At 37.4% G+C, this 57671-nt stretch carries 49 protein-coding genes and 2 pseudogenes (2 of these 51 running past the window's edge); 18 read left to right on the plus strand and 33 right to left on the minus strand.

Annotated elements, in window-relative coordinates; genetic code table 11:
• The 3 genes in view from F948_RS07645 to yaaA are tightly spaced (at most 21 nt apart) and all read right to left on the minus strand, a layout consistent with a single transcriptional unit that may run on beyond the window.
• Positions 1-300 carry the beginning of an HD domain-containing protein gene (locus F948_RS07645; RefSeq protein WP_004962252.1) on the minus strand. Its footprint begins 315 nt before the window's first position, so the window shows 300 of its 615 coding nt (coding positions 1-300); its start codon is at positions 298-300; its stop codon lies beyond the left edge, outside the window.
• Between the two features lie 9 nt (positions 301-309).
• On the minus strand, positions 310-573 hold the full coding sequence (locus tag F948_RS07650) for a hypothetical protein (protein WP_004962254.1): 264 nt from the start codon (positions 571-573) through the stop codon (positions 310-312).
• Between the two features lie 21 nt (positions 574-594).
• The gene (yaaA, locus tag F948_RS07655; protein WP_004962257.1) at positions 595-1377 is read right to left on the minus strand and encodes a peroxide stress protein YaaA; all 783 of its coding nucleotides are present in this window, start codon (positions 1375-1377) and stop codon (positions 595-597) included.
• A gap of 124 nt (positions 1378-1501) precedes the next feature.
• Between yaaA and F948_RS07660 the strand changes: the two genes are divergently transcribed.
• The gene (locus tag F948_RS07660) at positions 1502-2131 is read left to right on the plus strand and encodes an alpha/beta hydrolase (protein ID WP_004962259.1); all 630 of its coding nucleotides are present in this window, start codon (positions 1502-1504) and stop codon (positions 2129-2131) included.
• Between the two features lie 93 nt (positions 2132-2224).
• Entirely contained in the window at positions 2225-3295 is a 1071-nt protein-coding gene (locus F948_RS07665; RefSeq protein ID WP_004962263.1) for a hypothetical protein, read from the plus strand.
• Here the strand turns inward: F948_RS07665 and rtcR are convergent, their stop codons facing one another.
• Complete coding sequence (gene rtcR / locus F948_RS07670) at positions 3296-4897, minus strand: RNA repair transcriptional activator RtcR (protein ID WP_004962265.1); 1602 nt, start codon at positions 4895-4897, stop codon at positions 3296-3298.
• A gap of 67 nt (positions 4898-4964) precedes the next feature.
• Here rtcR and F948_RS07675 point away from each other — a divergent pair.
• The 5 genes and pseudogenes from F948_RS07675 (at position 4965) to rtcA (ending at position 9870) form a co-directional block, all read left to right on the plus strand.
• Positions 4965-5928, plus strand: a pseudogene (locus F948_RS07675) (ribonuclease Z).
• Between the two features lie 295 nt (positions 5929-6223).
• Positions 6224-7492: an RtcB family protein gene (locus tag F948_RS07680; protein ID WP_004962276.1), complete on the plus strand. Its 1269-nt coding sequence runs from the start codon at positions 6224-6226 to the stop codon at positions 7490-7492.
• A 29-nt stretch (positions 7493-7521) separates the two neighbouring features.
• Positions 7522-8079: a hypothetical protein gene (locus F948_RS07685; RefSeq protein ID WP_004962279.1), complete on the plus strand. Its 558-nt coding sequence runs from the start codon at positions 7522-7524 to the stop codon at positions 8077-8079.
• 27 nt (positions 8080-8106) lie between these two features.
• Entirely contained in the window at positions 8107-8565 is a 459-nt protein-coding gene (locus F948_RS07690) for a DIP1984 family protein (protein ID WP_004962281.1), read from the plus strand.
• A gap of 258 nt (positions 8566-8823) precedes the next feature.
• Positions 8824-9870, plus strand: coding sequence for an RNA 3'-terminal phosphate cyclase (gene rtcA / locus F948_RS07695; RefSeq protein ID WP_004962284.1), 1047 nt, complete (start codon positions 8824-8826; stop codon positions 9868-9870).
• A 34-nt stretch (positions 9871-9904) separates the two neighbouring features.
• On the opposite strand, the gene F948_RS07700 is transcribed toward rtcA, so the two are convergent.
• From F948_RS07700 to pheA, 5 genes and pseudogenes are all read right to left on the minus strand, one after another.
• Positions 9905-11365 carry an aminoacyl-histidine dipeptidase gene (locus tag F948_RS07700; RefSeq protein ID WP_004962286.1) on the minus strand — a complete coding sequence of 487 codons (1461 nt, stop codon included), beginning with the start codon at positions 11363-11365 and terminating at the stop codon, positions 9905-9907.
• 166 nt (positions 11366-11531) lie between these two features.
• Positions 11532-12961: pseudogene (locus F948_RS07705) on the minus strand (formylglycine-generating enzyme family protein).
• A 239-nt stretch (positions 12962-13200) separates the two neighbouring features.
• A complete protein-coding gene (locus F948_RS07710; RefSeq protein WP_004962290.1) occupies positions 13201-13584 on the minus strand; it encodes a hypothetical protein in 384 nt (127 codons plus the stop codon).
• 268 nt (positions 13585-13852) lie between these two features.
• The gene (locus F948_RS07715) at positions 13853-16102 is read right to left on the minus strand and encodes a bifunctional prephenate dehydrogenase/3-phosphoshikimate 1-carboxyvinyltransferase (RefSeq protein ID WP_004962292.1); all 2250 of its coding nucleotides are present in this window, start codon (positions 16100-16102) and stop codon (positions 13853-13855) included.
• A gap of 107 nt (positions 16103-16209) precedes the next feature.
• Positions 16210-17319, minus strand: coding sequence for a prephenate dehydratase (gene pheA / locus F948_RS07720; protein ID WP_004962294.1), 1110 nt, complete (start codon positions 17317-17319; stop codon positions 16210-16212).
• 301 nt (positions 17320-17620) lie between these two features.
• On the opposite strand from pheA, the gene F948_RS07725 reads away from it, so the two are divergent.
• Positions 17621-18247: a hypothetical protein gene (locus F948_RS07725; RefSeq protein ID WP_004962297.1), complete on the plus strand. Its 627-nt coding sequence runs from the start codon at positions 17621-17623 to the stop codon at positions 18245-18247.
• 40 nt (positions 18248-18287) lie between these two features.
• Here F948_RS07725 and F948_RS07730 read toward each other — a convergent pair whose 3' ends face one another.
• Complete coding sequence (locus F948_RS07730) at positions 18288-19433, minus strand: acyl-CoA dehydrogenase family protein (RefSeq protein WP_004962299.1); 1146 nt, start codon at positions 19431-19433, stop codon at positions 18288-18290.
• A 243-nt stretch (positions 19434-19676) separates the two neighbouring features.
• On the opposite strand from F948_RS07730, the gene F948_RS07735 reads away from it, so the two are divergent.
• Complete coding sequence (locus tag F948_RS07735) at positions 19677-20675, plus strand: glycosyl transferase family protein (protein WP_026057432.1); 999 nt, start codon at positions 19677-19679, stop codon at positions 20673-20675.
• A 169-nt stretch (positions 20676-20844) separates the two neighbouring features.
• On the opposite strand, the gene F948_RS07740 is transcribed toward F948_RS07735, so the two are convergent.
• From F948_RS07740 to F948_RS07760, 6 genes are all read right to left on the minus strand, one after another.
• A complete protein-coding gene (locus F948_RS07740; RefSeq protein ID WP_004962303.1) occupies positions 20845-21303 on the minus strand; it encodes a hypothetical protein in 459 nt (152 codons plus the stop codon).
• Positions 21303-22862 (minus strand): hypothetical protein, encoded by a 1560-nt coding sequence (locus tag F948_RS07745; protein WP_004962305.1) that lies wholly within the window; start codon positions 22860-22862, stop codon positions 21303-21305. Before F948_RS07745 ends, F948_RS07740 begins: the two co-directional genes overlap by 1 nt.
• 1 nt (position 22863) lies before the next feature.
• Complete coding sequence (locus tag F948_RS16390; protein ID WP_017397554.1) at positions 22864-23019, minus strand: hypothetical protein; 156 nt, start codon at positions 23017-23019, stop codon at positions 22864-22866.
• A 62-nt stretch (positions 23020-23081) separates the two neighbouring features.
• Positions 23082-25625: a type VI secretion system Vgr family protein gene (locus tag F948_RS07750; RefSeq protein WP_004962306.1), complete on the minus strand. Its 2544-nt coding sequence runs from the start codon at positions 25623-25625 to the stop codon at positions 23082-23084.
• A gap of 225 nt (positions 25626-25850) precedes the next feature.
• Complete coding sequence (locus F948_RS07755) at positions 25851-26123, minus strand: YeaC family protein (protein ID WP_004962308.1); 273 nt, start codon at positions 26121-26123, stop codon at positions 25851-25853.
• Positions 26120-27028 carry an NAD(+) kinase gene (locus F948_RS07760; RefSeq protein WP_005402512.1) on the minus strand — a complete coding sequence of 303 codons (909 nt, stop codon included), beginning with the start codon at positions 27026-27028 and terminating at the stop codon, positions 26120-26122. Before F948_RS07760 ends, F948_RS07755 begins: the two co-directional genes overlap by 4 nt.
• Before the next feature lie 234 nt (positions 27029-27262).
• Between F948_RS07760 and mrcB the strand changes: the two genes are divergently transcribed.
• Entirely contained in the window at positions 27263-29668 is a 2406-nt protein-coding gene (mrcB, locus tag F948_RS07765) for a penicillin-binding protein 1B (RefSeq protein ID WP_004962310.1), read from the plus strand.
• Between the two features lie 20 nt (positions 29669-29688).
• Complete coding sequence (locus tag F948_RS07770) at positions 29689-30249, plus strand: tetratricopeptide repeat protein (protein ID WP_004962313.1); 561 nt, start codon at positions 29689-29691, stop codon at positions 30247-30249.
• Positions 30250-30253: 4 nt separating this feature from the next.
• On the opposite strand, the gene F948_RS07775 is transcribed toward F948_RS07770, so the two are convergent.
• Entirely contained in the window at positions 30254-31162 is a 909-nt protein-coding gene (locus F948_RS07775) for a thiamine phosphate synthase (protein WP_026057431.1), read from the minus strand.
• A 176-nt stretch (positions 31163-31338) separates the two neighbouring features.
• Between F948_RS07775 and hemP the strand changes: the two genes are divergently transcribed.
• A complete protein-coding gene (hemP, locus tag F948_RS07780) occupies positions 31339-31509 on the plus strand; it encodes a hemin uptake protein HemP (RefSeq protein WP_004638676.1) in 171 nt (56 codons plus the stop codon).
• 79 nt (positions 31510-31588) lie between these two features.
• On the opposite strand, the gene F948_RS07785 is transcribed toward hemP, so the two are convergent.
• From F948_RS07785 to F948_RS07800, 4 genes are all read right to left on the minus strand, one after another.
• Positions 31589-32929 carry a sensor histidine kinase gene (locus tag F948_RS07785; RefSeq protein WP_004962320.1) on the minus strand — a complete coding sequence of 447 codons (1341 nt, stop codon included), beginning with the start codon at positions 32927-32929 and terminating at the stop codon, positions 31589-31591.
• Positions 32930-32933: 4 nt separating this feature from the next.
• Positions 32934-33593 carry a response regulator transcription factor gene (locus tag F948_RS07790; protein WP_004953989.1) on the minus strand — a complete coding sequence of 220 codons (660 nt, stop codon included), beginning with the start codon at positions 33591-33593 and terminating at the stop codon, positions 32934-32936.
• A gap of 103 nt (positions 33594-33696) precedes the next feature.
• Positions 33697-34062: a NirD/YgiW/YdeI family stress tolerance protein gene (locus F948_RS07795; RefSeq protein WP_004962324.1), complete on the minus strand. Its 366-nt coding sequence runs from the start codon at positions 34060-34062 to the stop codon at positions 33697-33699.
• Positions 34063-34147: 85 nt separating this feature from the next.
• Positions 34148-35905 (minus strand): type IV pilus assembly ATPase TfpB, encoded by a 1758-nt coding sequence (locus F948_RS07800; RefSeq protein WP_004962328.1) that lies wholly within the window; start codon positions 35903-35905, stop codon positions 34148-34150.
• Between the two features lie 233 nt (positions 35906-36138).
• On the opposite strand from F948_RS07800, the gene F948_RS07805 reads away from it, so the two are divergent.
• Positions 36139-37404 (plus strand): MgtC/SapB family protein, encoded by a 1266-nt coding sequence (locus F948_RS07805; RefSeq protein ID WP_004962333.1) that lies wholly within the window; start codon positions 36139-36141, stop codon positions 37402-37404.
• 24 nt (positions 37405-37428) lie between these two features.
• On the opposite strand, the gene tsaA is transcribed toward F948_RS07805, so the two are convergent.
• Positions 37429-38151, minus strand: a complete 723-nt coding sequence (gene tsaA / locus F948_RS07810; protein WP_004962340.1) for a tRNA (N6-threonylcarbamoyladenosine(37)-N6)-methyltransferase TrmO — start codon at positions 38149-38151, stop codon at positions 37429-37431.
• 100 nt (positions 38152-38251) lie between these two features.
• On the opposite strand from tsaA, the gene F948_RS07815 reads away from it, so the two are divergent.
• Complete coding sequence (locus F948_RS07815) at positions 38252-39031, plus strand: ferredoxin--NADP reductase (RefSeq protein ID WP_004911671.1); 780 nt, start codon at positions 38252-38254, stop codon at positions 39029-39031.
• Between the two features lie 118 nt (positions 39032-39149).
• On the opposite strand, the gene F948_RS07820 is transcribed toward F948_RS07815, so the two are convergent.
• Entirely contained in the window at positions 39150-39710 is a 561-nt protein-coding gene (locus F948_RS07820) for a TetR/AcrR family transcriptional regulator (RefSeq protein ID WP_004962344.1), read from the minus strand.
• A gap of 447 nt (positions 39711-40157) precedes the next feature.
• On the opposite strand from F948_RS07820, the gene F948_RS07830 reads away from it, so the two are divergent.
• Together F948_RS07830 and F948_RS07835 are read left to right on the plus strand one after the other, a co-directional pair.
• Positions 40158-41018, plus strand: a complete 861-nt coding sequence (locus F948_RS07830) for a heme oxygenase-like domain-containing protein (RefSeq protein WP_004911677.1) — start codon at positions 40158-40160, stop codon at positions 41016-41018.
• 245 nt (positions 41019-41263) lie between these two features.
• Positions 41264-41719: a DUF441 domain-containing protein gene (locus tag F948_RS07835; RefSeq protein WP_004911679.1), complete on the plus strand. Its 456-nt coding sequence runs from the start codon at positions 41264-41266 to the stop codon at positions 41717-41719.
• 73 nt (positions 41720-41792) lie between these two features.
• Here the strand turns inward: F948_RS07835 and F948_RS07840 are convergent, their stop codons facing one another.
• On the minus strand, positions 41793-42713 hold the full coding sequence (locus F948_RS07840; protein WP_005402501.1) for a LysR family transcriptional regulator: 921 nt from the start codon (positions 42711-42713) through the stop codon (positions 41793-41795).
• Between the two features lie 246 nt (positions 42714-42959).
• Here F948_RS07840 and F948_RS07845 point away from each other — a divergent pair, with 246 nt between their 5' ends.
• Positions 42960-44174 (plus strand): MFS transporter, encoded by a 1215-nt coding sequence (locus tag F948_RS07845; protein WP_004962352.1) that lies wholly within the window; start codon positions 42960-42962, stop codon positions 44172-44174.
• A gap of 20 nt (positions 44175-44194) precedes the next feature.
• On the opposite strand, the gene F948_RS07850 is transcribed toward F948_RS07845, so the two are convergent.
• The 3 genes from F948_RS07850 to F948_RS07860 all read right to left on the minus strand — a co-directional run bounded on the left by F948_RS07850 (position 44195) and on the right by F948_RS07860 (position 46553).
• Positions 44195-44806 (minus strand): DUF2238 domain-containing protein, encoded by a 612-nt coding sequence (locus tag F948_RS07850; RefSeq protein ID WP_004962355.1) that lies wholly within the window; start codon positions 44804-44806, stop codon positions 44195-44197.
• Between the two features lie 61 nt (positions 44807-44867).
• The gene (locus F948_RS07855) at positions 44868-45488 is read right to left on the minus strand and encodes a LysE family translocator (RefSeq protein ID WP_004962359.1); all 621 of its coding nucleotides are present in this window, start codon (positions 45486-45488) and stop codon (positions 44868-44870) included.
• 81 nt (positions 45489-45569) lie between these two features.
• Entirely contained in the window at positions 45570-46553 is a 984-nt protein-coding gene (locus tag F948_RS07860) for an ion transporter (RefSeq protein WP_004962361.1), read from the minus strand.
• A gap of 253 nt (positions 46554-46806) precedes the next feature.
• On the opposite strand from F948_RS07860, the gene F948_RS07865 reads away from it, so the two are divergent.
• Complete coding sequence (locus tag F948_RS07865; RefSeq protein WP_004962363.1) at positions 46807-48267, plus strand: DASS family sodium-coupled anion symporter; 1461 nt, start codon at positions 46807-46809, stop codon at positions 48265-48267.
• Between the two features lie 47 nt (positions 48268-48314).
• Here F948_RS07865 and F948_RS07870 read toward each other — a convergent pair whose 3' ends face one another.
• From F948_RS07870 to F948_RS07900, 6 genes are all read right to left on the minus strand, one after another.
• On the minus strand, positions 48315-48815 hold the full coding sequence (locus F948_RS07870; protein WP_004962366.1) for a hypothetical protein: 501 nt from the start codon (positions 48813-48815) through the stop codon (positions 48315-48317).
• A 227-nt stretch (positions 48816-49042) separates the two neighbouring features.
• A complete protein-coding gene (locus F948_RS07880) occupies positions 49043-50317 on the minus strand; it encodes a PDDEXK-like family protein (protein ID WP_004962369.1) in 1275 nt (424 codons plus the stop codon).
• Positions 50318-50389: 72 nt separating this feature from the next.
• Complete coding sequence (locus F948_RS07885) at positions 50390-53029, minus strand: bifunctional aconitate hydratase 2/2-methylisocitrate dehydratase (RefSeq protein ID WP_004962372.1); 2640 nt, start codon at positions 53027-53029, stop codon at positions 50390-50392.
• Between the two features lie 259 nt (positions 53030-53288).
• On the minus strand, positions 53289-53648 hold the full coding sequence (locus F948_RS07890) for a hypothetical protein (protein ID WP_004962375.1): 360 nt from the start codon (positions 53646-53648) through the stop codon (positions 53289-53291).
• A 102-nt stretch (positions 53649-53750) separates the two neighbouring features.
• Entirely contained in the window at positions 53751-54212 is a 462-nt protein-coding gene (locus F948_RS07895) for a DUF4124 domain-containing protein (RefSeq protein ID WP_004962377.1), read from the minus strand.
• Positions 54213-54343: 131 nt separating this feature from the next.
• Positions 54344-57671: the 3' portion of a translocation/assembly module TamB domain-containing protein gene (locus tag F948_RS07900; protein WP_004962379.1), read on the minus strand. The gene runs 1178 nt beyond the window's last position; 3328 of the gene's 4506 nt are visible here — the last part of the coding sequence; the start codon falls outside the window, past its right edge; the stop codon is at positions 54344-54346.

The raw sequence follows: 57671 nt of genomic DNA on the forward strand, positions 1-57671 counted from the left end.
TTGAGACAAATACTGCTCGAATAGCTCTGCACTTTTCAATTCATTATCTTTTGCTTGTGGATCATAAAGTGCATCGTGGAACCAAAGTGCTAAAGCAACCGCATACGCATCATTTAAATCAGCTCGAATCAAATCAAGAAAGACCAGACATTCATACAAATGCTGGAGCGTATGATAAGCACGTTGCTTTTCACTATAGGCAGCAATCAACTTGTTAAAAATTTTCTGCGGTTCAGAAAAATGATAATGCCGATGCAGCTCAAACCATGATTTTTCTAATACAGTTAAATATTGCTGCATTACTCATCCTTATTGGATTTCCTTATTAAGCCACTTTGCTAATGACTCTGCATCCTTACGCTCAAGAAAGAGCTGATACAAAGTGCAAGAACCAAACTCATGTTTTAGTTCCTGCTGACGTACAGGGTGATTACCAAATCGAAAGCGCCGAGTACCATCACGATCTAAAGGCAGTGCATACACCCCATAACTACGAGGTTCTGTCAGATGCCCTTTGATTCGGACTTGATCAAGCGATATAGCATTTTTCAACAAATGTTCTTTGGTTAACATCCCATCCCGCCCAAGGCAAATCTAAGCTGCGTGCTGTTCATCTCGCTTAAAGACCAACTCTTTATCCGATGAACTTTCAGCATCAAAGTAATACCCTTCACTATCAAATGCTTTTAATTGTTCTACTTGGCTTAATTTATTTTCAATCAAGTATCTTGCCATTAGACCACGCGCTTTTTTCGCATAGAAACTAATGACTTTATATTTCCCGTTCTTCTGATCCAAGAATACAGGCTTGATAATTTCTGCCTGAATTTTCTTTTCATTCACAGATTTATAATATTCGTCAGAGGCCAAATTTACCAATAATTTTGCATCAATTTCAGCTAAATCTTGGTTAATTTGATCTGTGATAATACTACCCCAAAATTCATATAGATTATTACCACGTGTATTTTTTAATTTAGTACCCATTTCTAAACGATACGGCATCATCAAATCCAATGGGCGTAACAAACCATAAAGACCAGACAACATGCGCAAATGCTGTTGGGCAAAATCAATATCTTGATCTTTTAAATGATAAGCATATAGACCTGTATACACGTCACCTTTAAATGCAAATAAAGCTTGGCGTGCATTGGAAAAATTAAATTCTGCATTCCAATCACGAAAACGCTCTACATTTAAATTGGCGATTTTTTCACTCACGGTCATTAACGATGCAATTTCTGTTGCCGAAAGTTTGCGACATACATCTATCAATTGTTGTGATTGCTCTAATAAACGAGGCTGTGTATATGTGTCAGTCGGTAAAGCAGTTTCATAATCTAGTGTTTTCGCTGGAGAAATTAAAGCAAGCATAATCAATCAGAATAAATTTATCTTGGTGAAACTATATCAGTTGATAATTTTTAATGCCAATTCGTGTTCTCGTTCAGTTTTATCGGTAAAATAGTGGATTCTTCCATTATCCATTGCGTATCTTATGTCTGAGCAAGTATTCATCCAAGGTCCTGTTGGTCAAATTGAAATGTTTGTAGATCAACCCCAAGGTGAAATTACAGGTTTTGCTGTCGTCTGCCATCCACATCCTTTGCAAGGTGGTACACCACATCATAAAGTCCCTGTTTTACTGGCTCAGATTTTTAATGAAATGGGTTGTGTCGTTTATCGCCCTAGCTTCCGTGGTTTGGCTGGTAGTGAAGGTGTTCATGATCAAGGTCATGGCGAAACTGATGATATTATGGCTGTGATTGAATATGCCCGTGCAAAACATGCTGGTTTAACTTTTTATGCCGGTGGTTTTAGTTTCGGTTCTCATGTATTAGCTAAATGCCAAGCACAACTCAGTGAAGAGTTACGTCCAAAACAATTAGTGCTCTGCGGTTTACCAACAGGCTCAGTGGTGGATTTACGTCATTATAAAACCCCTGCAATTGACGGCGATATTTTATTCGTACACGGCGAGCAAGATGACATCACCCTGCTCTCTGATATGATCGCATGGGCAAAACCACAAAAACATCCAATCACGATTCTGCCAGGTGCCAATCATTTCTTTACAGGTTATCTAAAACAGTTGCGTCAAATTATCACTCGTTTTTTAAAAATCTAGACTTAACAACAAATTACTAAGAAAAATATACGCCTTTTGAATCCAATGTCTATTATATCAGTTTAGATGTACAGGCATTTAGGTTCTTAAATAATGAAATTAAATAAAAAACAGGGACTTTTTTTAAAGCAAACCATTGAGCATTGGCAACTACAAGGTACGATTACACCTGATGTTGCCAATGAATTAAATCAGAGTTTTTCGATTCGGCCTTTTGACTGGGAACGACTCGCAAAATATTCATTCTGGATCTCGATGATTTGTACAGTGATCGCAATAGCCGCTATCACACTTGATGATTATTTGATGAAGTTGATTGAAAGAATCTTTATAGATTCCAAAATTATTCCTTGTCTGGTTTTTGCTGCTGTTGCTATAGTTTTTTATGGCTTTGCCTATCGTCGACGTAAAACCAAACCCTTACATCAATTTAGCAATGAAGCGATTATTTTTGCAGGCGTGCTTTCTACCGCAGCATCTGTCGCCTATTTCGGTCAAGTGATTGATACAGGCAGTGGGCATTTCTCTTTGCTATTCCTGCTGTCTACAATTATTTATGCCGCCCTTGCCTTTTCGTTTCCATCTAAACTGATTTGGGTGTTCTCGCTACTTTCACTCGGTTCATGGTTTGGGACGGAAACTGGCTATATGTCAGGTTGGGGAGCCTATTACCTAGGCATGAACTTCCCTTTACGATTTGTCTTTTTTGGCGGTGCCTTGATTGGCTTAAGCCAGATATTTAAACGCTATGCGCATTTTAGAGACTTCGCCCATTCAACTTATGTCATGGGACTGCTTTATCTATTTATTGCCTTATGGATTCTCTCAATCTTTGGCAATTATGGTGATTTGAATAGCTGGTATAACGTTAAACAATATGAACTCTTGCATTGGGGTGTGCTTTTCGCATTTATTGCCATCATCGCGATTGTTTATGGTTTAAAACATGATGATGCTACCTCACGCGGTTTTGGTATCACCTTCTTATTTATTAATCTCTACACCAAGTATTTTGAGTTCTTTTGGAATGGCATGCACAAAGCCATTTTCTTTATCTTGCTCGCTGCATCTTTCTGGTGGATTGGCCGACACGCCGAAAAACTTTGGAATTTAGAGTTTCTACCAGCTCAGTCACAAATAAAGAAAGACCATCCCGTTGAATAATTACTGAAAATCACTCCAACTCAAGCCAAACCGAGCCAAATACTTTTTGACTCGGTCGCTATCATTTGTGGTGTTGCGTTGCTGGCGTGAAGCAGCAAATAGCTGCCGTCCAGCATCAGCCATCGACTTGGCATTTTCACAAACTTGGAGTACGCCACGCAGCTGAATCTGATCAAACTCATCAATCTCACTCAATTGTGTTTGATCTAAATATTTGAGCAAAATATCTACGTCTTTAGATTGGTTTTGTATGGTTTGAATCGACCATAACTGCTTTAAACGCTGAATCTCTTTTTCTACCGTTTCCGAACGAATCAACTCACCACTGGATAATGTCGCTAACCGCGTCACACTGGCGGTTAAATCTCGAAAATTCCCCTGCCAAGATGCTTGTTTAGACTTGGCAAATTTCAAATATGCATCAAGGGCATCACGTTGAAATCGTAATTGACGCTGATGATTTACAGCAAAACGTTGCAACTCAAATTCAATATTCGGGGCAATATCTTCTATTCGATCTTTAAGATTGGGTAAAAAGAATGTCCATGTATTCAACCTCGCCCATAAATCCTCACGAAAACGACCTTCTTGTACCTCTGTTCTCAGGTCTTTATTTGTCCCTGCAATCAACTGAAAATCTGCCTGAACCTCTTTATCACTTCCGACTGGAAAAAAAGATTTATCTTCGAGTGCCTTGAGGAGCATCGCTTGTTCATCTAACCCAAGCTCGCCAATTTCATCCAGAAATAAAATACCTTGATCAGCACTTTTTAATAAGCCTGTTCTTGAAGCCGCTGCCCCTGTAAAAGCTCCTTTAATATGTCCAAATAAACTCGACATAGCACTATCACCACGAAGCGTCGCACAGTTCACATCAACAAAACGCCCACTTAAATGAAAGTTGTCTTTCTTTAACTGAAAAATTTGTTTGGCTAAATGCGATTTACCCACACCTGTTGAGCCCATAATCAAAATCGGCGCACTTGAACGTGTTGCTACCAACTCAACTTCTGTAATCAGTTGATTGAATTCAGGGTTATAGGTTGAAATATTGGCTTTCAACTGTTGCCAGTTTTGTTGTTGCTCATCTTCAAAGCGTTGCTTTAAAACATCATATCGGGATAAATCTAGATCAATAATGCGATATTCACCTTCTGGCGTTTTCTGTTGATTGGGTGCACTTTGAATCAGCTTTGCAGGTAAATAATTGGCATCGACCAGTAGATACCAACAGATTTGTGCAACGTGTGTACCTGTGGTGATATGTAAAAGATAGTTGTTCTTTTCAGTATCAAAGGGATAACTTTTAACAAAGTCATATAGCGCACCATAAACCTCAGCAAAATCCCAAGGATCACGGATACTCACGCGCTGACCCGACACCGTAGTCGATGGCGACACATCCTGAGCATCTTCAGCAATAAATTTGACTAAATTATGATGTTGGCGATCATGTAATAGCACCAATTCATCTACAATAAGATCTTCATGCATCAGAAGGCTTAGCGTCGGACGCCAGCGTTGCCATCGGTCAGGACGCTTTCCTTGATCCAAGGTAGAACCCACAAAGCCAATTACGACAGTTTTCTTTGCATTCAGCATAATTTCTATAATATTTTATAAATGTCTATCATATACAATACGTATTTAAGTGAAAAAATCCAACAATATGCTTCATTTTACTTTTTTAGGCACATCTTCTGGTGTGCCCACTCTAACACGCAACGTTTCTGCGCTAGCCATCCGCAACAGCAAGAATAAAGACTGGATATTGGTCGATGCTGGTGAAGGCACACAGCATCGCATTCAACAGGCTAAACTTTCATTACAGAACTTAGTTGCGATCTGCATTACCCATGTTCATGGTGATCACTGTTATGGATTAGTTGGTTTATTGGCCAGTGCAGGTATGAATGCCCGTACTGCACCTTTAACCATTATTGCCCCAAAAGAAATTCAACAATGGATTGAAGTTACGGCCCAATTAACGGATTTACATTTGCCCTATCCACTCAATTTTATCAATGTGAATGAAGCCGTTCAAATACTACAGATAACAGATGAACTTTCAATTCAAGCCCATCCACTCAGTCATCGTGTACCCAGTTTTGCATTTAGTATTATTGCGCAATACACCCAAAAGAAATTAGATACTCAGGCTTTAATTCAACTCGGCGTAGCAAAAGGCAAAGTTTGGGGCGATTTACAGCAAGGCTTAGACGTCCAGTTAAATGAGCAAACCTTAAAAGCAGCTGATTTTTATTCAAACCCAAACGCAATGTGTACATGCGATTGTCGGTGGAGATAATGATAGCCCTGAGTTGTTGGCACAAGCTTGCCAAGATGCTCAACTCCTAATTCACGAAAGCACTTACACTCAAGCTATTTTAGATAAAGTGGGTTCAGGCCCAATGCATAGTTCCGCCAAAATGGTGGCTGAATTTGCACAAAAACATAATTTAGGCAATCTCATTCTGACGCATTTCAGTCCACGTCATCAGGACCAAATTGGACAAAGAGCAATTGCAGATGAAGTCCACCAATATTATCAAGGCAACTTTTATTTAGCTGATGATTTCGATCAATTTAGCTTAGATATGATAGGTCAACTTACAAAAATTGATAAATCTTAATAGATCACCTTATATTTGATCTATCAATAACATCCAAGGATAGACAATCTATCCTTTAAGATAATTAAATATCTTTTTAGATATACAAATATCGACAAAATCATCTACAAACATATTTTTTAAAAAATTAAAAATTTATTTTAATTAATTATCAATCACTTAAATTGGATTTAAATTAAATTTAAAAAGTTGGCATAGTCACTGCAATAGCATAAGTACACAACATCACTGGGATATTGTGAATATCACCTGCCTGCAAACGCTTGGCAGGCAGGCTTTGAAAGGAAAAATGAAAATGTCTGTCGTTGAACAAATTAACCAACAAGCTCAATTTGAACAAGAACAACAAAAACGTACTTATCAAGTTCTACAGAATGAAAAAGGCATGCCTGTAAAAATGTGGACCAATGGCGTAATTGTTGATGACAACTCAAAACAGCAGTTATTACAAACGGCTCAAATGCCTTTTATTTATAAATGGATGGCTGTGATGCCAGACGTTCACTTTGGTTTAGGTGCAACGATTGGAAGCGTAATACCAACCAAAGGTGCGATTATCCCTGCTGCCGTCGGTGTGGATATTGGGTGTGGAATGATGGCGACTCGTACCAGCTTAACAGCATCGGATTTACCAGATAATTTACATGCTTTACGAACCGAACTTGAACGCTTGATTCCACATGGAATGACCAAACGTGGACGAGATAAAGGTTCTTGGGAAACACCACCTGAAATGGTAGATCAAGCTTGGGGAGGTTTGGTTGCAGACTTTGAGTTGATTTGTGCTAAACACCCTCGCCTAAAAAATACCAACAACCGCAAGCAGTTGGGAACTTTAGGTACAGGAAATCACTTTGTAGAAATCTGTTTAGATGAACATGATCATGTCTGGATTATGTTGCACTCAGGTTCTCGTGGTGTCGGTAATGCCATAGGTAACCATTTTATTGAGCTCGCACGCAAAGATATGCAGAAGCACTTTATTAACTTACCCAATAAAGATTTGGCATATTTAGTTGAAGGAACTGAACATTTTGATGATTACTGGTTTGCTGTGGGTTGGGCACAACGCTTTGCCATGAAAAACCGTGAAATCATGATGCAATCAGCGATTAAAGCTTTAGCAACGATTATTCCAAAACCTTTTAATGCCAAATTGGAAGCGGTGAACTGTCACCATAATTATGTGGAAAAGGAAGAACATTATGGCGAAGAAGTGATGGTCACTCGTAAAGGTGCTGTCAGCGCCAAACTTGGACAATATGGAATTATCCCAGGTTCAATGGGCGCCAAGTCCTTTATTGTTCGTGGTCTTGGAAATCAGGAGTCATTTTGTTCATGTTCACATGGTGCAGGACGAGTGATGAGCCGTGCTGAAGCAAAACGTCGATTCACTGTTGAAGATCAGATTACCCAGACTGAAGGTGTGGAATGCCGTAAAGATGCGGCTGTGATTGATGAAATTCCATCGGCGTATAAACCGATTGAAGATGTAATGAATGCACAAAAGGATTTGGTTGAAGTGGTTTATACATTACGGCAAGTGGTTTGTGTTAAGGGATAGATACCTGAGCACAACCAGAAGGTGAGCATATGTTTGTCCAATTAGATCATTTGAAAACCAAAGATTTACAATCTAATCTTGATGCCATACAAGCCGTATTTGAAGTTTTATTGTTTGATTTCACACATCAAACAGAATCTTCCAATACGCTGACTATTCATCAACAGATGCTATTGAATTGTGAAAGTTTAGCCTTAGAAAGAACGTCAGACTTGAACTCACTAGCCATAGAGGAATTAGATCGCAGCCTAGTAAATCTTAATTGTTTGGACAAACCTAATCTATTTTCTGGACACAATTGGTTTTTAAGCTTGTTAGAGGCAATCATTGATCCACCCTATGGAACAACCCTTGCCCAGTCTAATCGAGTAGCATTCTTCAAAACATTCACGCAATTATGTCTTTTAACTGAAAAAGACTGTGAAATATATGATTGGGTTGGCTACCCAGGTAGTGGTCGAGATAACGATTCCGAATGGAATGATTATTTTGAACCCGGCCGAGAATGGTGGGGGAATTGGTGCCTAACTGTCTACTCACCACAGCTAAAGAAAGGCTGTTTACTACTTGCCAGCTCAACAGATTAAAGAATAAATTTTTTAGGAAAATAAAAGATGAAACTCGCAGAAGCATTGTTACTTCGAAGCGATCAACAAAAAAAGCTCGCTTCATTAAAACAGCGGATCAACGCCAATGTATTGGTACAAGATGGTGATGAACCGAGTGAAGATCCAAATCAACTGATCAAACAGGTATTTGCTTTAACCCAAGAAAGCAATCAGTTGATTTGCCGTATTCATTTAACCAATGCGCAAGCAAAATTAGAGGATGACAAAATATTGCTATCCCTATTAAGCTTGCGTGATAGTTATGCTGAACAGCATAAGATTCTCGTTGATGCGATTGCCAATACCCATCGTGAACCAGATCGTTATAGCTCACGTGAGATTAAATGGAAGAAAGTTATCCCTGTTTCTAGCTTGCAAAAACAGGCCGATGATATCAGCGCGAAACTACGTGATTTAAATATCAAGATACAGGCAGCCAATTGGCAGATTGATTTAGTCGAATAGACAACAGATTTTGTGAATTTAGTTCACAAGCACAGTTTGGACATACTGGGCGAGTACAAGATCCTGCATTACTCCGATCTGAGGGATTGAAAATAATTCAGGCGGCTATGGCAGCATGTGAGCCGTGCATCAATCTTCACTGATTAGGCTCAGCATCATGTACCTAGCAAACCTTTGCCGAAAGCAAAGTCACGCGTTACTTTGCATTACCATGTACTGACAGTATGTTCATTAAATTACAAAATAAGGAAAATAGAAGTGAATAAAGCTTTGGCAAATATGCCAGCAACCATCCAGATTGATGGCTCACAAGGTGAAGGTGGTGGACAAATTTTAAGAACTGCCCTTGCCCTTTCGATGATTACAGGTCAGGCATTTGAATTAATCAACATTCGTGCTGGGCGTAAAAAGCCAGGCTTAATGCGTCAGCATTTAGTCTGTGTACAGGCATCTCAACACATCAGCCAAGCTTATGTAGAAGGTGCTGAACTGCATAGCCAGCGTTTGTACTTTTCTCCACAGCATGTACAGAGTGGAAAATACCAATTCCAGATTGGTTCGGCAGGGAGTACAACACTGGTTTTGCAAACTCTTTTACCTGCTTTGTTATTGCAAAATGAAAGCAGTGAACTCACAATTTCCGGAGGTACACATAACCCGCTTGCGCCAACGGCAGATTTTATCGAGCATTGCTTTTTACCAGCATTAGAAAAACTTGGAATAGGGGTCGAGTTTAAATTAAATAAAGCAGGTTTCTTCCCGATTGGTGCTGGTGAAATTCAAATCAAGATTCAGCCTTGGCAACATAGAAACAAACTAAATTTATTAGATCGTGGTACTTTGCAAAGCACTGAGGCTTTTGCAGCTGTACTCAACCTTTCCGAAGAAGCACAAATTGCACAACGAGAACTGGCAACGTTAAATAAAAGATTGAAATTAGATACTCAGCAGCAATTCCATTTAAATGGCATCAGTCAAGGCAATACAGCGTATGTCAAAGTTGCACATCAACATCACGTTCAGCTATTTACTACTTTAGGTGAAATGCGCAAAAGTGCAGAACAAATAGCCAATCATTTGGCGGAACAGGTGAAGCAATATATGGAGTCTAATGCTGCTGTCGATGAATATTTAGCGGATCAGTTGCTATTACCTTTGGCATTGGTGCAAGGTGGTGAATTTACCGCACAATGTATTAGCGAACATACCCGCACACAAGCCGTGATGATTGAAAAATTTATTGATTGTGAAATTGAATTTATTGAACTAGACAAAAATCTATTTCAAGTGACAGTCAAAGTTTAAGAAGCTCAATAAAGAGCTTCTTTTCTATAAAAATTTATCTTACAGATTCCAAAGCCGTGACCAGTAACTTCCAGCACTTCTCTACCGTATCTACCTTAACTCGTTCACCTGGTGCATGCGCACCTTGAATATCAGGACCAAACGATACCATCTGTAAATCTGGATAGTGTTCAGCAATAATTCCACACTCCAAACCTGCATGTATAACTTTTAAATTCGGCTCAATTTCAAATGCAGATTGATAAGCTTGTTGCAGACATTTCAACGCAGCTGAATCGGGATTTGGTGTCCAACCTGAAACTAAAGGTGTTAACTCGGATTGAATACTAAACTTTGCAAAGTGCAGTTGGATATTCTGGGCAAATGTTAGTGCTTCTTGGTTCACCATCGAACGAACCATAATTAAAGTTTTCGCCTCATCTTTAGTGAGTTTGACCACACCAATATTATTCGAGGTTTCAACCACATCAGGTAAAGCACGACTCCACTGTGAAATACCATATGGACACGTTGCCAATGCCTGCAACCAAGCTTGTTGCTGTTGTAAGATAATAACTTCATTTATCTGATTAGCATTCTGCTGCACGATGATTTGCAACTGATCATCAATGCCTTGTAACTTTTTTTGCCATTCAGCTTGTATCCCAGCAACTGCTTTTTCTAGCTCAGGTAATTGTCCCGATTTAATTGCAATTGTTGCTACAGCTTCACGTGGGATAGCATTACGAGCTGTTCCACCGATAAACTCAACCAATCGTCCATTTGTTTGCGATAAATAATCATTCAGGAAATTGGCTAAAATCACATTGGCATTTCCACGCCCCAAATGAATATCAACACCTGAGTGACCACCTTTCAATCCAGATACCAACAGATCAACAAAAATCAAATTTTCAGGTGCTGCTTCATATTCAAGTTGATTTACTACCTCTAGATCAATACTGCCTGCGCAGCCAAGATAGAGCTCACCCCATTCTTCGGTATCAATATTAAATAACCATTGCCCTGTTAAAACACCCGACTCAAGCAAACGAGCACCGCTCATTCCTGCTTCTTCATCAATAGTGAGTAGGACTTCAATCGGACCATGCGCAACATCATTTGATTCTAATACAGCAAGTGCAAGTGCTACTCCGATACCATTATCAGCACCCAATGTCGTGTTTTCAGCAATAAGCCAGCCATCTTTTAATACAGGTTGAATGGGATCTTTAAAGAAATCATGTTGAGTACCACGATTTGCCTGAGTCACCATATCTAAGTGTCCCTGTAAAATCACACCTGCAACTTGCTCTCTACCCGCTGTAGCAGCTTTTCGAATAATTAAATTACCAATGTCATCAACATAGGTTTCTAGGTTGCGCTGTTCCGCCCAATCTTTTAGATGTTGTCTTAACTGTTGTTCGTGTTTTGATGGTCGTGGAATCGTACACAAAGTCTCAAAATGTCGCCAAACCACTTGGGGAGATAGTTTAGAAAAATCAAACTGTATCATACAGTTATACTCACAAAAATAATGTATATGATGGATTTAAATATACTTAAATCATTAAAAAGTAAATATTCAATCAACGTAAATTTAGTTTATTTCTTAGCTTAAAACTTACGTCGATTTTTAATAAAAGTGATCAATCATTTCTTAGTAAACTAAAAAATGATAACTAAATTTCACGAACCAAGCGGAATCCCCACATGATCGAACGTGCTTGAGAAGTTACATAAGCATTTCGATAGGCTGTTCGAGCATTATAAGTGTTGTATATCCATGCACCTCCACGTAACACAGGGAAATTACATTGTCCGTTATTCTCCTCACCCCAAATACGATTAGCTACAGATGCATTCTCATAATTTGGGTGCCAACAATCATCTACCCACTCCCGTGCATTTGCTGTCATATCGTATAAACCAAAGTTGTTTGGTATAAACTTCCCAACAGGTGAGGTATAATCATAGCTATCAGTACAATTAAATAAGTTCCACGAGCTTGTTTGTGGCAATGCAGAAACTGTGGTTGGATCTAACACATTTACATATTTACAAGCTTGATCTCGATTCAAATCATCACCCCAGTAAAATGCAGTCGAAGTTCCTGCACGAGCAGCATATTCCCATTCGACCTCTGTAGGTAAACGGTAGGTTTGCCCTGTTTTTTTGGATAACCACTCTGCAAATGCTCTCCCATCTTCTCGGCGTACACATACAACTGGATCTTGCGGCGTTTGGTTCATACCTGAGTTAGTTGGGTTTAAATCATCTCGATACCACATATTAAAAACCCCATCACGTGCTTCCCAATTACGACAGCCTTGTACCTGCCAGCCAGTCTCCTTTTGAAATGCTTGAAACTCTGCAAGGGTTGTTTCATATGTAGACATAGCAAATGGCTTTTCGATTCTCACCATGTGTTGAGGCAATTCATACGGTCGCGACTGAGCAGGAACATTTTGTTGTTGTTGCTCTTGCAGATTTTCACCCATCAAAAAACTACCAGATGGAATAACCGTCATTTCTGGACAAAAACTATCCGAACAATCTTTAAACTTTGATTTTTCTGGTGTTGCTTCATTAATATTTGTATGTGTTAAAGCTGCTAATTTAATTTTAGGATTCATATTAGGGGGATTATTTATTTGACGAATCAATAAATTTATAGTCCCTTGCCATTCGCTTAACATCTCTCTTAACATCGCTGGTCTTTCAATACTTACCCCTGTGCCGTCATAATCTGGAGCATAACATATAGCTCTTAATGTAGTGGACTCTTCAGTAAGCTGGATAAGTTTTGGAATAATTTGCTGTTCCAATAACAAACTTAAGTTATTTGTACTATTAAGCTTTGTTCTTAATTCTAAAGCTGATTTCTCAGCAATCTCTGCATCATTTATCACCTTGAATAAACACTATCACATTGATTTTCTTGCCATACTAAATTTTGACTAAGTGTTTGTAGTGACGAAATTGTTCCATCGACTAGTTTTTGGTTAGAAGCATTGTTAGTAGTATTTTTATCATCGCTATTACATGCCGCAAGTAAAGAAACGAACAATACACTAAAGCCTTTAAGATAATTACTAGATATAGTGGTCATATTAATTCTCTGGAAAAGTATTATGAATTAAAGAAGGAGATTGAGTAATTCTTTGTTAAAAATCATTTTTAAATTAATAGAAAAGTAGCTCAAAATTCAAACACTATTATTTTTTTCCTTTGTTAATTTTTATTAAATAATGTCACTATAAAAATAAATATTTCTAATTAATATTAATAAAAAAGTGGATCAACAGATTTGTTATCCACTTTAGATATATAGAGCTAAAAAATATGTAATTAAGATTTCCAAACAAAATCAGAAAAACTATGTTCAGCTTTTAAACTATTTACAACAGCTTGAGCTAATTGACGAATAATGCTTTGTGTCTCTATACGTTCAAACCATGCTTGTTCTTGCTGTGGATTGGCTGAAATTTGACACAAGATATGTCCTTCCACATCTTGCTGAGAACATAAAATAGAGAGTGGCAAATGATGGTTATCTATACGAACTTCAATCTTTTGATGTTCATGTCGAATGTGTTGAGCATCAAAACCATATTGTTCTAATTGCTTATACAATAACGCTGCTACATACTCTTGAGTAATGTAACATTCATTCGGTGGATGATCGATCAATCCATGTTTTGGGCAATCTGCTATTAATTGCAACGTTCTCATGGCATTCCCTCTATTTTTATGTTTTTTAACTCTGGATCGCAGAGTAAAGCCTACTGCAGCGGTATGAATTATTATATATACAATTGTCTTTAATTGATTAGCCGATTGTCTTACTTCTTGTTCAAATTTTAGGAATTTCGACCCGATTAGATATGTACAAAGCAAAACTTAATTATTTTTCAATCGAGATGAGAGATTTGAAACTTTATTGTTATAAATCAGCTTGAGATAGCAGCATTTATTGAATTAAATGCTGCTATCCTACACATTATTGGTTCACAACTTGTAAATCCAAACCAGCAGCATTTGCTAGTTCAGTAAAAGTTGGGAAACTAGTCGCAACCGTCTCTGTACCATGAATTGTAATCGCACCAGCGGTTCTTAAACCAGCAATACTGAAACTCATTGCTATGCGATGGTCATGGTGTGATTCAATCTCGCCACCATTAAAGATTGCAGACCAATCACCTGATTTTCCTTTACCTTCGATAATGATACCGTCTTCTGTTGGCGTACAATCGATGCCCATGATTTTCAAACCATCTGCCATCACTTGGATACGATCAGATTCTTTGACACGTAATTCAGCAGCACCAGTTAATACTGTTTGACCTTCCGCACATGCTGCAGCAATGAATAATGCTGGGAACTCATCAATTGCCAAAGGTACTTGATCTTCAGGCATGTGAATACCCTTGAGTGTACGAGAACCTTTGATATGAATATCTGCGATAGGTTCACCACCTGCAATACGCTCATTTTCTACCGTCAAATCAGCACCCATCTGTTTAAGAATTTCAATCACACCAATACGTGTTGGATTGATTCCAACAGCTTCAAGAATTACATCAGCACCTTCTGTGATTGCGGCACCCACCATGAAGAATGCAGCCGATGAGATATCAGAAGGAACTTGAATATCAGTACCAACTAACTTACCACCACCCACAAGTGAGATTTTATTACCTTCGGTTTTCACATCATAACCAAAAGCACGCAACATACGTTCTGTGTGATCACGCGTTGGCTCTGGCTCTGTCACCGAAGTTTCACCTTCTGCCCATAAACCCGCCAATAAAATACCTGATTTGACTTGAGCCGAAGCCATTGGCAAGTCGTAATCAATACCCTTTAAAACTTGGCTACCCGTAATGCTAACTGGCGGTGTACCTTTCTCACCTGTGGTTTGAATTTGCGCACCCATCAAACGCAATGGTTTTGCAATACGTTCCATTGGACGCTTAGACAGCGATGCATCACCAGTCATGACAGAATCAAATTTTTGAGCAGAAAGCATTCCAGACAACAAGCGCATACTTGTGCCTGAATTACCCATGTATAAAGCACCAGCAGGGGCTTTTAGACCTTGCATTCCAACGCCATGAATCGTCACTTCACCATTCTTTGGACCTTCGATGCTCACTCCCATATCACGAAAAGCTTGGAGAGTTGCTAAAGCATCTTCGCCTTCCAAGAAACCTGTTACATGAGTTGTGCCTTCTGCAATCGCACCAAACATGATAGAGCGATGTGACACAGACTTATCACCTGGTACGGTGAATTTACCTGTAAATGTTTTCTTTCCGGGCAAAATGGTAAATTGCTGTGTCACCTTGTTTTTCTCCATCAAAGGTTTTTTGGCTAACATATGATTAAAGTGTTGGCGTGCAGCTTGCGCATGGCCAAGCAAACCCATCAATGCTTGTGAATCTTCTTGTTCAATCAGTTTCTTTAAAACTGATAACTGCTGTTCAAAACCCTCTACAGCATTCAAGATTGCAGTTTTATTGGCAAAGAAAATGTCATGCCACATCTGAGGATCACTTGCTGCGATACGTGAGAAATCACGAAAACCACCTGCAGCATAGCGAAAAATATCTAAATTATCTTCACGGTTTGCAAGTTGCTCAACCAAATTAAATGCCATTAAATGTGGTAAGTGGCTTGTATGTGCAAGCACTTCATCATGCTTCTTCACATCCATGCATATAACTTCTGCTTTTGCAGCAGACCATAGTTGAATCAACTTCTCAACAGCCCAATCTGCACTAGTCGGTAGTGGCGTCAAAATCACTTTATGATTGGCAAATAAATCAACTTTACCCGCATGCACACCTGTATGTTCTGCACCTGCAATTGGATGTCCTGGTACAAAACCTATAGGTAAATTTTCACCAAAGACCGCTTTAGCAGCTTCAACCACATTACCTTTAGTACTACCAACATCTGTGATAATGACATTTTCAGTTAGGTAAGGTTTGATCTGTTCAAGTACTTTTTGCGTCGCTCTGACAGGTAAGGCTAAAACAATTAAATCTGCATCTTGAACAGCTTCTTCAGGTGTTGCATAACCGTATTGAATAAGCCCTAGTGTTTTGGCATCTTCTAATGTTTTTTTTGAGCGTGTTGACGCAACAATTTGACCAGCAAGCTGTTCTGCCACAATCACACGAGCAAGACTCGACCCTATCAGCCCAAGCCCAATAAATGCAACTTTCTTAAATAATGGTTGAGACATAAAACATTTTTGCCTATCTGAAAATCTCTCTAACCTCTCTTTAAAAAAAGATCGGAAAGTATCTCCCTTTAAAAAGGGAGACTGGAACGGATTTAAAATAAATTGAACTATAAAACAGCGATAGGATATGAACCCAATACTCGCAATTCTTTTACATTAGGTCGAATTTCATCTAATGCTGCAGCTACATTTTCTTGATCAATATGCCCTTCCAAATCAATGAAGAAAACATAAGCCCATTTCTCAGGAAGCGCTGGACGAGTTTCAATACTAGTCAAACTAATTTTATGTTTGGCAAATGGCGCCAGGATTTCCAATAAAGCACCCGCACGATCATGTGCAGAGATCAGTAAAGACGTTTTATCATTACCACTTTGTGGAATTTTCTCGCGACCAATCACAAGGAAACGAGTCGTATTTTCAGGGTTATCTTCAATGTTGCTATGTAATATCTCTAAGTTATACATACTTGCAGCAATATCTGAAGCAATAGCGGCAGAATGCCACTCATTACGAATACGGCGAGCAGCTTCCGCATTTGAATTAAGCGCTACACGCTCTACACCTGGATAATGCGCATCTAACCATTTGCGACATTGAGCAAGGGTTTGTTGATGTGCATAAATCTGTTTAATGCTGTCTTTACGAGTATTTTCAGATACGAGAAATTGATGATGAATGCGAAGTTCTACTTCACCAATCACATTTAAAGTAGATGATTTAAAGCAATCTAAAGTGTGGTTTACGATACCTTCTGATGAATTCTCAACTGGAACAACACCATAATGCGCACCACCAGCTTCAACTTCACGGAACACTTCATCAATCGTTGGCAATGGGCGCACAACTGCATCTTTACCAAAATGTTTTATCACAGCTGAATGCGTATATGTACCTTCAGGACCTAAAAATGCAATGCTTTGAGGTGCTTCAAGTGCTAAACAAGCGGACATGATTTCACGAAATAAACGTGCCATCGTCGCATCAGACAATGGACCTTGATTACGTTCCATCACCTTACGGAGAACTTGAGCCTCACGTTCAGGACGATAAAATAATGGGTTTTCTTCAGCTGCAAATTTCGCTTTTGCTACAGCTTCAGCCAGCGTAGCTCGACGGTTAAGTAATTCTTGGATTTGTTGATCAACACTATCTATATCATTACGAATTTGTTCTAAATTAAGTGACGTCGATGTGTTTTGTCCATCGTTTACCATTGAATGCAGCCTCAGCAAAATCATCTATATAAATGGGTTACAATTCATCTATGAACTGTTATGCGAAGCTAGTATAACAAGACTTTAACGCTTTAAACACGTGAAGATTTAACTCTTTTTGCTTAGGTCAAAGCCCTTGCGCATTTTTATAAATGGTTTTTCGCAAATCATTACAATCCCGACCTTTGTTTTTAAAATTATTTATCAAGCATCAGATTCCGCTTTATTCAATCACTACAGACAAAATTCAATCAAGTTTGATAAAATCTGTAAAAAATAAAAATTGATGCCATCCATGATAATGAATATAAAAACACCTTTACTGATTAGCGTAATCGCCACAAGTCTAACAGGATGCATAGGCTGCTATAATCCAACAGGATGTAATAAAGATTCTTCACCCTATTATGTTACAACGACAACAACTCAAATCAGAGGAATAACTGTTCCTAAGGCAACCAAACTCAAATACAAATCAAAAAATTCATTTCAAAAAGACCAACAGCAACATCCATTAAATGAAAAAGATTTAACAAGCATTGAACTTCCACCAAATACGGCGATCAATTGGGGAGGAATGCCCTCTTATTTATTTATCAAATTTTTTAATTCAGAAATGAAAGGATATTCTATTTATCCTGTTAAAGAGCTGAAACCTCAAATAGAAAATTCATTCGTAAAGCTCTGGAAAAGTTGTGATAGTGCATTGGACGTTACTTTGAAAAATCCAAATGATTGGTCATTTAATCCAGAAAATATGGAAGTTACAGGATGTAGTGTGAATATTCAAAAAAGAAGTCAATATAATAATCATTGGCCAAACCAAGATGAAGCAGATAAATTTCTGCTTGATATCAATCGTGCTTTACAAAAGCTCCCTAAACAGAAAACTTATCCAGTGATTCAATATTCAACAGAAGAACAATAAAAAAGCCTGCTAAAAGCAGGCTTAGGATATCAAAGTTGGCTTATGATTTACCAATCAATCCACGAGCTACTATTTCTTTCATAATCTCATTGGTACCACCATAAATACGTTGAATACGAGCATCAACAAAGAAACGTGAGATTGGATATTCAGTCATATAACCATAACCACCAAATAACTGAAGTAAGTTATCAGATACCTTCATTTGCATATCTGTACTGAAACTCTTCAGTGCAGCAGCCGTTTCAACATCTAACTTACCTTCCATATAAAGCTCTACGTTCTGATTGTAGAAAGCTGCTGTTGCCAACTCATCAATCTTCGCTTGAGCCAATACAAAACGCGTATTTTGAAACTGCGAAATTGCCTGACCAAATGCTTGACGCTCTTTTACATAAGCAGTAGCTAAATCAATTGCACCACGAATTGCACCTAAAGCTGTAGATGCAATTGCTGTACGTTCACGAGGCAATTCTTGCATCAAATAAGCAAAACCAGAACCAGCATTACCAAGCAATTGATCTTTAGGTACTTTTACATTATCAAAGAACAATTCAGATGTATCTTGCGAGTGCAAGCCAATTTTATCGAGGTTAGTGCCTTTCTTGAAACCTTCGAGATGAGTATCGACCAGTAGTAACGATACACCCTTAGCACGTGCTTGTGGATCAGTTTTTACCGCAAGAACAACAACATCCGCGTGTTGACCATTTGAAATAAATGTTTTTGATCCATTCAAAATGTAGTGGTCACCTTGTAGGATTGCACTAGTACGCATAGCCTGTAAATCAGAACCCGCACCTGGCTCGGTCATACCAATTGCACCAACCGCCTCGCCTGATACCATTTTTGGTAACCAATATTGTTTTTGCTCTTCTGTACCAATATGTTGAATATAAGGAGCAGCAATTTCAGAGTGACATGAAATTGCTGTCGATAAAGCACAATATCCCGCACGAGCAGACTCTTCAACCAACATCAATGAATAATGTGTTGGCACACCATAGCCACCGTACTCTTCAGGTACATCTACACATAAAAAACCATTTTCACCCAGTAAATTCCAAACTGAGCGCGGCATAATGCCTTCACGTTCCCATTGATCGTAATGTGGAGCAACATGCTCACTCATAAAACGTTTGAAATTATCACGGAAGAGTTCCAAATCTGCATCGTAAGCTAACATCGCTATTTCCTTTCGCTTTCTTTGTTCTTAAAAGTTTGTTTCGCAGTCATGCTAATGATTTTTCAAGTTGATGTCATGGTCCGTTTGCATCAATTCACTAGACTGATTCGGTCAATAATTTCGCTTGTAATGTTTAATATTTCGCCAAAACAAATTAAACCGAATTTATCTCAGCGTTTATTACTCAACATAGCCAACTTTATGTCATATTATTTTCTAGTTATCGATCACATCAGAATTATCATGAATACCAAACGAAATATTTATAAAACCGCAGAACATCCGTTTGCTCAATATGTTCGTATTTTAGGTAAAGGTAAAACAGGATCGCGCTCTTTAAGCTATGAAGAAGCATATCAAGCATTTAGCATGATTTTGAAAGATGAAGTGCTAGATGTTCAACTTGGCGCATTTTTAATGCTTTTGCGTGTCAAAGAGGAATCTGTTGATGAACTTGCTGGTTTTGTTCAAGCAACACGAGATCAACTCAACTTTGAATCTTTAGATGTTGATCTAGATTGGTCTTCATATGCTGGAAAACGTAAGCATTATCCATGGTTCATTCTTGCAGCTTTAACATTAGCTCATCATGGTTATAAAATTGTAATGCATGGAGCATCAGGTCACACAATTAACCGTGTTTATACTGAACAGGTATTAGAATATTTAGGCTACCCAATTTGCCATAATCAACAAGAAGTAAAACAGCAACTTGAACAACATCATTTTGCTTACTTACCACTTGAAACAATATCACCGATTTTGAGTGATCTAATATCACTCAGAAATGTAATGGGTCTTCGCTCACCAATTCATACACTGGCACGTTTAATTAATCCATTTAATGCAAAGGCAACTTTACAGGCAATTTTCCATCCTGCTTACAGATCATCACATCAACAAACAGCTTTTCGATTAGGCTATAAAAATAGCGCTGTGATAAAAGGTGAAGGTGGTGAATTTGAGCGTAATCCTGATGCCAAGACTTTAATTTGTGGGATTAAAAACGGTGAGTTGTATGAGCATGAATTACCTAAACTGACACCTGATCGTAGCCCTATTGAAGAAGAACTTGATTTAGCAGTGTTTAAAGCGGTGTGGCTGGGTGAGCAAACACATGAATATGGTGAAATGGCTGTGATTGAAACAATGGGAATTGCTTTATATACGATGGATGCTGTAAATAGTTATGGTGAAGCGATGACTAAAGCGAAAGAACTTTGGGAATCTCGTTTGAGTTAAATGAGACTTATTATAAAATAAAATAGAAATGTATTAGCTCAAACCTGATCTGACAGTTACCGATATTTGCTTAAGACTGTCAGGCTAAATTTAAGCTAGTACAATTTACATATTCCTGTGATTTTTTAGCCATATATTTGCTAAAATCTCCAACTTATTTTTAGAAGTATTAAAAACCTAAATATATTAAAAAATCAGCAATAGACTCATAGAAAAAAAATGCGATTCCAAAAATAAAAGTGAACAAAGATAAAACCTCATTTATAATAATTTGTTTTTTAAATTTTTCACATAAATAAATAACATTATCCTGATACAGATTTGGATATAACCTTGGACTCTTTTCTCCACGTTTTGCAAAATACGGCATCTTTTTATTACGTTTGTATGATATAAAATATGAAAACCACATCGTGGAGAATATAAAATTAAGTTGTAATACTTTTTCAAAAGAGATACCTACCTCATCTAAATATTCTTCAATACCATATATTTTTTCAGAAAGTTCTTTACTATTTTTTTTGATAAATAATAGATTATATATATATATACATAATAGTAACATTAACCCAATAACAAGTAAGCCAATTAAAATGCTACCATGAAAATCAACTAATTGACTTTCCATTAGCATACTCCTGTCCTTTTTTTGAGTTCATCTTCAGCCAAATCTGCACCATATTTACCCCCTCCAATCACACCTGCACCAATAACTACAGCTGTAATAGTCAAGGAAACAGGTAACGAAATTGTATATCCAGCTGCCCCAGCCACAAGACCAATAATATAAATTACCCCTCTTGCTACAACTTTTCCGCCAAAGTTACCAACAGTTCCTCCGATAATACCACCAGCAATCTTACTACCTTCTATCACAGCTACCTTCTTTGTAAGCTCCATATCACCCGTGTTGTAGGCATCCATTGTATTTTTTAAAAATATTGCAGCGCCTAAACCCACAACCAATTGTTTACCCATTCTTAAGCCAACACTGATTTTCCCCAAATCTACAATCATTTTATCGTAATGCTTCAAACCACCTCTTACAGCATCAGATCGAATAAGAGAATCCGTTTTCATATACTTTCTCATTAGAGGGATTTGAGTCTGAGGCTCAACAATATGCATATCCTTGAGTGCTGTACCCAACTGGCTATAAAGTGAGGCATGTTTTTTCTTAAAATCTGAAAAATGCTTTGGATTTGCATATTTAGATTTCATTAGCTGTTCACTTTGATAAGCAGCCATAATCGCATCATTACTTTTTATCACTTTTTCTAGTGATGTTTCTTTCATAACTAGAAGCTGATTCTTTTTAAGCTTTCTATCTCGCTCGCTTTTTTGGTCAGCGCTATCTACAATTTGTCCCGCTCTTTCTTCAACTTGATCCAGTAAATCATCATCACCTCGACAATATTCCTTCCTAAACTCATCAACTGTAATGACTTTCTTTTGACCACTTACATTGGCTAATGCCATTTCAGTAGCATGTGACCAATAGTCGTACAAAAGTTCATAATTTGCAGCAAAAAATGCCGCATCAAAGTTTGAGGACTTTCTCAGTAGATTCAATTTTTCTTCGATACTTCTTGCTAACTGCTTATATTCACTCAGCTTAGAATCATTTCCATTTTTATTCGACAAAATGACCACCTGACACGGTTTAAGCACAGTCATTGGTCCATTAGTTGATAATTCTGGTAAATGGGCATTGTTATTTTTAAAAATCGAAAATTCCTTTACCGTAGGATGGTATGCATAGATACGTTTTAATAATGCATCGACAGTCTCATCTTCTCGAATCAATAACCAACCAACTTCCATACCTTCTTTTATATAAACTTTTTGGATTTTATTTTCTTCTATCGGGGAACTTTTCGAGTGATGGTATTTAAACTTGATCTCGGTAAACTTTCCGCTTTCAGATTGTGCTAAATGTGGAAGAATTGCCCCCTGATACCATTTATCATCTAAGAAAATATCAACTTGAACAACCGCAGTATCATAGTTCACCTCAATTTTATGGGTTTTCATAAACTTATTAAAAGGTGTCAGTTTAGATACATAGGTAGATTTAGCTTCGGATGTTTTTGCTGTAATAACATATTTCAAACGTGACAAAGCAATATGTTTTGGCAAATTCTTTAATACAGCTTGTGCCAACTTAGGTTGAGAATACTTTGCCATCTTAGTTATCCAATTTCTTTATTTTGTCATTGATTGCATGTAGATAATAATTCTCCTGTTTATCGGTGACAAATGCCTGAGTCAAACCATTCGCATCTGTTTTTCCATAGCTTACATGCCCTTGATCGTTCATTAACATGTAAGAAGTGAAAGGCATTAAGTCTTGCGTTTCTTTATCACGTAGTTCGAATTGGATATTATATTGACCTAAGGTCGGTATTAAAGGAATTTCAGCCTGAGCATTTGCCCCCCCATAAACAAATGTTGCCCTGCCTTAACTTCAAACTTGCCTCCAGTAACAGGAAAAATACCGGAGCTGTTAATTTTAATTTGTGAACCGCCCGCCGTAATCACAATCTCGCTGGGGCTAGTGATCTCAATTCGATCTTCAGTAGAGATAATCTTGATACCTTGCTTAGCAAGTAAATCCATACCATCGCCTTGAGCATGCATGTCAAACTTACCTTTAGCAGCTACTTGTTTGATTCCATTCTGAGCCGCGAATAAACTAACCTTGCCACTCACATGTGCAACCAAATTTCTCTGCGTACTCAAATTGATACTATCACCCGCAAACTGATTAATCTGTCCATCAGCAGATAAATGAATATCATCACTGCTACTCAAACCAATTCCTGCAGGCGAGCTCAGTAGCAATAAAGCTTTATTAAATTTGGCAATTTTTTCTTCAATCTGACTAGCAAACGCTTTCAATTGTTCAACTGATTCTATTTCATCGGTTTGTTGATTCTTTGCGACTTCACTTAAAGCTTTTGCATTATTTTGATTAACTTCAAATTGTTGTTTAGCTGATTGAGCATCAAGGTGTTCACCTTCTGCTTGGTCTTGAGAATGAGTTGTGATGAGCAGACCCTCGCCAGCTCTAAGCGCACCACATTGATCAGTACGTAATTCAAAACCTTCACCACGCTCTTCACTTTCTGCCTGATTTTTCGGATGACTCAACTTACCTAGGTTAAGTTGACTTATGCCGTGACTACTTTGTAACTGAGCACTGATCTGTCCTGTAGTATCATCAAAACGTAGTTGGTTAAAACCTTCACCTTGATATTCTTTGGATTTAATCCCTGATAATTTCTTGGTATCAGGTAACTGACCTGCATTATCAAATTTTGTTGGATAGCGTTGTGCTTCGTGGATTCTTCCCACTACAAAAGGGCGATCAATATTGCCATCAAAAAAATCAATAACTACGATTTCATCAATACGTGGTAAGAACCGAGCTCCATAACCTTCACCAGCCCAAGGGGTTAGTACATCTACCCATGCTGAATCGGTGTCATTATGATTGGCACCAGCACCACCATCATGATTATGGTCTTCTTGTCTAGTAAATAGAAAACGAACTTTTATACGTCCCCATTCATCAACATGGATTTCATCTCCACTCGGCCCTACTACTTGAGCACGTTGTGGTGATACTGCTGGGCGATGTTGTAGTGGATGATATTCGGGCACAGTTTTAATACTTCGTCGTTGTAAAGACAGTGTATTTCCTTGCCGCTCTTCTGTATTTATCTTAGTAATAGAGCTTTTCCAACGACTTTGTTCAAGTAATTGCTCGATTTGTTGATTTAGTTCTTTGGGTAAATTGTTTTGGTTATAAAAGTTTTTACCTGTAATTAGAAATTCTTTGTCTGAACTGATATGTTGGTCGATTTCAGGGTGATCAACTAATGCAAACCAGTATCCAATTTGTGTATCGCGTACAGTCGTCTTTGCCGTAAAGTATTTAGATTTTAGGTTATGGTACTGTCCTAAGTTTTGGTTGAATTTCTCTATTTGTGAATTACCTGAGGTTGTAGCTCCATCTTCACCATTCAAATCTTGAATCCATGCAGGACTGAAATGCCATGCATCTTCTAATTGTAGGCTGGCATTATTATATTGATTACTGTGTTGATGTGTACTTTGAACACTACCTGCACCTTGTTCTTGTTCAAGAGCATCGGCTTGCCAGCGTTGAATATGTACCGCTGTCGGTTGTAGAGAACGTTCAGCGATAAGGCTGGTCATGCTATCGTATTGTTCTGTTGCACTACTACGATGGTAACGAATTGACCCTCTATCTAAGGCTTGGTAATGACTATTATCATCAATTAATCGTAACTTTTGGGCTTGGATTGGGCTCAAGTTATTTGTAACAATAAGTTCTACTTCATCAACAAGCCAATTGATACCTTCACTACGTAACAACCGAGTTAGAAAGTCATAATCCGTTTCATTGTGTTGCATAACAAACGGACGGACATCATATTCTTGATTTAACCCATTGAGATCAAGCACTAGTGTTGATGCAAACAAAGGACTTTTTTGTTGCCATTCTTTAAATAAGATTTCCACTACATCAATCGCAGTTTTATTCATAAATACACGGCTATTGCGGCGTTTTTTCCACAATGCAGTTGGGTCTTCTAGGGTGAGTTTATAGAGTGTGAGACTTCCATCAGATTGCCCTTGAAGTGCTTGGGTAATTATCCCTGTAGTACGAAATAATTTTCCTGCATCAGTCACCTGATCAATCGCAACAAGACAACCAATAAATTGTTTTAATGGAATCATTACATTAGTTGACAAGCATAGTAGCTCAGCGATTAGCCCATCATTGATTCGATGTTCACCATCAATGCGTTGTAAAAAGACTTGGGAATTTAAATATTGATTAGAAAATTGAATATGTAAGGCACGTTTTTGTGAAGTTATACCTAGGCTTTCTAAGACATGAAATATATGATCTAACATCTCTTGTTATTAAAAATCACTCAAATTTCGGCGATCATAAACAAAACAGAACGGTTTGTCTAATTTGTATAGCTATCGTTATTCTTTGTTGAAATATAGTTTCTAATAAGTCTTTTGGTATCTATAACCACAATTTAGCAGACTAAATTCTGATAATTGAATTTTAAACTAGTAATAACAATAAAAAAGCCCTAGCAATCTAGGGCATTTTTAATTCAATTTTTCTTAAACGAAACGAATAGGTTTAAATTCAGGCTCATTCTTAGGATGATCATCATCACATTCCTCACCTTCTTCTTTTGTACCACGATCGATATAACCGCTACGCTGTTCTTCAGGTAAATTTTCCATTTCCCAAGCGTATACAGCTTGCATACAAATCTCGCGCTGCTCTTTAGTCAATGCAATACCATTTGGCCATTTACCAATTTCAACAGCTGTTTTAAGACGCTCAACGATTTCAGGATTTAAAATAGCGAGCATTTGTTCAATATTCATGATTCATCCTGTTGAAAAGATTCAAAATCTTGATTCCAACCCAGTTTAGTACGGCAAGCCATATAAAAATCATAACCAGGTGGATGTAATAAGCTTAGTTTAAACGGATGTTTACGAATATGCACTGTGTCGCCAACATTTAATGCCACACTGTGTTGTCCATCTGCGCTCACCATCGGTAATACGCGATTTTCTCGTATCGTAATTTTAACTTCACTGTGCCCACCAACGACGATTGGTCTTGATGAAAGCGTATGTGGGTGCATCGGAACTAAAGCGATCGCATCCATGCTCGGATGTAAAATAGGTCCACCACCAGATAAAGCATATGCTGTTGAACCTGTTGGCGTTGAAACAATTAAACCATCACTATGTTGTCGATAAACATACTGACCATCGATGCTCAGCTCAAAATCAATCATATGAACTGATTTTCCTGAGTGCAAAACTACATCATTTAATGCAATTGCATCATAAATCGTTTCATTGTTAGTTCTTACCTCCATTTCTAATAAGAAACGGCGATCTAACTGAAAATGTCCTTGCAAAACTTGATCAAGTTTAAAAATTGCTTCAGCAGGTTTGATATCGGTTAAAAATCCTAATCGACCTCGGTTAATCCCAATCACTGGTGTGTTGTAACGAACTAAAGCACGTGCTGCATGGAGTAAAGAACCATCCCCTCCTACAACAATCACAAGATCTACAACTTCACCAAGTAAATTTCGGCTAACCGTTTGTCCATGACTATACGGAACGAGTTGTGCAGTTTCTTGGTCGAATACAGGGTTTAAACCTAAAGTGATCAAATGATCATGGATTAAACATAACGTTTCTACAACAGAATACTTGTCTGGTCGCCCAATTAGACCAATATTTCGAAAGGATTTATGTGAAATTTGCACGAATAATTCAGCTCCGTCGCGATTCCTGCCTATCATATCATTAACAGTGCAAATTTCGTTGATGATTGATTAAAAAGTATAAAAATGTATATCCGTTGTTTTTTTATACGAATAATGTCAACACTTTCTTAAAGTTTTTATTTCATGTTGCTATTTATTGACAGTTTTATGATTGCAAATTGCTTATAAGCTATCGCATCATTACCCTCATTGTTTTGGTTTTATCGCAAATCTATGAAGTGTGAACGTGGTATCGGTTTTCTAGCACTAATTTTTTCAATTTTAGTGATCGGTGTATTTATTGCTTTTAGTATCTATTTGATCCGTTTAGATAATATTATCCGCAATAAGTTTGAGGGGCAGCGTTGGGATATTCCTGCCAAAGTATTTGCTCGTCCTTTAGAAATCTATGCGAACGCGCCGATTACTCAAGAGAATTTTACTCAAGAGTTGAAACTCTTGGGCTATAAAAACACTTCTAATTACGATAAATCTGGAAGCTATGTTATTCAAGGTAATCAAATGTATGTCCACACTCGTGGTTTTGATTACGGTGATACAACTGAACCAGAGCAAGTGCTTGAAGTTGCATTTATCGACGGTCAAGTGAGTGAAATTAGATCAACTAAACCATCAAATACGGGTGTTGCTCGTTTAGAGCCTTTATTGATTGGTGGTATTTACCCTCAGCATAATGAAGATCGCGTACTCATAAAATTGAATAAAGTACCGAAACCGTTGATCGAAGCACTCATTTCAACAGAGGATCGAAATTTTTATCAACATCATGGTGTCTCGATTCGTGGTACAGCTCGTGCTTTAGTGAGTAACGCAACTGGCGGAAAACGACAAGGTGGTTCAACACTAACACAACAATTGGTCAAGAACTTCTACCTTTCTCCTGAAAAAACGCTCAAAAGGAAAGTAAATGAAGCGTTAATGGCTTTATTGATTGAACTTCATTACAGCAAAGATGAAATTCTTGAAGCGTATCTAAATGAAGTTAATCTTGGACAAAATGGCAACTACTCAATTAATGGTTACGGTTTAGCTTCACAATTTTATTTTGGTTTACCATTACGTGAACTTAATATTTCTCAGCAAGCATTCCTAGTAGGCTTGGTTCAAGGTCCATCATTATACAATCCTTGGCGCAATCCAGAATCAGCTAAAAAACGTCGTGACATCGTATTAAATAACATGTTGGTCATGGGCTATTTAACAGAAGCTGAATATCAAGATGAAATTGCACGTCCTTTAAATGTTGTAAGTAAACCAACTTTAGGCCCTGCTAAATTCCCAGATTTTCTTGATATTGTTCGTCGCCAACTACGCACAGAATATCAAGAAAATGATATTACCAATCAAGGCTTAAAAATCTTTACGACACTTGATCCAATAGCTCAAACTCAAGTTCAAAGTGCTTTTAAAAGCTCTGTAGAACGCTTAGCAGGTAGCAACCCTTCTCGTTTAAAGAACCTTCAAGGTGCTGTTCTTGTTGCCCATCCTGAAAATGGTGAGTTAATCGCAGCTGTTGGTTCTACTCAAGATTTTACTGGATTTAACCGCGCACTTGATGCTAAACGTCAGGTTGGGTCATTACTCAAACCAATTATCTATTTGAATGCAATAGAATCTGGTCGCTACACATGGGCTACCCCTATTGAAGATACTGCTGTCAATATCCCTATTGATGGAGATAAAAGTTGGACGCCTAAAAACTATAGTGGTGGCGAACATGGCGTAGTACCAATGCAACAGGCATTAGCAAATTCATACAACTTATCTACAGTACGTCTTGCCAATGAGTTTGGCTTATCAACCTTTAGTAATAAATTAAAGCAATTTGGAGTAACTTCAGACATTCCAGCTTATCCTTCAATCTATCTAGGTGCAGTCAATATGTCACCGATGGAGGTATTAAGTATTTATGGAAACTTCGCTACTGGTGGTTTCAAATATCCACCTCGCACAATACGCACTGTTGTTGATGCTAAAGGTCGTTTATTAGAACGATATGGTCTAAACGTACAACAAACGATTGACCCTGCTGCGGCATATATTTTGAATTATGGTTTACAACAAGTAATGCGTTCAGGTACAGGTCGTTCAGCATATAGCAGTTTACCTGAGTCTCTAAATTTAGCTGGTAAGTCAGGCACAACAAATGATACGCGTGACTCTTGGTTCGCAGGATATTCTGGTAATCATGTTGCGGTAGTTTGGTTAGGTTTAGACGACAACAAAATAACAGGTTTAACAGGTTCATCAGGCGCTTTACCTGTTTGGACGAATGTCATGAAGCAACTTCGCCAAGAACCCGTGAATTTACGTCAAACAGATAATGTTCAATGGCAATGGATTGATAGTGCTAGCGGTGATTTATCTGCTCAAGGTTGTGATGGTGCAATGTATATTCCTTTGCTTCGCCAAACAGTTCCCCGTCGAGCTACTACTTGTGGTTTATCGCACTATGAAGTTGAACCGACTTACAACCCATCGACTGAAGACAATCAAGGCAATGAAAGCGATGGTATTAGTAACTACATTCGAGAAAGTGAAACAGAAATGGACAATGATTTATCAAATCACTCCTCTACAAGAATTATTTCTAGCGGTAGCTACAACGGCGAGAATTAAACTCAAAGGAATGATTTGAAATGATGAAAAAAGTAACATTACTTACTGCTATGTTAGTTATGGGTGGCTGTACCCTAACACCTGAAAAGAGCACTTCAAAACCGACGAATCAGCCACCAACCACCACAACTCAAAAGAAGAAGGTTACACCACCTTCTTCGGGTGTAAAAATTACACCTTATGAGCAAAAAGAAATAAAACGTAAAAATGTGGAGGTTGTTGTACCACAACAAAAAGTACAGCAGAAATTTAATGACGGGAGTCAGTTACCTGCATTTAGAACATTAATGCAGAAGACTCAAGCGGCATATAAACAGAAGCAACTCGCTGAAGCTGAACGATATGCTTTGCAGGCTCAGCGTATTGCACCTCAAGCGTCTGAAACTTACCTTTATCTAGCCTTAATTGCAGATCAACGCAAACAGTATGCAAATGCTGAAGCTTTAGCACGTCGTGGGTTAAGTTATGCACAAAGCAACTCAATGAAAAAACAACTCTGGATGATCGTACTTAAAGCCAGCGAAGCACGAAATCATCCTGTCAAAGCTCAAGAAGCACGTCGAGCAATTCAAGCTCTTTAATTGGTTAAATTGAACTGAATTGTCGTATTCCAGCAAGCCCATAAGCATTGTGTTTTTGGGCTTGTTCTAAATCTGCTGGCGCAACGCCTCCTAGAGCAAAAACTGGAATATCACTATTTTGAGCTAATGCTGCAAATCCGTCCCAACCAAGTACTTTGCTATTTGGATGAGTTGCTGTCGGATTTACAGGGCTTAAAAAAATCGCATCACACCCAATCTGATGCGCATGTTGTACTGAAACAGCATCATGGCAAGCAGCGATATAACGTTTAGCTACAACCAAATCACCCTTTTTCAGTTGCATTAACTGAGATTGTTTAAGGTGGACTGTTTTAATTTTTTCTTGCAACACTGTATTTAATTGTTGCCAAACATCCACATTAACAATCAGCTTCAATAATTGCTGTTCAGACAATTTAATTAATTGCTGTTGAAGTTTTTCAATGTCTTTAGTTTCTATACGTAAATACATTTGTGAATTAGTTTTCGGTAATTCATCAACTTGATCACTAATTTTGATCAAGTGAGACCAGATCAATCGCTCTATAATCGTTGAATTTGCTTTTGGAAAGTTTAAGTCCGCAAGTTGATCTCTACTAAACCAAGACCATGGTTGATGGATTAAACTTAAAAGCTCATCAGGAACATACGTATGGAATAGATGTAAAGTAACAATAATATCTTCATATTCATGTCGAATAACATCGAACTGATGCCACTCCTTTAATCCGATTCCTACCTCCTCATAGACCTCTCTGCGGCAAGCTTGCTCAGGTGTTTCACCTTCCTCAATTTTCCCACCAGGAAATTCATGCTTATTACCTTGATGTTGGTTTGCTTGTCGCCATCCAACTAGCACTTTAGATTTATGTAATAGAATTGCGATTGCAACATCAACAGTAGCTTTTGCCATAACCATCTAAAATCCTTGATATTTTAAAATTCATTCTAATGAGTTTGTAACCCAATTCACATGTCAAAGAATAAATAATTTGATCATTTTGTAAAATAATGAAATTTGCATTGACAGGCCTATTCGATAATGATTATCATTTAAAACATTAAAAAACACACCACGGAGCATAACAAATGAACGCACCTTTTAATCTTTTTACTCGCAGTACAGATTCAGCTCAATCTTTGCCAATGTTACATTCAAACAACTTGTTTGCCTTAGGACGTGAAATTCGTATCATGCATGCAGGTGAAGAGTATCGCCTACGCCTTACTCGTAACAATCGATTAATTTTAACTAAATAAGATTAATAGAAGAATAAACGTATAAGAACAATAAACGTGGGAATAGCAGTATGTCAGCGCGTACTGCTCTTTTTGTTCGTTAAATAGTTTTAGGCAATTGTATTTGTACCTTTAATCCACCAATTGATGATTGTGCAAAAGTGATCCTACCACGATGAAGTTCTATTATTTTTTTACAAATTGATAACCCTAAACCTGAACCTTGTGTTTTCGTTCCCAACACCCTAAAGAATCGCTCACCTAAACGTTCTAACACTTCTGTATCGAGTCCAGCACCTTGATTTTCGATTGTTAAATTAATGTAATCTGAATCATCATCGAGTTTTATATGAATTAGATGATTCACTTCTGAATATCGAATTGCATTATCTAAAATATTTCGCAGGCAGGTATAAATTAATTGTTCATTAGCAAAAATATCTAACTTCTTATCACTTAAGATATTTTGATAAACAATTTCCAAATTTTTTGTTTCGATCGCAGTTGAAAAGTCAGATAAAAGAAGTTTCACCATCTCATTTAAATCAAAATATGTCTTTGGCAAATGTTCTGGATGTTCAGGATCTAAACGCGCGAGTAAAAGTAAATTTTCCAGTGTTTGAATTCCACGAGAGACATCTAATTGCATGCTATCTAGCTCTTTTGCACGTTCTGGATATTTTCGTTGTAATAATTGTAGGCGCAACTGAATCGCAGAGAGCGGTGATCTTAGCTCATGGGAAGCATCAGCAGTAAAGCGTTGTTCTGCTTTTAATGAATTATCTAAACGTTTAAGCAAATAATTCAATTGAGCTAAGATTGGTTGTAATTCTTTCACCTCAAATTCAGCAAACTTAATGGGACTTAAGTCTTCTGCATTTTTTGCTGAAATTTGCTTAGAAAGTTGATGTACTACTTTAAACTGTCGCTTAATTAAAAAATATAAGATCATCCATTGTAATGACCACACCATAAGCAGAATCAAAAAGTAAGCTGCAAAACTATGCAATAACTCCTCGAATCTTTCCTCTAACGGTTGTATCACCAATACATTCATATTTGCTTGATGATCTTTCGCAACATAACTCCGCCACAATTGATGATTCTGCCAAAAGAATCCGTACTGATGATGATCATTAGGAAAAATGTGAGGTTCTTGATCTAATGGAAAACCTTCTGATTGTGTTAAAACAAGTTGTGAATTTTTCAATCTGTATTGAATATCAAATTGTTCACTTAACTCATCAATTTGCTTCCCTGAGCTGGTGGTTAGGTCAGAAAGAAGCAGCATATCTGATATCTCATCCATGATTTCATCTTGCACATGCATGGTTTGGTAAACAGAGACAATTACAAATATGAGTAGCGCTAAGCTGCCTACCATGACTGAGCTGATTAAAGAGGTCTTAATTAATTGATTTTGCAATGAGACGGTTTTCATTGGTTCAACCCAAGTTCATTCTGTAACCTAAACCACGAATAGTTTTGATTAGTTGGCTACCAATTTTTTTTCGAATTTGATATATGAAGACCTCTATCGCATTACTCTCAATCTCCTCTCCCCAAGCATATAATGATTCTTCGAGTTGCTCACGGGTGACAATATGATTTGGATTTTGCATTAACTTATATAAAATTTGAAACTCTTTAGCAGTTAAATTTACCGTTTCACCTGCTTTCAAAACGGTCTTCGCATTAGGATCGAGTTTTAAATCAGCAAAACAAAGATATGCTCCTTTCTGCTTCTGAGATTGTCTTAGTTGTGCGCGGATTCTTGCAGAAAGTTCCTCTAAGTTAAAAGGCTTAACTAAATAGTCGTTTGCTCCTAAATCTAATCCCTCCACACGATCATGAATATGGTCCTTTGCAGTGATAAAAATCACTGGAATCAACAAATGTTGTTCACGAATACGCTTCAGAATGTCATCACCTGATGCATTAGGTAAACCTCTGTCCAGCAAAATACAATCATAGTGATGCTGTTTTACTGCCAAGATAGCGTGGTCGCCTCGTTCAACCCAATCAACACTATAACCATCCATTTCCAGCCAGTCTTTAATACTTTCAGCCTGAGAAGCATCATCTTCTGCTAATAAAATTCGCATAATAAGGTTCTCATAATGAATGATTACAATCTATGATGCCTTGAAAAGATCAAACTAGCAAAAAGCCACATGATTTCTCATATGGCTTGTTTAATTCAATCAGTTAAAACTGCACTTGATCGACATCAACTTCAACACGTTTCATAGGCTTATAATCGATATCAATCTCACCGATCAAAGTCACAGGAGTTTTAGCAGATACTGGTTTACCTTTCCATAAATCATCATCAATATCGACAGTCATAGAACCTGTTTGGTCACTAAACTGGTATTTTTCATCACCGGTTGCTTTCACAATATAACCTTTAAGCATAACAGGTGAATCATCTTTAAGTGTCAAAGCTTGTTTAACTGATGTCGTTTGTGTTGGTGCTAAAGCCTGTTGATTAACTGCACCCGTGTTCGCTAAAGCAAATGTTGTTGTAGCAACTAAGCCTGAAATTACAGCAGTTTTAGAGAACATATTCATCTATTTACCCTTGTTTATGTATTCACTTTTGATAAAGCTATTTAAACAAAGCTAGATGAGGTGAATCTTAAGATTTCTATTTTGCTTAACTCAATGGTACGACACGGAGTACTTCTTCCAAAGTTGTTACGCCTTCAATCACTTTACGTGCACCTGCAATTCTCAAAGGTTCAACACCCTCTTTTTTTGCCTGTACTTTTAAATCATTCAAAGTTCCATGTGCACTAATCAAAGATTTGAGTTCTAGACTCACTGGCATAAACTCATAAATTCCTACACGACCTTTGTAACCTGTATGACGACAGGTTTCACATCCAACCGCCTTATACATCGTTTCAGGCATTTCCATAATGTAATCAAAAGTCAGGTGTTCCCACTCTTGTTCATTCATTGAGGTTTCTTGTTTACATTGCGGACATAAACGACGGACCAAGCGTTGCGCCAACACACCAAGAATGGTTGCAGCTGTTAAAAATGGTTGAACACCCAAATCATGCAGACGAGTTAAACTTGAAGGTGCATCATTGGTATGTAAAGTTGATAATACCAAATGTCCTGTGAGTGCGGCTTGAATTGCCATATTTGCAGTATCGTGATCACGAATCTCACCCACCATGATGATATCAGGATCTTGACGCATCAAAGCTCGTACACCATCTGCGAATCCCAATTCAATCGTTGGATTAACCTGCATTTGGTTAAAACTTGGCTCCAACATTTCGATTGGATCTTCAATCGTACATACATTCACTTGTTCAGTAGCTAACTGCTTCAATGAGGAATATAAAGTTGTGGTTTTACCAGAGCCTGTTGGACCTGTTACTAAAATAATCCCATGACTATGTTGCGTTAATTGCTGCCAACTATGTAACAAATGTCCTTCGAATCCCAGTTGTTGAAAACTTCTAACCAAGACCTCAGGATCAAAAATACGCATTACCAACTTTTCACCAAATGCTGTAGGCAAAGTTGATAAACGTAACTCTGTTTCTTGTCCTTTAGGTGTTCGTGTTTTCAAACGACCATCTTGTGGTTTACGTTTTTCAGCGACATTCATTCGACCAAGAATTTTAATCCGTGAAATCACGGCTGTGAGAGTATTTGCAGGCATATTATAAATTGTATGTAATACACCATCGATACGAAAACGTACCTTACCCTTTTCCTTGCGAGGTTCTAGATGGATATCGCTAGCACCTTGCTCGAAAGCAAATTGCAACACCCAATCCACCAATTTAACAATGTGCTGATCATTAGCATCAGGATTTTGGGTATCACCAAGCTGTAATAGAGCTTCAACACCCTTATTATCTCGATCGAAAGGACTAGAGTTTTGAGAGGAATTTACAGCTCGACTGACTTGATAATACTCAACCAAATAGCGACGAAGCTGTTCAGGATTGAGGAGAACGGGTTCAACTTTTTTAGGGCTGAGGCTCCTCTCTAAATTATTTTTCCACTCCAAAGAAAATGGTTGATCCGTACCAATCAGAATACGATCTGCGTGTACTTCAACGGCAAGAATATGGTTCCGTACAGCAAACTCCTGCGACATAACCCCAGTTAAAACTGCTACATCAGCTTTTAATGGATCAATAACAAATAAAGGAACTTGAGACTTTTCAGCCAACCATAGACATAAGCGATTTAGTGTTAAGGTTTGCCCAGCATTTAGCTGGTCTTTTAAATTAAAGTTTGCTATCCATTGAAGAGGATGCCATTTCAATTGTTCTTTTTGGCGATGTGTAGTTTGTACCAATAATTTATCACGCTCATTAATTCTTCCGTCTTTTTGTAATTGTTCTAAACACCAAAAAATATCGATTTCAAAGTTAAACGTCATTGTTATACCCCAACTAATATCTATAATATAACAGAGAACCAGCAGAATCTGTCAGATCATTTTGTAGATTCCAACTCAGTAAATACGCCTTGAAAACATAGACATAAGTTCAATAATTTGACTATAAACTTTGTAAAATTGTGATATAAGTTTTAGAAACTATTAAATATTTGAAATGTTTCATCCTTCCATATCAATGCTGCATGATGAACATATAACAACAGAGATAAACTATGGCTGAACTCATGAATTATTCGATACAAAATACATCATTCAGCCAACTTATGATGATTTTTGCAGTGTCTTTGGGCTGTGGATTATTGATTGGTTTAGAACGTGAACGCAGTAAAAGTAGACATAAAACTAAAACATTTGCAGGTTTTCGAACTTTTGCAATCACCTCACTTTTAGGTACGTTGTGTTTTTTATTTAACTTAGAAATTGGAATCACGGGGGCAATTCTAGTCGGTGCAATTAGTATTGCGTCGCTACGTAATCAACAAGATGATCCAGGGGTTACAACAGAACTTGCCTTTATCATGACCTATTTTATAGGTGCAGTATGTATTTGGAATATCAATTTAGCGGCAGGTCTTGCTGTCACTTTGACCATACTGCTCTTTGCCAAAGAAACATTACATGGATTGGCTAATCAATGGATTAGCGAGACTGAATTAAGGGATGGTGTTTTATTACTGGCACTTATTCTTATTGGATTACCTTTAGCACCTGATAAAGCGTATTGGGGACCCGTTTTAAATCCTTATACGATTCTCAAGTTACTCAGCTTGATTTTATTGGTTCAAGCGTTAGCTCATTTTGCCAAACGCTTGTTATCTTCTAGAAATGCGATCGTTTTTTCCTCCTTAGCTTCAGGCTTTGTATCAAGTACTGCAACTGTCGCAAACTTAGGTATGGAAGTTCGTAATAATCATGCCGACCCTAAAATCAATGCAGGTGCTGCGCTGATGTCTTGCGTTGCAACTTTAGTTCAAATGCTGATTATCGTCGCTAGTATCAGCATGGCATGGTTAGAGCTTCTTTTAATACCTAGTTTAATTTCGACCTTATTACTATTTGCATGGTCTATTTATCTGTTGCGTAAATCTACTAAAAATGAGCTAAGTCAAAAAACTGATGAAAGTCGTATGTTTAGTTTTAAAAATGCGATTGTCATTACAGTAGCATTATCCACCATACAAGCAGCCGTCTATGGCTTAAATTTATGGTTAGGTAATAGCGGACTTATTATTGGAACATTCATCGCCTCTTTATTTGAAATTCATGCGGCAATTGCCGCAATAGTCGTCCAAGGCGATCCAAATACGGCTCAGGCAACACCATTGCTAATTGCTTTAATGGTTGGTCTATGTGCCCACGCGATGTCAAAAAGTATTAATGCTGGGCTTACAGGCGGTTATAAATACGCACTTGCATTCGTTCCAGCACAGATTCTTCATATGGCTATTTTAGTTATTTTAGTTTGGGTATCCCGCTGATAAATATAATAGTAAAAGCTGACATTAAAGTTTGACAATTTCGATGGTATTCGCTATAACTTTGAAATTTACATCGAATTGGGAAAACTTCATTTTATAAATCCGTTCAGCATCCTCATGATATGCAGGTCTTGGGTCTAAAGCCAATACTTGCTCCATTTCATTAAATATGCGAATAGGTATTTGGTCTTTTTGGATAAATTGTTGTCGTTGATGCAATGCCATCTCACTCCAAATAACTTGCTTACGCTGAGGCTCTTCTTGAGCATATCCACTTAATGCATTTGCAATAGAATCCGAATATTGAATATAAGGTTTAATGTCTACAATCGGCGTACCATCTAGCAAATCAGCACCTGTAACATAAATTCGAACACGATTTGATAACTTTTCAATACGCAAGAATTGCACTACAGATAGTCCAATCGGAGATGGTCTGTACATACTTCTTGTGGCAAAAACACCAATTTTTTGATTACCACCTAATCTAGGTGGTCGAACTTGTGCTCGAAATTTATGTCCAGCATCAGTGTTGTTTGCTTGATGCTTATTGTCATGGAACTGCCAAAGTAGCCATAAATGACTAAATTCATCTATCCCTTCAAAAGCCAATATATCGTTATAAGGCTCGATCATTTCGAGATATGACTCCACCTGAACCAAATTTGGTTGTCGTGGAATGCCAAATTTTTCACAATAAGGTGAATGCATATAACCAATGATCGGAATTGTAACAACGGGATTCATCACTTTTTCTTATAAAGACAATTAAATATATTCAGTTTATAGAGAATGATTTTAGATTAGAATAGCAATCTGTTTCTTTTAACTGTGATCGAGACCTTTAATGGCTGCTTTTAACGTTGAACGCATTACTCATGTTCACCACTGGAATGACACGCTTTTCAGTTTTAAAACTACACGCGACACAAGCTTACGTTTTAAAAATGGTCAGTTTGTGATGATCGGACTTGAAGTGAATGGTAAGCCTTTAATGCGTGCTTATTCGATTGCGAGTGCGAATTATGAAGAAGAATTAGAATTCTTCTCGATTAAAGTACCTGATGGTCCTTTAACTTCTATTTTACAAAAAGTTCAGGTTGGTGACGAAATCCTTATTTCAAAAAAACCAACAGGTACTTTAGTACATGATGATTTATTGCCTGGTAAAAATTTATACCTTTTATCTTCTGGTACTGGTTTAGCACCTTTCCTTTCACTTATTCGTGATCCTGAAACTTATGAAAAGTTTGAGAAAGTGATCGTTGTACACGGTACACGTTATATTTCTGAACTTGCATATCAAGATTTGATTCTTAATGAGCTTCCAAATCATGAATTTTTCGAAGAGCTAGGAATCAAAGATAAACTCGTATATTACCCTACAGTTACACGTGAACCATTCCATACACAAGGTCGTGTGACTACTGCTATTGAAACAGGTCAATTATTTGAAAAAATTGGTTTGCCACGTTTCAATCGTGAAACTGACCGTGCAATGTTATGTGGTAGCCCTGCTTTCTTGAAAGATGTAGCTGCACTTTTAGATGAACATGGTCTCGTTGAATCACCACGTATGGGTGTAATGGGTGATTATGTAATCGAACGTGCTTTCGTAGAAAAATAATACCTATGCATTAATAAAAAAGCCGAGGAAGATATCCCCGGCTTTTTTATTATTAAATCTTATTAATAGCTTATTTAGTGATCTTTAATAATATTATTTAGAGCAATAAAACTATTTATTAAGCAGCTTCTAAAGAAATTAATCGCTCAATATAATACCAACACTCTTCAATTTGAACATGATCTTGATTTACCTTTGCAAGTGTCGTCATCCCATCAAGAATATTGATATACATCGTAGTTAACACATGAGGTTGAAATACTTTTGCCTTTTCAAATAGATCTTCAACTAAATTCATTAACCAATTTCTATAGTCGACAATTGGACCAATAATAGATGGGTATTGTTGTAAAATTTCCAATGAAGCCTTTTGAAACATACAACCATGGAAATCATCCGAGTTAAACCATGACACATGCCAAAAATATACTGCTTTAATTTTTCCTAAATAATTACCCTCATCAATCTGATTTAATTGTTGCTCAATCGCTTGCTGAATGCTTTTATTTCTTCTAGATAAACACTCTTCGATTAGACTCTCTTTAGATGGGAAATACTTGTAGAAAGTCATCTTAGCGACGCCTGACTCACTGATAATTCGATCAATCCCTATAGAACTATAGTTATGACGGTTAAATAAATTCAGTGCCGTTGTAATAATATCTTCTTTTTTTGACATTTTATTATCCTTTAGAATTTTATCAAAAAACTTAATGTATTATTTAGACATAGTAAATGCTGGATAATTCTGGCTACTATGCTTATTCATATTATTTTAAGAGCATTATCGAAAATATGGAAACTTTTCTTAAACAACTCATGATTAAGTTAAGCAAAAAAGTAGGAATACACAAGATAATTTGTAAAAAAATTTTTCTTATAAATAAAACAGTCATTATTGTGTGCATTAAATCACTTTTTTACAATAATAAATTAGCTATTTAAGTACATCTCTTAATTTTCAAAAACGAGAATCAATTGCTTTCAAAAAAAAATCGTCTTATATTTTATTAATCCAATAAAAAGATTTTTGGTTGAACTAAAAGATATATTTATAAGCGACCAAAAGAAATCGGCAATATATAATTGGAAAAAGCAATAATATTAATTCATTGAGTAGAAGACTATGCCAAAAAAATTTGAAGATTTTGATAACCCAAGACAGAAAGCTATAGACGGAATGAAAAATAGTATTTCTGAGGATTTATGGAGTAAAAACGTACAGTTTCTCAAAACTTTGCGCGAAGAGATTTCACAACATCCTGTGTCTAAACACCCTGCAATTCAGCTATTAAATGATGGCTCAATTGATAAAGAAACCTTAAAGCATATTCATCTAGAATACCGACATGCCATAGTGCAAGTATTTACAGATGCTTTATTGATGGCTCAATTCCAAACCAAACAACTCGAACCTCGCCTGAAATCAGGTTCAAAGATGTATGCCCGCTTCTTACTCAACCTCAATGTCTTAGATGAGTATGGCTATCGTCCGGCCTTAGATATCAATGGATACTATGCTGGTAATCCTGATTATGCACATTATCCTTTATTTGAAGATGTACTCGATGATTTCGAATTAACACAAGCAGAGCGCAACAATTATCAGCCCTCGATTATTGCTCAACAAGTGAAGAACTATCTTGAATATGCTTTCGATCGTTATGAAGCCGTAACAGCGTTATTGGCTGTTGCAGAAGAAGAAGTTATTCTTTTTAGTCCTGCCTTGCGTCAAGCAACTAAAGCTGTAGGCTTTAATGTAGATAGTGGTTACTACTATGTACATGGTGTTTCACAAGATGAAACTGCTGAAGCTGCTGACGATGACCATGAAGATGATCTCTGGTTTGTTCTAGCTCAAGCCTGTGTAGAATCTGACTATCCTTATATCCGACAAATTTGTTTAGAATATTGTGATTTATGGCAACAATTCTGGGATGAACAAATTGCAACTTATCAATTTGAATCGTTTAGAAAACTTGCATAATTTTCTTCTTAATAATAAGGTCATCTCCAAATCAAGGATTAAGATGACCTTAAAATTTTCGTTCGATTAATCAATACTGATGTAAATAAGATCAACTGCTAAAAACTTTCGCCAATCATAGTGAGCTTGAAGCGAATCTTTTTAGTGTTTCTGAATGATTCTGCCTTTTAACAGCGAAGTTTACATAAGCTGTCAAACTTGTAGCCAATTGCGTTACAATTCAAGTTTTATTACCTTTCAATCCAATGTTTGCACACTTCGATTTCAATCTTCTAGTTTTGCTGATCTTATTAGGATTTGGTGTTTTCAGTCAAAATACGGCTGTTATGATTGCAACAGCTGTACTAATCATAGTGAAAATCACTCCGCTCAATCAGCTTTTTCCTTACATTCAGCAACATGGTTTAAACATCGGAATTATCGTATTAACCATTGGTGTTCTTTCCCCAATCGCAAGTGGAAAACTCAGTGGTGAAAGTATTTTAAAATCATTCCTAAGTTACAAATCTCTTTTGGCTATTGCTGTTGGCATATTCGTGGCGTGGTTAGGTGGGCGAGGTGTGAAATTGATGAGTCACCAACCAGACGTTGTAGCAGGATTATTGATTGGAACAGTCGCGGGTGTTGCATTATTACGTGGAGTACCTGTTGGTCCCCTAATTGCAGCAGGCATATTATCGATATTGATTGGTAAGAGCTAATATCTCAAACCAATCAGATAACCTGCCGTTATAAATGTACCAAATCTATAACACAGACTTTAAAACGATCAAATTAACGTTCGTAATACATCACACGCTTTTGTGAGAATTTTTCTAATTGCTTTAAAAAGCCTTCAAAATAGCTTTTCTCTTTTTCGTCAGTACGATAACCCGCATAGAGCGTTCTTCTCAAACCTTTTGGTGAAACACAATCTAAGCGACGACTCACCACCCATCCTTTTTGCTCATATTCATTCACAACCCAATCAGGCAAAGCTGCAATACCGCGCCCACTCGCTACCAGTTGAATTAACATCTGAGTCAAATCAGTAGTCCGAATGTGTTTTGGCAAAATATTCGCGGGTAAAAACAGATGAGCCATAATATCCAAACGATGCTTATCGACTGGATAGGTAATCAAAGTCTCTTCTGCCAGATCTTGAACGGTAATATGTTCTGCTCTCACCAAATGATGTGTATTTGATAAAACTAGACGTGATTCATACTCAAAGATTGGAAAGTATTCTATACCCTTTAGCGCAATTGGATCTGCCGTGATCAGTAAGTCAAATTCAGCGTTTTGAAGAAGTTCATGCGGGTTTGACTCAAAACCTGCAGCAAAGTCTAAATCTACGTCAGGATATTGTTGACGATATTGATTTAACAAAGGCATGAGCCAATCAAAACAGCTATGACATTCAGAAGAAAAAATTATGCGACCTGTTTGCCCATGTACGATTCGAGTGATATCCGTCTGTGCAATTTGAACTTGTGGTAACACATCATCAGCCAATTTGAGGAGACGCTCACCCACATTAGAAAAACTCACAGGACGGCTACGTCGATTGACAACTTCTACACCATACCAATGGTCTAATTCTTTTAACTGATGAGAAATAGCAGATGGAGTGAGACATAAATCTGCCGCTGCGGCAACTAAAGAGCCATGCTCTCTTAAAGCGAGTAGTGTTTTTAAATGTCTAAGCTCTAACACAGCACCAACCATTATTGAATTTATTTCATCTTAGCACAAAATTAATGAGTTAACCTCACTATATATTTCTGCTATTCCAAATGTCTAAAAAACGACTTACATCATATACATCATGTGTCAAATTCATGTGAACACACGACACTATTTCTTTGAATCAACAAATGCCTTGAGTTCATTTACGTTCCTTTTCACATTTTTGCAACTATCTTGAATATAATAGTAGCGTCACTTTTTCCTTAACATGTTATGTTATCTCCCTCAGAATTGAATCAAACAAAACAATATTCCTTATTTCTTGTAATTTTCTCCTTGGCTATTGGTAGTTTCTGTATTGGTACTACTGAATTTGTCGTAATGGGTCTTATTCAAGAAATTGCAACTGATCTTCATGTCAGTGTCCCACATGCAGGTTATTTCATCAGTGCTTATGCATTAGGTGTTATGGTTGGTGCTCCTATCATTGCGATCTTAGGTGCTAAAGTGCCTAGAAAAACTTTATTATTATCACTAATGCTGTTTTATGGTCTCGCAAATGCTGCCACTGCATTTGCCACGTCTTCAGATACAATGCTTATTTCTCGATTTATTGCAGGATTTCCTCACGGCGCATACTTTGGTGTAGCAGCATTAGTCGCGGCTGAGTTAGCAGGTAAATATCGTCGTGCAACAGCGATTGCACAAGTTATGATGGGCTTAACCATTGCGAATGTGATCGGTGTTCCTAGCGCCACTTGGTTAGGACAACAGTTTGGTTGGAAGGCAGGATTTGAATTTTCTGCGACAATCGCTTTCATTACACTGATAGGCGTAAGTTTATTTGTACCCAATATTCCTTTGCAAAAAACAGCTAGCATTAAAGCTGAATTAGCTGGGCTAAAAAACATTAATATGTGGCTGACTTTGGCAGTTGGAGCAATTGGTTTTGGTGGCATGTTCTCTGTATATAGCTATGTGTCTCCTATACTGACTGAATATACACATGCAGATATCAGCATTGTGCCAATCGCTTTAGCAATATGGGGAACAGGCATGGTCATCGGAGGCTTAGTAGCTGGTTGGTTGGCTGACAAAAGCCTATTCAAAACCATGATTGGTATTCTTATAAGTTCAGCATTGGCCTTTGTATTTGCAAGCTTTATGATGACAAATCTTTATACTGCCATCCTTGCTTTATTTTTAATTGGATTCACCGTAATTGGTTTAGGCGGTGCCTTACAAACACATTTGATGGATATTGCGGGTGATGCACAAACTTTAGCAGCATCTTTGAATCATTCAGCATTCAATTTGGCAAATGCCTTAGGTGCATTTCTAGGTGGATGGGTATTGAGTCACAATATGGGCTGGCTAGCACCAATATGGGTTGGCTTTGTTCTGAGTTTAGGCGGTTTGATTATTTTATTAATTGCCCTTGCCTACGCTAAATATTCAGCAAATAAACAGTCTGTTATTCTTCAATGACAGACTGACGAATTTTTTCGTTAGTGTACTAACTTATAAAACTGTCGGTCATGCCATTTAGACAATAAGAACAAAGCACTGACCGATCCTATCAAGGCGAAAAACATATCTGACTGGGTATCCCACTCATAACCTTGTGTTCCTAAAAACTCTTCTGCACCTTCACCAAGCGCAAGTGCTGCAGCCCATTCTATTAACTCATAACTAGCACTTATCGCAAGCACAATAGAAATGACAATAAAAATCAGCATTTTTCCATGCTTTAAGATGTCATTTCTCAGCAAAATTTCACGTGCTGCAATTGCTGGAACAAAACCTTGCATAAAATGCCCAATTTTATCGTAAGGATTTCGATCTAAACCAAACCATTCTGCCATTTCAAATCCCAATGGCACACGTGCATAGGTATACGTTCCACCAACAATCAATACCATGCAATGAATAAAAATTAATACATAGAGAAGATTAGTCAGAGGAAATCTTTTATAAGTGTGAATCAATAGTGGAACGACAATTAATACAGGTAATACTTCCATGAACCATGTACCACGGTCAAAAGGATCAATTCCCGAAATAATTAAACTCAAAACTAAAAAGAGCATCGCAAACAACAACACTAATTTTTGATTCATCGTCGCCTCTCAATTCTTTAATTTTTATAAGGACATTCTTCATGTCCATATTAATCTGTATTTAGATCGAAAAGAAAAATTTAAATGATTCAACAATCGGCGATACCACAGAGATAACCAATAATAATGCCATAGCTGTATTAAAATACTGAACCTTCTTCTGATCATTCACAATGCTTTGCAAGCGTTGTCCCATATAGGCCCAGATTCCAACACAAGGAATGCTAACCAATCCGAAAATCGCACCAATAAAAACAAACTCAGCTAAATGGCTATTTACAGAGCTATAGGTTGCAATCGCACCCAATGCCATAATCCAAGCCTTAGGATTAACCCACTGAAATAAGGCAGCCCCCATAAAACTTAATGGCTTTTCAGGCTTTTCTTCTCCATCTACTCGTCCTGCACCATAAATTTTATAAGCTAGATAAAGTAAATATACGATCCCAACTATTTTCAATATTTCATATATCAAAGGAGATTGTCCAAGTGTGGCTCCTATGCCGAACCCAACAAGCATAACCATCACACCAAAGCCAAATCCGATGCCTAAAATATGCGGAATACTTCGCTTAAATCCAAAATTCAAACCTGATGCTGCCAACATAATTTTATTGGGTCCAGGTGTTATAGACGTGACAATCGAATAAACAACAAAAGAAAAAAAGGTCAGTAAACTCATATACAAAATCAAAACAATTGTTCAAATTTACACTTACTATAACAGCCAATTAAGTCAGTTTATTTCAAACAATAAAACTTTTTATTCTGGTAGCTTTTCGCCGCAATAAGGACAATAGTGTTTCTTTGAGTTTTGTTGCTCTTGTTCTTCTAAAACATGCTCTCGCAAAAGTTGGATAATAATTTCATGCATTTGCTCTTTGGGTAATCCTACTCGCTGTCTTAACTTTTCTAATTCGATCGTATTGTGAACTACCTCAAAACCATGCGCTTGAACAAGCTCACGGAACTCTTGTTCCAGACGCTGATTTCGTTGATTGAGTTCATTAGCCAAACCAGAAGCCAAAATACCCGCAGGTAAAGCTGCAATCCCCACACCTAAAATCGTAATAATTGCACCTAAAAACTTACCCATATTTGTGATAGGCGTAACATCACCATACCCTACTGTTGTAAGCGTAACGACTGCCCACCACATCGCGTGAGGAATTGAACTAAATGCTTCAGGCTGTGCTTTGTTTTCGACTACATAAATACCAGAGGCAGCCATCACGATAAGAATCACTAAGATAAAAATGACAGCTTGGAATGATCCTTTTTCACGCTTGATGACCCTGAGTAAAATCTGTAATGACACAAAATAGCGGGTTAATTTAAGTAATCTCAACAAGCGTAAGATTCGCAGCACGCGTAAATCAATTGGCACGAAGAAATTAAGATAAGCAGGTAAGATTGCAACCAAGTCGATAATAGCTCCCCCGCTACGCATCCATTTCAAACGCTGTTGGCTTGCTGGAAGACTAGGTTCCTTTTCAACAATACTCCAAAGTCTTAGTACGTACTCGATGGAAAATAGTGCGATTGATATATTTTCAAACATATCAAAATAGACTTGGTACGCCAAATACAGTTCAGTGATTGACTCCAAAATAACTGCCGCAACGTTTCCAACGATTAAAAAAATCAAAAAATAGTTTACGCACAAACTAAAGGTGCTTTGATGATCATCATTTTGTAAATTGTTATAAACAAAAAGTCTTAACCGTTTTATTGAAAGCTTTGCCATACCATACTTATAGTTATCTCAACCAAGACAAAAATGTATCATGTTGATCAAGCACTGGATACGTTATTTGAGCATTTCCTGAATTATTTCGGTAAATCACATTGCTAAGAATAAAAAAATAACTTTGCAGCAACAGTAGTTTGCTTGCTTATAAATTATCATTTAATCAAGTTCATATCTCAAAAATGATTTGAACCTATCACTTTTATAAAAACAAATTCCATCTTACACATGAACAGAACGAGAAATTTATATGGGCTTTAAACCTATTCCCACTTTGATTTCAATTGGTATCGCTTTAATCATATGGTTCATTATTCCTGTGCCGTCAGGTGTTAGCCCTCAGGCATGGCATCTGCTCGCTATGTTTATCGGTGTAATTGCCGCTATTATCGGTAAAGCTATGCCGATCGGGGCTATTGCAATACTTGCTATCAGTTTGGTTGCCGTTACAGGTGTCACTAGCAACAATCCCAGTGATGCTATAAAAGACGCTTTGAGTAGTTTTGCTAATCCGCTCATTTGGCTGATCGGTATTTCTATCATGATCTCCAAAGGATTGCAGAAAACTGGATTAGGTGTTCGCTTAGGCTATTTATTTATCGCTGTTTGGGGCAAAAAGACCATCGGTATCGGATACAGTATGGTACTGTCTGAATTGATCCTTGCTCCTGTAACGCCAAGTAATACAGCACGCGGTGGAGGAATTATCCATCCGATTGTACGTGCAATTTCTACCAGTTATGACTCTGATCCAGCCAAAGGCACTGAGGGTCGTATGGGGAAATTTTTATCTCTCGTCAATTATCAAGCCAATCCGATTACCTCAGCAATGTTTATAACAGCAACCGCCCCAAACCCATTGGTGGTTGATCTTGTTGCTAAAGCGACAAATAGTGAAATTTCATTGAGCTGGAGCACTTGGGCAATTGCAATGTTACTCCCTGGTTTAGTTGCATTGATCGTCATGCCATTGATCATGTACTGGATGTACCCCCCCCCTGAAGTGAAGGAAACTCCTAATGCAGCTCAATTTGCAAAAACAAAACTCAAAGAAATGGGTGCAGTGAGTAAAGATGAAATCATTATGCTTGGTGTTTTCGGAATATTATTGCTGTTGTGGGCAGGTATTCCTGCCGTGATCTTGGGTTCAGCTTGGGCTGTTGATCCAACTACCACAGCATTTATTGGTTTGACTTTGTTATTGCTCACTGGTGTTTTAACTTGGGAAGATATCCTGACACAAAAAAGTGCGTGGGATACCATCACTTGGTTCGCAGCTTTAGTGATGATGGCGAGTTATTTAAATAAGCTCGGGTTAATCACTTGGTTTTCAGGTGTCTTGGAAAATAGTATCGGTTCATTAGGTCTAGGCTGGATGCCTGCGTGTCTATTGTTAATGCTCGCCTATTTGTATGCGCACTATATGTTTGCAAGCACCACAGCTCATATCACAGCCATGTTTGCAGCATTTTATACAGCTGGACTCGCATTGGGTGCGCCACCGATGCTATTTGCCTTAATGATGGCAGCCGCTTCCAGTATCATGATGACCTTAACCCATTATGCAACAGGTACATCGCCTGTGGTATTTGGTTCGGGTTACACCACACTGGGTGAATGGTGGAAAGCTGGTTTTGTAATGAGTGTCGTCAATATCATCATCTTTGTGGTGATTGGCGGACTTTGGTGGAAAGTGTTGGGTTATTGGTGATTTAAAATTGAAGAGCATTCTATACAAATAGGAATGTTCCTCTAAACTTAAATGCCCAAATGTAGAACATATAAACTATTATTAGAATCAATGACCTTCTGTATAAGCTCTGACAATATTTCAAATTGTTGTATTACTACACGCTTTTGCATAATGATTTTTTCATAACCAGCTGTTTCTCGTAAAATACGATCAACATTCTCATTTGGATCAATCACATCATCATATACTTGAACAAAAGTATATATGCCTGTTAACGTTAAAACATTCGGCGATAACTTTAAAATATTGACTAGACTAGAAAATAAAATTAAAGCTTCTGTAGCTCCCTCAACATCCATAATAGTCATCGCATGATAATCAAGTCCATATATTCTTTTTTTTAATAAAGGACTATAGGTTGGTAACCATTTTAGATAATCCATAAAATATAGAATTAAATCATCATGGATTGAAACATCGAAAGAAATACCCCCAATAAGATCACAACAGTCATCGTAAGAGAATTCATTTTTATTCAATAAAACAAAATCATGTGTAAGTGTCACTTTATCTACCTAATATTTGCTATATAATTATATGGGTCTTTTTTCCATTTTACTTGATATAAAATAAATTAAAAAATTCAATTTTTTGGAAATTGACTTCTTGAAAATTTTTGCATCCACACAAACAACTCTTTGGTTCATTTTGGTATTAAAGATCGATCTCTCTTTTAGCATCTTCTCATATTCAAAATATTTTAAATAATAAAAGTGATATCTTAATATTTCCATCATGAATCTTCATCTAGTTGCTTAAATTCTTCAATAACAAAATTAAAATTAGCAATGATTTCACAAATCCAACTATCAAATATTTCATTATCTTGAGTAACCAATAAATCAAGCGTTATTGAATCAAAATTACGTATATTACATACTGATTTACTCATCCAAGACATCTCTAGTTTATTTTTATTGCTCTGAGATAACCATAAAGAATCATCAATAACATCTTTTAAATTTATAGTACTATCTTCACAAACCACACCATAATGCAATCCTTCTGTGACAACAATAATCATAAATTTTAACAAAGGTACTGACTCGTGCTCAAAAATACATCCGATAAAATCTCGACTCATTCGCTTTGATTTTTGTACATTTTTAAACCACATTTTGCATTTTGATAAATCATGCCGAACACTATTATATTTACTATCAAGTGAAATTGAGTATCCTTGATGTTGATTAAAATTTGTATCAATCACACTAAAAAATCTTTCTAACAACTCACCACGAAACTCTTGGCTCTGAAATATATGATTAATATCCGAAATAGCTTTAAACTGTTTTGCATCAACAGAAAGTAATAATTCCTTAATTGTGTTCTTATTGGACATAATATTTCCCGTCATCTGTAGAATTAAATTTTTATATTGCTGTATAGCAGCCAAGATATTCATCTTATTATTTAAATATTGCTCTATCTCATTTAACCACTCTAATAAATCATTTTGATAATTTAGTACCGAAAGACTGACTGGTTGTGCAAGATCACCATTTAAATAGTAACCATCATCATTCTTGATAATATGACCTAATGATTTTTGACTTGGTTGAGCATCAGACAGAGATAAGTAAATCAGTATTGGTTGTTTATTTTTTGCTATGCAATATGAATAATAACGATTTAATTGCCTACTTTGATCTGAGGCATAAATCTTATTTTCAATAATCATGATTTGATGATCATTTCTGATTAAAATATCAAATTGATCTTTTCCTTCCCGCTTTTCCCTTTCAACAACTACTTTTGTATTTATATCAAAATTCGGTGAGAAACGTTCAACAAATATTTTAAGAAAGATGTCTCCTTGACCATGACTCCCTTTAGGATTGAGTAAGTCAGCAATAATTGGAGTATGTGTATGTACTTCACTTGTTGCCATTCCCATTATTTTGATCAGGTTAAAATATTCGCCTTTCGTTTTATTTTTTACAATATTTTCTTCATTTCTCTCTACCACATGATCTATTAAATTTAATAATTGAGTTTTTATATCCACAATTTATCCAAAAAATAAGGGCTGATTACTCAGCCCTTATTTTTAACTCATTAAAACTTAATTATCAATAAATTAAGTTAACTGAGCAGCTTGGATTTTCTTAGTATCAACTTGATCAGCTTCTTTTGTATATTCGCTCATCTTGTCGAAGTTTAAGTATTTGTAGATGTCAGCAGAAGCGCTGTCGATTTGCGACGCGTACTGTTGATATTCTTCTGGACTTGGTAATTTACCAAGTACCGCAGCTACAGATGCAAGCTCAGCAGAAGCTAAGTAAACGTTTGCACCTTGACCTAAACGGTTCGGGAAGTTACGAGTAGAAGTTGATACACATGTTGTGTTCGGTGCTACGCGTGCTTGGTTACCCATACAGAGTGAACAACCTGGCATTTCAGTACGTGCGCCTGATTTACCATAGATGTTATAGAAGCCTTCTTCCATCAACTGATGCTCATCCATACGCGTTGGTGGCGCAATCCAAAGACGAGTTGATAAAGAACCACCTGGTACTTGCTCAAGCAATTTACCTGCAGCACGGAAGTGACCGATGTTTGTCATACAAGAACCGATGAATACTTCATCAATTTTGTCGCCTTGAACTTCAGAAAGAAGTTTAGCGTCATCTGGATCGTTCGGGCAGCAAAGAATTGGTTCTTTGATGTCAGCAAGATCGATTTCGTAAACTTTTAAGTATTCTGCATCAGCATCAGCTTTTAACAGGCTTGGGTTATCTAACCACTTCTGCATGTTTTCAGCACGGCGCGCTATTGTACGAGCATCGCCATAACCTTCTGCGATCATCCACTTCAACATCGTGATGTTAGAACGTAGGTATTCAGCAACTTTCTCTTCAGAAAGCGTGATTGAACAGCCAGCAGCAGAACGCTCAGCAGATGCGTCAGAAAGTTCAAATGCTTGCTCAACAGTCAAGTCATTTTCCATTTCTGATAAGTCGATTTCCAAGATACGACCAGAGAAGATGTTTTTCTTACCTTTCTTCTCTACAGTTAAGTCACCAGCTTTGATCGCATAGTAAGGAATCGCATGTACAAGGTCACGTAAAGTAATACCAGGCTGCATTTTACCTTTGAACTTAACAAGTACAGACTCAGGCATGTCAAGTGGCATAACACCAGTTGCAGCTGCGAACGCAACCAGACCAGAACCCGCTGGGAATGAAATACCGATTGGGAAACGAGTATGTGAGTCACCACCAGTACCAACTGTATCTGGAAGTAACATACGGTTTAACCAAGAGTGGATAATACCATCACCTGGACGTAAAGATACACCGCCACGGTTCATGATGAAGTCTGGTAATGTATGGTGAGTTGTTACGTCAACTGGTTTTGGATACGCAGCAGTGTGACAGAAAGACTGCATCACTAAGTCAGCTGAGAAGCCCAAGCACGCCAAGTCTTTTAACTCGTCACGCGTCATAGGACCAGTTGTATCTTGAGAACCAACAGTGGTCATCTTAGGTTCACAGTAAGTTCCAGGACGGATACCTTGACCTTCAGGAAGACCACATGCGCGACCTACCATCTTCTGAGCTTGTGTAAAACCTTTACCAGTGTCAGCAGGTTGTACTGGAGTACGGAATAAAGTAGAAGGCTCAAGACCTAACTCTTCACGCGCTTTAGCTGTTAAACCACGACCAATAATCAGGTTAATACGACCACCAGCGCGTACTTCGTCTAAAAGTACAGGCGTTTTAAGCTCAGCTTCTGCAATTTGTGCACCGTCTTTGTATGCAGTAACTTTTGCAGCAGCATGATCAATTTTCAATACAACTTCGTCGCCCATGTTCATGTTCGCAACGTCGATTTCAACAGGTAATGCACCTGCATCTTCCATTGTATTGAAGAAAATTGGAGCGATCTTAGAACCTAAGCACACACCACCATCTTTTTTATTTGGAATGTGTGGAAGTTCGTTACCGAAGAACCAAAGTACAGAGTTAGTTGCAGATTTACGGCTTGAACCCGTACCAACAACGTCACCCACGTAAGCAACTTGATTGCCTTTCGCGATCAATTCTTTGATTTGGCTTAATGGACCAACTTCACCTGGTTTTTCAGGGTAGATACCGTCACGCTCGTTTTTCAACATTGCATTTGCGTGTAATGGGATATCTGGACGGCTCCAAGCGTCTTGAGCTGGAGACAAGTCATCAGTATTCGTCTCACCTGTTACTTTGAACACAGTGATTTTGATTTCTTCTGGAACGTCAGGACGGCTTGTGAACCATTCTGCTTCAGCCCAAGATTGCAATACAGCTTTAGCAGCAACATTACCTGCTTTAGCTTTGTCTGCTACATCATGGAATGCATCAAATACAAGAAGTGTTTTTTTCAATGCTTCAGCTGCTAATTCAGCAAGCTCAGCATTATCTAAAAGATCAACAAGAGGAGCTACGTTGTAACCACCAAGCATCGTGCCTAGTAAGTAAACTGCGCGTTCTTTAGTTACAAGTGGAGAAGTCGCTTCACCTTTCGCAACCGCAGATAAGAAAGCAGCTTTAACGTATGCAGCTTGGTCAACACCCGCTGGAACACGATTTTCAAGCAAATCTACTAAATATGCTTCTTCGCCTGCTGGTGGATTTTTTAATAAAGTTACAAGTTCAGCAGTTTGAGCATCATCAAGCGGCTTCGGTGGGACTCCGAGTGCGGCACGTTCTTCAACGTGTTGGCGGTAAGCTTCTAGCACAGTGTTATTCCTCTTTTTTAAAAAATTACTTGTAAGTTCCAGCTTTTTTCAAGCTCTACAAGTAATATGGACAGCAAAATTTTACTAGACTTCGACTTAAAAGTTAATGGAACTACCGTATTTCTACGTGATGCCCATTATTTTATAGCGAAATGTTTGTCACTTTTGAATACCGCTTTGGTCTTAGATCAAAGCCTAATAAAACAACGAATTAGGTACATAAAAAAAGACAACTCTTGTTGTCTTTTCAATGGTCAAATTAAAATGATTTATAGTTCGGTAACTTATCATGTGGTGTTACCAAACATTGATCCGTAAATTTCTTCTTTAAATCTTCACGGATCGTATCAGGATCAGACTTCAACTGATCTGCTGGAAGTCTGTAAACCGTTTCAATAATTTCGAAAATAAATTTACTCGTCATCTCATCTTCAATCTTGCTCGCATGTTCTTTTGCTTGCTTTTCTTCAATTCCATTCTGACGATCTAGTGCAATAGAACGAGCTGCATTGCCAATACTTACGCAATAGCCATGCCACTGTTGTTCTGGTGTTAAAGGCTCTTTCTTACCACAACCCATCAAAATCAAACCGAGTGCAATCAATACAACCTTTTTCATCTTCATACTGCAGCTAATTAGATGTAGACATCATACTCAAACTCTAGCATTTTGCAAAAAAGATGCATTTAAAAACATTAGCTATCGCTAAAAAATTACATATCATTTTGTACACGACATGTTGTTTGCTGTTTTGAGACATTTGCCACCAGTCGAAGAGAGATATGTATTGCCTTGTACTAGATTGTAAGCCTTACCTTTAGTATCCCAACAACGAACCCCGTTACAATTCTTGATCGGATTCAAAACATCTGTTTTTGCTGCAAGTGCTACATTTTTAGTTTGTGGTGTTGTTGCAACTGCGGCTGTTTTTGTTTCTTTAACCAATTGAGCCTGAACTTGGGTTGGTACAGCATGATTGGCTGTGTTTCCAACCATCATATTTTGTTTGGATGTATCAAGTTGAGGCTCTTGTTTCTTAGTGGGTGGCGGTGTCGCTGAATATGTAGTTACACCCTTTGCATCTACCCATTTGTAGTATTCTTTCGCATTAAGTTGAAATGAACTACTCATCAAACCAATACTAACGATTGCCAAAAGCTGACTAAAAGTGACACATTTCATTCCCTTTCTCCAAAAAATGTCATTTATCTATATTTTTCAATTACTTATATATAATAATATCACATTTATATTGTAAAAGTACTATAAAAAAAGCTGCCTTATCTAAACAAGGCAGGTTTTATAAAGTTTATCTAGAAGCGCCAGTTGTAGAATAAATCGATAGCTCGTTCTAAGGACTGACTTGCTTCCAAATAAAGTCGACGATTCATTTGATATCGCAAAGTCAATTTATTGACAGGTGTAAATACACCAATACCATAACGGATAAATAAGTCTGGCGTAATATAACCCGTTAAACTCACTTGGGTATCGTCGCCAGTTCCTTGAGCATCTAATGCCAATCCACTTAAGCCAAAAGTTCGCCCAATTTGATTGGTTAAAGCCCTAGTTCCACCTAAGCCCATGCTGATCCCAGCGGCAGCGATTGTATTATTAACATCAGATTTAAAGCCTTCAGTGTTACTTAAACCGCTACCACCTTCATTAATACGTCCTGTTAATAATGCATTGAGTGCTTCTTGCTCAGACAGACCAGCATCATTGTACACTTGAACATTAGGCACGGTCGCTGTACCCGTAACACGCACACCAACCATGCTTCCTTGTACAGGTTTATTTGCATCAATATCTAAGGTTGGGTTTGCTAGAGGTCCATTAAAACGAGCAATTGCACGATTCAAGTCGAGACTCTGACCATAAGCTTCGATCTTCACTTTCTGGCTTACACCAATTGCACCATTTGCTCGCATGGCTGTTTCTAAACCACGTTGTGACAGATGTAGACGTCCGACCAATGGGATATTACTTTCAAAGCCTTGGAAAATAACTTGATTACCGAGATTTACCGTCATATCAGCACGGATATCCCATGGTTTCGCTGCTTTTAAAGTAGCGAGTAGATCTTGTCCTTGATGCACCACACGTACATCAGGTGAAACATTCACCACCGTTGCTGAACTTTCTGGCATGGAAATACGAGCACGAGGAACATCAATCGTACCTTTCAAACTTAAACGTTGAGCAAATGGATAAACATCCAAGCTTAAATCGGGTTTAACAATCGCTGTAATCATTGGTGCTTGGCGAACTAATAGATTATCGCCTTTAAGTGTTAATGCTAAATGAGGATCATTTTTCCAGTCAAAGCTCCCTTTTAAACGACCTACACCTTGTCCACTATTAAATGCACCATCTATGCTTGCTGAATCTTGTCGAATCGAAGAGTAAAGCTGAATATTATTTAAATTCACAGGTAATGAAATCATACTAATAGCGCCATTTTTCAATCGCATTTCACCTGTAAATTGTGGTTGTGTTAAAGTTCCGTCCACTTTTCCAGCAAGTGATAAGGTGCCAGCCATAGAACGTACATCTTTAATAAATGGCTTAAATACTTTGAGCTGAACTTCATCAAAAGCAATTTCACCGCGCATTGGCATATTTGTTTGGAATGGATTAATAATCACATTGGCATAACCTGTTCCAATATCAGGTGTTTTCATATCCACTCTGAATAACAATCCTTCACCAACGCTTTTTGCGATCAAACTAAGTTCATCATAAGTAACCGTTGTTGCAGGATCTTGGGGATCAGCAGCAGCAAGACCAATTTCACCTTTACGGGTTACTAATGTCGCATCTAATTTTGGTCGCGTACCATTTGCCCATGATGCACGTGCATAACCATTTAACTGTCCTGTAACAGCTAAACCTTCTGGCATAAATGCAGCAAAATCATTTAAATCAAGATTTTTAGTGAGAAAAGAAACATTTCCTTTGGTTTTACTTATACGTGCAGCCTGATCAAGACATAACTGGCTATGAGAGCTTGACCAACAATGCTGTCCTACAAACAATTCAGTAGCAGATGAGGTATATATAATCGGCGCACTTTGATTCTGTACTAGACTAATTCTACGCGAAGTGAAATTACCTTTTTGCAACTGACCTAACCAATCGTTGTTTTGATTAAAGCCACCTGCGAGTTGAACATAAAAATTAGACTGCTTATTTTTACTTTCGACTTTTAACAAATGCGCTTTGCGAGTACCAGCGAGATTCACAACTGCATTTTCAATTTCACGATTTCCATTGCGTACTTGATTTACCTTCGCAGTCAAAATCGTTGGTGTCGTCTCTGAAGTTGGTAGTTCGCCTTGCACACGTAATGACTTAATACTAACTAGGTTGTTAAATGCAAAATTATCTACAGCGATGTTTGCTGTTGCTTTCAGTTTCGGTTGAGATTGTATATTTAAATTACCATACGCTCGACCTTGCAATCCCGGATAGATTTCATACAAAGCTGGTGCGTTTAATTTAACTTTTAAGCTTTGTGCATTACCTGTTGCTTGTAATTGGTTTTGTGCATATGCAAAAAATAAATCATTTGCTTCAAACTGTTGTGGTAAGAACCCTTTTTGATTTGAATCAAGCAAAAGTGTTAAATTACCTCGTCCTCGAACAGGTTTATTGTTAATAAAACCTGCGGCATTGAGTTGACGTATATCAACTCGTTTTAGATCATCAGACCACACTCCCTGTGATTTGACATGTCCTGAAATTTCACCTTTGACACTAGAAACAAAATATTGGGGCTTGAAACGAACTAATGAAGTTTCGATATTCCAACCTAATTTATCTTTTAAATTGACTGAACCTGTTGCAAATAATTTACCAGCCACACCATCATGCTTTAACTCATTAATTTTGACGTAATCTGGTGTGCCAGCAACATCAATTTTTAATAATCCATTTGCCTGATTTAAAGCATTTAATGAACCATCATACTGAACCGCATAACTCTTAAATCCACCACCATTTTTTTGATCATGGAAAATTAAAGCTACTGTACTTTTCCCTTTAAGTGCAATTTTTTCAGATGTATTTGATTGGGCTAACTGACCATTTAAATCAATATTATCAAATTGAATAATCTGCTGATTTGGTTTAGCAAAACCTTTAGCAACAATTTGTCCATTTAATAAATTTACTGGTGCAGCTGTAGCTACAGTTTGTGGATTGAAATTATCTGCTTTAAGCGTTGCACTCCATGAAAGTTGCTGTTTTTCAGTTGGAAGTTTAATTTTTGCTAGACCCGATAAGCTTCCATTTTCTGCTTGATAACGAAAATTTTCGATATCTAACAAACTACCTTTAACATCTAAGCGAGCATCATATTTACCCGTTGGCAATACTGTTTTTTCATGTGGCTTTACAGTAGTCGAAACAAAGATATCTTGCTGACCTTCTTTAAGTGTAATGTTGGTTTGACCATTATCACTACTTAACCATCCGATATATGGCACTGCTCGATCAATTCCTTGCCAAGCAATATCAAGTAGCATCGGTTGAGGTTTATTGGATATCGCTTTTGCTTGATTGAGTTTTACATTCCAAGTCTCGTATTGATCAAAAGCCAGTTGTGCATTCAATGCCAACCCTTTTTCCATAGAACCA

This window comes from Acinetobacter junii CIP 64.5 (assembly GCF_000368765.1).
GTDB classification, from domain to species: Bacteria; Pseudomonadota; Gammaproteobacteria; order Pseudomonadales; family Moraxellaceae; genus Acinetobacter; species Acinetobacter junii.

Excerpts from the sequence above, each read along its gene's own strand:
- F948_RS07650 (WP_004962254.1), bottom strand. The coding sequence starts at position 573 with ATGTTAACCAAAGAACATTTGTTGAAAAATGCTATATCGCTTGATCAA.
- yaaA (WP_004962257.1), bottom strand. The coding sequence starts at position 1,377 with ATGCTTGCTTTAATTTCTCCAGCGAAAACACTAGATTATGAAACTGCT.
- F948_RS07660 (WP_004962259.1), top strand. The coding sequence starts at position 1,502 with ATGTCTGAGCAAGTATTCATCCAAGGTCCTGTTGGTCAAATTGAAATG.
- F948_RS07665 (WP_004962263.1), top strand. The coding sequence starts at position 2,225 with ATGAAATTAAATAAAAAACAGGGACTTTTTTTAAAGCAAACCATTGAG.
- rtcR (WP_004962265.1), bottom strand. The coding sequence starts at position 4,897 with ATGCTGAATGCAAAGAAAACTGTCGTAATTGGCTTTGTGGGTTCTACC.
- F948_RS07680 (WP_004962276.1), top strand. The coding sequence starts at position 6,224 with ATGTCTGTCGTTGAACAAATTAACCAACAAGCTCAATTTGAACAAGAA.
- F948_RS07685 (WP_004962279.1), top strand. The coding sequence starts at position 7,522 with ATGTTTGTCCAATTAGATCATTTGAAAACCAAAGATTTACAATCTAAT.
- F948_RS07690 (WP_004962281.1), top strand. The coding sequence starts at position 8,107 with ATGAAACTCGCAGAAGCATTGTTACTTCGAAGCGATCAACAAAAAAAG.
- F948_RS07700 (WP_004962286.1), bottom strand. The coding sequence starts at position 11,365 with ATGATACAGTTTGATTTTTCTAAACTATCTCCCCAAGTGGTTTGGCGA.
- F948_RS07710 (WP_004962290.1), bottom strand. The coding sequence starts at position 13,584 with ATGAGAACGTTGCAATTAATAGCAGATTGCCCAAAACATGGATTGATC.
- F948_RS07715 (WP_004962292.1), bottom strand. The coding sequence starts at position 16,102 with ATGTCTCAACCATTATTTAAGAAAGTTGCATTTATTGGGCTTGGGCTG.
- pheA (WP_004962294.1), bottom strand. The coding sequence starts at position 17,319 with ATGGTAAACGATGGACAAAACACATCGACGTCACTTAATTTAGAACAA.
- F948_RS07725 (WP_004962297.1), top strand. The coding sequence starts at position 17,621 with ATGAATATAAAAACACCTTTACTGATTAGCGTAATCGCCACAAGTCTA.
- F948_RS07730 (WP_004962299.1), bottom strand. The coding sequence starts at position 19,433 with ATGTTAGCTTACGATGCAGATTTGGAACTCTTCCGTGATAATTTCAAA.
- F948_RS07735 (WP_026057432.1), top strand. The coding sequence starts at position 19,677 with ATGAATACCAAACGAAATATTTATAAAACCGCAGAACATCCGTTTGCT.
- F948_RS07740 (WP_004962303.1), bottom strand. The coding sequence starts at position 21,303 with ATGGAAAGTCAATTAGTTGATTTTCATGGTAGCATTTTAATTGGCTTA.
- F948_RS07745 (WP_004962305.1), bottom strand. The coding sequence starts at position 22,862 with ATGGCAAAGTATTCTCAACCTAAGTTGGCACAAGCTGTATTAAAGAAT.
- F948_RS16390 (WP_017397554.1), bottom strand. The coding sequence starts at position 23,019 with ATGCCTTTCACTTCTTACATGTTAATGAACGATCAAGGGCATGTAAGC.
- F948_RS07750 (WP_004962306.1), bottom strand. The coding sequence starts at position 25,625 with ATGTTAGATCATATATTTCATGTCTTAGAAAGCCTAGGTATAACTTCA.
- F948_RS07755 (WP_004962308.1), bottom strand. The coding sequence starts at position 26,123 with ATGAATATTGAACAAATGCTCGCTATTTTAAATCCTGAAATCGTTGAG.
- mrcB (WP_004962310.1), top strand. The coding sequence starts at position 27,263 with ATGAAGTGTGAACGTGGTATCGGTTTTCTAGCACTAATTTTTTCAATT.
- F948_RS07770 (WP_004962313.1), top strand. The coding sequence starts at position 29,689 with ATGATGAAAAAAGTAACATTACTTACTGCTATGTTAGTTATGGGTGGC.
- F948_RS07775 (WP_026057431.1), bottom strand. The coding sequence starts at position 31,162 with ATGGCAAAAGCTACTGTTGATGTTGCAATCGCAATTCTATTACATAAA.
- hemP (WP_004638676.1), top strand. The coding sequence starts at position 31,339 with ATGAACGCACCTTTTAATCTTTTTACTCGCAGTACAGATTCAGCTCAA.
- F948_RS07785 (WP_004962320.1), bottom strand. The coding sequence starts at position 32,929 with ATGAAAACCGTCTCATTGCAAAATCAATTAATTAAGACCTCTTTAATC.
- F948_RS07790 (WP_004953989.1), bottom strand. The coding sequence starts at position 33,593 with ATGCGAATTTTATTAGCAGAAGATGATGCTTCTCAGGCTGAAAGTATT.
- F948_RS07795 (WP_004962324.1), bottom strand. The coding sequence starts at position 34,062 with ATGAATATGTTCTCTAAAACTGCTGTAATTTCAGGCTTAGTTGCTACA.
- F948_RS07800 (WP_004962328.1), bottom strand. The coding sequence starts at position 35,905 with ATGACGTTTAACTTTGAAATCGATATTTTTTGGTGTTTAGAACAATTA.
- F948_RS07805 (WP_004962333.1), top strand. The coding sequence starts at position 36,139 with ATGGCTGAACTCATGAATTATTCGATACAAAATACATCATTCAGCCAA.
- tsaA (WP_004962340.1), bottom strand. The coding sequence starts at position 38,151 with ATGAATCCCGTTGTTACAATTCCGATCATTGGTTATATGCATTCACCT.
- F948_RS07815 (WP_004911671.1), top strand. The coding sequence starts at position 38,252 with ATGGCTGCTTTTAACGTTGAACGCATTACTCATGTTCACCACTGGAAT.
- F948_RS07820 (WP_004962344.1), bottom strand. The coding sequence starts at position 39,710 with ATGTCAAAAAAAGAAGATATTATTACAACGGCACTGAATTTATTTAAC.
- F948_RS07830 (WP_004911677.1), top strand. The coding sequence starts at position 40,158 with ATGCCAAAAAAATTTGAAGATTTTGATAACCCAAGACAGAAAGCTATA.
- F948_RS07835 (WP_004911679.1), top strand. The coding sequence starts at position 41,264 with ATGTTTGCACACTTCGATTTCAATCTTCTAGTTTTGCTGATCTTATTA.
- F948_RS07845 (WP_004962352.1), top strand. The coding sequence starts at position 42,960 with ATGTTATCTCCCTCAGAATTGAATCAAACAAAACAATATTCCTTATTT.
- F948_RS07850 (WP_004962355.1), bottom strand. The coding sequence starts at position 44,806 with ATGAATCAAAAATTAGTGTTGTTGTTTGCGATGCTCTTTTTAGTTTTG.
- F948_RS07855 (WP_004962359.1), bottom strand. The coding sequence starts at position 45,488 with ATGAGTTTACTGACCTTTTTTTCTTTTGTTGTTTATTCGATTGTCACG.
- F948_RS07860 (WP_004962361.1), bottom strand. The coding sequence starts at position 46,553 with ATGGCAAAGCTTTCAATAAAACGGTTAAGACTTTTTGTTTATAACAAT.
- F948_RS07865 (WP_004962363.1), top strand. The coding sequence starts at position 46,807 with ATGGGCTTTAAACCTATTCCCACTTTGATTTCAATTGGTATCGCTTTA.
- F948_RS07890 (WP_004962375.1), bottom strand. The coding sequence starts at position 53,648 with ATGAAAAAGGTTGTATTGATTGCACTCGGTTTGATTTTGATGGGTTGT.
- F948_RS07895 (WP_004962377.1), bottom strand. The coding sequence starts at position 54,212 with ATGAAATGTGTCACTTTTAGTCAGCTTTTGGCAATCGTTAGTATTGGT.